Origin of the sequence: Streptomyces sp. NPDC002490 (assembly GCF_040296045.1) — a bacterium.
Classification (GTDB): domain Bacteria; phylum Actinomycetota; class Actinomycetes; order Streptomycetales; family Streptomycetaceae; genus Streptomyces.
Genome location: NZ_JBEOWM010000050.1, coordinates 1 through 42,062 on the forward strand (window position 1 = coordinate 1; position 42,062 = coordinate 42,062).

The 42,062-nt window shown below is 73.1% G+C and carries 34 protein-coding genes; 16 read left to right on the forward strand and 18 right to left on the reverse strand.

All coding sequences use genetic code 11. The features are described 5' to 3' along the window. Window positions 1–118: 118 nt before the first annotated feature. The 5 genes from ABT092_RS25510 to ABT092_RS25530 all read right to left on the reverse strand — a co-directional run bounded on the left by ABT092_RS25510 (window position 119) and on the right by ABT092_RS25530 (window position 5,576). Window positions 119–751 carry an isochorismatase family protein gene (locus tag ABT092_RS25510; RefSeq protein WP_351247750.1) on the reverse strand — a complete coding sequence of 211 codons (633 nt, stop codon included), beginning with the start codon at window positions 749–751 and terminating at the stop codon, window positions 119–121. Window positions 752–884: 133 nt separating this feature from the next. Beyond that, complete coding sequence (locus ABT092_RS25515) at window positions 885–2,144, reverse strand: isochorismate synthase (RefSeq protein ID WP_502968504.1); 1,260 nt, start codon at window positions 2,142–2,144, stop codon at window positions 885–887. 64 nt (window positions 2,145–2,208) lie between these two features. Continuing rightward, window positions 2,209–3,033: a 2,3-dihydro-2,3-dihydroxybenzoate dehydrogenase gene (locus ABT092_RS25520; RefSeq protein ID WP_351247752.1), complete on the reverse strand. Its 825-nt coding sequence runs from the start codon at window positions 3,031–3,033 to the stop codon at window positions 2,209–2,211. Between the two features lie 179 nt (window positions 3,034–3,212). After that, complete coding sequence (locus ABT092_RS25525; RefSeq protein ID WP_351247754.1) at window positions 3,213–4,622, reverse strand: condensation domain-containing protein; 1,410 nt, start codon at window positions 4,620–4,622, stop codon at window positions 3,213–3,215. Between the two features lie 120 nt (window positions 4,623–4,742). After that, entirely contained in the window at window positions 4,743–5,576 is an 834-nt protein-coding gene (locus ABT092_RS25530; RefSeq protein WP_351247756.1) for an SAM-dependent methyltransferase, read from the reverse strand. Between the two features lie 187 nt (window positions 5,577–5,763). Between ABT092_RS25530 and ABT092_RS25535 the strand changes: the two genes are divergently transcribed. Next, window positions 5,764–5,973: a hypothetical protein gene (locus ABT092_RS25535; protein WP_351247758.1), complete on the forward strand. Its 210-nt coding sequence runs from the start codon at window positions 5,764–5,766 to the stop codon at window positions 5,971–5,973. Between the two features lie 85 nt (window positions 5,974–6,058). Here ABT092_RS25535 and ABT092_RS25540 read toward each other — a convergent pair whose 3' ends face one another. Genes ABT092_RS25540 through ABT092_RS25555 form a run of 4 tightly spaced genes read right to left on the reverse strand, consistent with a single transcriptional unit; the run spans window position 6,059 to window position 10,762 of the window. Further along, window positions 6,059–7,135 (reverse strand): ABC transporter permease, encoded by a 1,077-nt coding sequence (locus ABT092_RS25540; RefSeq protein WP_351247760.1) that lies wholly within the window; start codon window positions 7,133–7,135, stop codon window positions 6,059–6,061. Continuing rightward, a complete protein-coding gene (locus tag ABT092_RS25545; protein ID WP_351247762.1) occupies window positions 7,132–8,109 on the reverse strand; it encodes an ABC transporter permease in 978 nt (325 codons plus the stop codon). The genes ABT092_RS25540 and ABT092_RS25545 overlap by 4 nt, the downstream gene beginning before the upstream one ends. After that, on the reverse strand, window positions 8,106–9,647 hold the full coding sequence (locus ABT092_RS25550) for a sugar ABC transporter ATP-binding protein (RefSeq protein ID WP_351247764.1): 1,542 nt from the start codon (window positions 9,645–9,647) through the stop codon (window positions 8,106–8,108). Before ABT092_RS25550 ends, ABT092_RS25545 begins: the two co-directional genes overlap by 4 nt. After that, complete coding sequence (locus tag ABT092_RS25555; protein ID WP_351247766.1) at window positions 9,647–10,762, reverse strand: sugar ABC transporter substrate-binding protein; 1,116 nt, start codon at window positions 10,760–10,762, stop codon at window positions 9,647–9,649. Before ABT092_RS25555 ends, ABT092_RS25550 begins: the two co-directional genes overlap by 1 nt. A 155-nt stretch (window positions 10,763–10,917) precedes the next feature. Between ABT092_RS25555 and ABT092_RS25560 the strand changes: the two genes are divergently transcribed. Further along, a complete protein-coding gene (locus tag ABT092_RS25560) occupies window positions 10,918–11,496 on the forward strand; it encodes a VOC family protein (protein ID WP_351247768.1) in 579 nt (192 codons plus the stop codon). Between the two features lie 106 nt (window positions 11,497–11,602). Here the strand turns inward: ABT092_RS25560 and ABT092_RS25565 are convergent, their stop codons facing one another. Continuing rightward, window positions 11,603–12,943 carry a dihydrolipoamide acetyltransferase family protein gene (locus tag ABT092_RS25565; RefSeq protein WP_351247770.1) on the reverse strand — a complete coding sequence of 447 codons (1,341 nt, stop codon included), beginning with the start codon at window positions 12,941–12,943 and terminating at the stop codon, window positions 11,603–11,605. Beyond that, window positions 12,943–15,090 carry an alpha-ketoacid dehydrogenase subunit alpha/beta gene (locus ABT092_RS25570; RefSeq protein ID WP_351247772.1) on the reverse strand — a complete coding sequence of 716 codons (2,148 nt, stop codon included), beginning with the start codon at window positions 15,088–15,090 and terminating at the stop codon, window positions 12,943–12,945. Before ABT092_RS25570 ends, ABT092_RS25565 begins: the two co-directional genes overlap by 1 nt. Window positions 15,091–15,395: 305 nt before the next feature. Between ABT092_RS25570 and ABT092_RS25575 the strand changes: the two genes are divergently transcribed. Together ABT092_RS25575 and ABT092_RS25580 are read left to right on the forward strand one after the other, a co-directional pair. After that, window positions 15,396–15,920 (forward strand): VOC family protein, encoded by a 525-nt coding sequence (locus tag ABT092_RS25575; protein WP_351247774.1) that lies wholly within the window; start codon window positions 15,396–15,398, stop codon window positions 15,918–15,920. 13 nt (window positions 15,921–15,933) lie between these two features. Then, complete coding sequence (locus tag ABT092_RS25580; RefSeq protein ID WP_351247776.1) at window positions 15,934–16,674, forward strand: GntR family transcriptional regulator; 741 nt, start codon at window positions 15,934–15,936, stop codon at window positions 16,672–16,674. 314 nt (window positions 16,675–16,988) lie between these two features. On the opposite strand, the gene ABT092_RS25585 is transcribed toward ABT092_RS25580, so the two are convergent. Further along, a complete protein-coding gene (locus ABT092_RS25585) occupies window positions 16,989–17,846 on the reverse strand; it encodes a (2Fe-2S)-binding protein (RefSeq protein WP_351247778.1) in 858 nt (285 codons plus the stop codon). Window positions 17,847–18,054: 208 nt separating this feature from the next. Here ABT092_RS25585 and ABT092_RS25590 point away from each other — a divergent pair, with 208 nt between their 5' ends. From ABT092_RS25590 to ABT092_RS25630, 9 genes are all read left to right on the forward strand, one after another. Beyond that, complete coding sequence (locus tag ABT092_RS25590) at window positions 18,055–19,248, forward strand: ATP-grasp domain-containing protein (protein ID WP_351247816.1); 1,194 nt, start codon at window positions 18,055–18,057, stop codon at window positions 19,246–19,248. After that, window positions 19,248–21,002 (forward strand): IucA/IucC family protein, encoded by a 1,755-nt coding sequence (locus ABT092_RS25595; RefSeq protein WP_502968505.1) that lies wholly within the window; start codon window positions 19,248–19,250, stop codon window positions 21,000–21,002. Before ABT092_RS25590 ends, ABT092_RS25595 begins: the two co-directional genes overlap by 1 nt. A gap of 7 nt (window positions 21,003–21,009) precedes the next feature. Further along, window positions 21,010–22,785: an IucA/IucC family protein gene (locus tag ABT092_RS25600; RefSeq protein WP_351247783.1), complete on the forward strand. Its 1,776-nt coding sequence runs from the start codon at window positions 21,010–21,012 to the stop codon at window positions 22,783–22,785. Then, window positions 22,782–24,011, forward strand: coding sequence for a type III PLP-dependent enzyme domain-containing protein (locus ABT092_RS25605; RefSeq protein ID WP_351247785.1), 1,230 nt, complete (start codon window positions 22,782–22,784; stop codon window positions 24,009–24,011). The genes ABT092_RS25600 and ABT092_RS25605 overlap by 4 nt, the downstream gene beginning before the upstream one ends. A gap of 95 nt (window positions 24,012–24,106) precedes the next feature. Continuing rightward, window positions 24,107–24,871 carry an HAD family hydrolase gene (locus ABT092_RS25610; protein WP_351247787.1) on the forward strand — a complete coding sequence of 255 codons (765 nt, stop codon included), beginning with the start codon at window positions 24,107–24,109 and terminating at the stop codon, window positions 24,869–24,871. After that, window positions 24,868–27,234 carry a glycoside hydrolase family 65 protein gene (locus tag ABT092_RS25615; protein WP_351247789.1) on the forward strand — a complete coding sequence of 789 codons (2,367 nt, stop codon included), beginning with the start codon at window positions 24,868–24,870 and terminating at the stop codon, window positions 27,232–27,234. Before ABT092_RS25610 ends, ABT092_RS25615 begins: the two co-directional genes overlap by 4 nt. A gap of 194 nt (window positions 27,235–27,428) precedes the next feature. Continuing rightward, window positions 27,429–28,628 carry a Cmx/CmrA family chloramphenicol efflux MFS transporter gene (locus tag ABT092_RS25620; protein WP_351247791.1) on the forward strand — a complete coding sequence of 400 codons (1,200 nt, stop codon included), beginning with the start codon at window positions 27,429–27,431 and terminating at the stop codon, window positions 28,626–28,628. Between the two features lie 263 nt (window positions 28,629–28,891). Further along, window positions 28,892–30,289 carry a hemolysin family protein gene (locus ABT092_RS25625; RefSeq protein ID WP_351247793.1) on the forward strand — a complete coding sequence of 466 codons (1,398 nt, stop codon included), beginning with the start codon at window positions 28,892–28,894 and terminating at the stop codon, window positions 30,287–30,289. After that, the gene (locus ABT092_RS25630; RefSeq protein ID WP_351247795.1) at window positions 30,286–31,308 is read left to right on the forward strand and encodes a hemolysin family protein; all 1,023 of its coding nucleotides are present in this window, start codon (window positions 30,286–30,288) and stop codon (window positions 31,306–31,308) included. The genes ABT092_RS25625 and ABT092_RS25630 overlap by 4 nt, the downstream gene beginning before the upstream one ends. 227 nt (window positions 31,309–31,535) lie before the next feature. Here ABT092_RS25630 and ABT092_RS25635 read toward each other — a convergent pair whose 3' ends face one another. After that, a complete protein-coding gene (locus tag ABT092_RS25635; RefSeq protein ID WP_351247797.1) occupies window positions 31,536–32,255 on the reverse strand; it encodes a 2-oxoglutarate/malate transporter in 720 nt (239 codons plus the stop codon). Between the two features lie 27 nt (window positions 32,256–32,282). On the opposite strand from ABT092_RS25635, the gene ABT092_RS25640 reads away from it, so the two are divergent. Beyond that, window positions 32,283–32,927 (forward strand): TetR/AcrR family transcriptional regulator, encoded by a 645-nt coding sequence (locus tag ABT092_RS25640; RefSeq protein WP_351247799.1) that lies wholly within the window; start codon window positions 32,283–32,285, stop codon window positions 32,925–32,927. A 127-nt stretch (window positions 32,928–33,054) separates the two neighbouring features. Here the strand turns inward: ABT092_RS25640 and ABT092_RS25645 are convergent, their stop codons facing one another. From ABT092_RS25645 to ABT092_RS25655, 3 genes are all read right to left on the reverse strand, one after another. Then, window positions 33,055–34,881 (reverse strand): glycoside hydrolase family 3 protein, encoded by a 1,827-nt coding sequence (locus tag ABT092_RS25645; protein ID WP_351247801.1) that lies wholly within the window; start codon window positions 34,879–34,881, stop codon window positions 33,055–33,057. A gap of 505 nt (window positions 34,882–35,386) precedes the next feature. Next, complete coding sequence (locus ABT092_RS25650; protein WP_351247803.1) at window positions 35,387–36,376, reverse strand: MASE1 domain-containing protein; 990 nt, start codon at window positions 36,374–36,376, stop codon at window positions 35,387–35,389. Window positions 36,377–36,594: 218 nt separating this feature from the next. Next, window positions 36,595–37,446 carry a PP2C family protein-serine/threonine phosphatase gene (locus ABT092_RS25655; RefSeq protein WP_351247806.1) on the reverse strand — a complete coding sequence of 284 codons (852 nt, stop codon included), beginning with the start codon at window positions 37,444–37,446 and terminating at the stop codon, window positions 36,595–36,597. Between the two features lie 183 nt (window positions 37,447–37,629). Here ABT092_RS25655 and ABT092_RS25660 point away from each other — a divergent pair, with 183 nt between their 5' ends. Further along, window positions 37,630–38,364 (forward strand): hypothetical protein, encoded by a 735-nt coding sequence (locus ABT092_RS25660; RefSeq protein ID WP_351247808.1) that lies wholly within the window; start codon window positions 37,630–37,632, stop codon window positions 38,362–38,364. A gap of 15 nt (window positions 38,365–38,379) precedes the next feature. On the opposite strand, the gene ABT092_RS25665 is transcribed toward ABT092_RS25660, so the two are convergent. Beyond that, a complete protein-coding gene (locus ABT092_RS25665) occupies window positions 38,380–39,744 on the reverse strand; it encodes an NAD(P)/FAD-dependent oxidoreductase (RefSeq protein ID WP_351247810.1) in 1,365 nt (454 codons plus the stop codon). Between the two features lie 123 nt (window positions 39,745–39,867). Then, the gene (locus ABT092_RS25670; protein ID WP_451364234.1) at window positions 39,868–40,227 is read right to left on the reverse strand and encodes a UBP-type zinc finger domain-containing protein; all 360 of its coding nucleotides are present in this window, start codon (window positions 40,225–40,227) and stop codon (window positions 39,868–39,870) included. A gap of 289 nt (window positions 40,228–40,516) precedes the next feature. On the opposite strand from ABT092_RS25670, the gene ABT092_RS25675 reads away from it, so the two are divergent. After that, window positions 40,517–41,878: a glycoside hydrolase family 18 protein gene (locus ABT092_RS25675; RefSeq protein WP_351247812.1), complete on the forward strand. Its 1,362-nt coding sequence runs from the start codon at window positions 40,517–40,519 to the stop codon at window positions 41,876–41,878. Window positions 41,879–42,062: the final 184 nt, after the last annotated feature.

The following is a 42,062-nucleotide window of genomic DNA, read 5'->3' on the forward strand; positions in this document are numbered from 1 at the left end:
ATTCCTCTTTCCTTTGGTTTTGGGGGTGTCCTTTCCTCTTTTTTTTTTCGGGGCCCGCCCCCCCCCCGCCCGGGGGGGGGGCCGGCCCCCCCCCCCCGGCCCCCCCCCCCCCCACGGTTCACTTCCCCTCGATGACGGCGGCGGTGGTGGTGACCACCGCGCACCGGCCGGCCGCCCAGCGCAGGGCCATCGCGTGGTCCTCGGCGGAGAAGTCGGCCACCGCGTCGCCGACCACGAACGCCTGTACGTCCTGCATCCACGCGTCGCAGGCGGTCATCATGACGCCGATGTGGGCGTAGATCCCGGTGATCACCAACTGGTCTCGGCCCTGCGCGCGCAGCCGCTCCAGGAGGTCCGTGCGGACGAAGCCGCTGTACTTCCACTTGGTGAGGACCGTGTCGCCGGGACCGGGGGCCACCTCCTCCGCGATGGCGGCGGCCCGGGGGTCGGCGGGCAGCCCCGGGCCCCAGAAGTCCTGTTGGAGTCCGCGCTCGGCCGCGCTCTGGCCACCGGGCTGGGCGGTGTACACGACGGGTACGCCCGCCCCGCCGGCCCAGCGGCGCAGCCGGGAGGTGTGGGCGAGGAGCTCGGTGACGGGAGGGGCCGAGGTGTCGAACGCGGACAGGAAGTAGTTCTGGAGGTCGTGCACGAGCAGCACCGCACGGGCCGGGTCGACCGTCCAGTCGACCCGATTGGCGGGGAGGTCCCGGGCGGTGGGCATCGGGTAGGGGGCGACGCTGGGCAGGGCCATGGTTCGGGGGTTCCGTTCGGGTGGGCGGACGGGGCGCGGGGTACGGGGGACGGACTGCGGGTTCAGCGGATCCGGCCCGGCGTCGGGCCGTGGGACTCGAACTCCCCGGGCAGCGAGCACGGGTGACGTGCCGTCACCACTCGGCCCCCACCGCGTCCAGGAAGGTGCGGAACTTCGCCCCGGTCTCGTCCGTTTCGGCCTGCGGCCTGGAGGCGGAGACCACGCCGGCCCCCGCGTACAGCCGCAGCCGACTGTCCTCCGCCTCGGCGCAACGGATGGTCACGACCCACTCGCCGTCGCCCTCCGCGTCCTGCCATCCCACCATGCCGGTGAAGTACCCGCGGTCGAACGGCTCGGTTTCACGGATCACTTGACGGGCCAGGTCGGTGGGGGTGCCGCAGACGGCGGGCGTCGGGTGCAGGGCGCAGGCGAGGTCGAGCGCCGAGGTCGCGGGGTCGGGCAGGGCGGCGGTGATGGTGCTGGACAGGTGCCACATGGTGGCGGTCCGCACCAGGGTGGGGCGCGACGGGACGGTGAGGTCCCGACAGAAGGGCGCGAGGGCGGTGTGCACGGCGTCGACGACGACGGCGTGTTCGTGCAGGTCCTTGACGGACTCCAGGAGGGCCGCCGCCCGGCGGACGTCCTCGGCGAGGTCGGCGCCGCGCGGGGTGGAGCCGGCCAGCGGATTGGCGACGATCCGTGCGCCCCGGCGGGCGACCAGCAATTCGGGGCTGGCGCCGAGCAGGGTGCGGCCCTCGCCCACGGGCAGCGCGAAGGTGTAGCCACCGGGATCGCGGCGGGCCAGCCGGTCCACCATGCCGGCCAGGTCCAGCGGGCCGGGTGCGGTGAGTTCGAGGGTGCGGGCGAGGACGACCTTGCTGAACTCGCCCTGCCACATGCGGTCCACCGCGTCGGCGACCCCGGCCGCGTACTCCTCCGGGGCCGGGACCTGCCGTATCCCCCAGTCCACCGGGGCGGGCCGTTCGGCGGGCAACGCGATCATCGGGTCCGAGGGGAGGGAGGGGCCGGTGCGCAGTTCGGCGGAGACCGCGAGGGCCGCCGGCGCCTGGGGGTCGAAGGGGACGGCACCGATCAACAGGGGCGCTCGTCGGCCGCGTTCGCGGGCCGCGGCCAGTGCGGCGGCGACCCTCGTGGACAGGGGTCTCTCGTCGTGCGGAACCTCCTCCCGGGTCCCTCGGCCCAGGAGGGTGCGGGTCGGGGTGGCGAGGAACCGGTCGCCGGGACGGTAGGCGCGCAGCAGCGCGGTGGCCGCGCCGAGCCCGGGGTACCCGGGCTCGGGCGAGGCGGCGTCGCGTCCTGCGGGCTCGTCGGTCGAGGGGCTGGCCGGTGCGGCCGTGGGGACGTGCGTGGCGACTTCGGATGCCGTCGACACGGGGACTCCGTTTCTCGGTGTTCCGTGGGTGCACGGAGGCGGTGGGTGGGGGACGCGGCGCGGCTCACCGAAGGGTGGCGCCGCCGTCGACGTAGAGCTCTTGCATGGTGATGTGGCGTGCGCGGTCGGAGGCGAGGAAGACCACCGCGTCGGCGACGTCCTGGGGTTGGGCGATCCGACCGAGCGGTATGCCCGTGCGGTAGGCGTCCAGGTCTCCGGCGATGACCCGCGCGGAGGCCTCGTCGTCGGCCCACAGCGCGCGTTGCATGGCGGTGTCCGTGGAACCGGGGGCGACCACGTTGCAGCGCACGCCGTTGCGGGCGACTTCCAGACCGAGGCACTTGGTGAACATGGTGGCGGCGGCCTTGGAGGCGGCGTAGGCCGCCATGCCGGTGCGGGGGACGCCGGCGGCGTTGGAGCCGACGGTGACGATGCAGCCCTCGCCGCGGGCGACCATGGGGCGGACCGCCGCCCGGGAGGCGTGGAAGACCCCGGTGGTGTTGACGGAGAAGGTCCGGGCCCAGTCCTCGTCGGCGAGGTCGACCACGGGGCCGGGGTGCAGCACTCCGGCGACGTTGACCAGGAGGCCGAGCGGACCGTGTGCGTTCTCGATGCGTTCGACCTCCCGGTCCACGGCGGAACGGTTCGTCACGTCGAGGGTCCGGGGGTGGATCGCACCCCGTTCCGCCGGGTCGTCGCCGTGGTGGCGGGCGGCCCAGGCGGCGGCGAGTTCCTCGACGCCCCGGGCGGCGCGGTCGGTGGCGATGACCTCGGCTCCGCGCGCGGCCAGTGAGACCGCGACGGCCGCCCCGATCCCCTGTCCGGCGCCGGTGACGAGGGCGATGCGCCCCAGGAAGTCCTCGTGGCCGTTGGGCCGGTGTTCAGGCATGAACGAATTCCCCCCTCGCTTAGGTCAGCCTAACCTAACTTCATCGAGGTGCAACCCACAATCGGAACCCCGGAAAGCGCTCAACCCGCCGTGTACGAGGGCACCTTGTCCTCCCGCACGCCTCCTGTCCCGCGTCGACGCCCGGGAGGACGCCGGCGCAGCGAGGGCCGCGAGCGCCCTCAAGCCGTGGGCTGCGGGCTCCGGTTCGGCGCGGGCGAGGGGGGCGCGAGCGCCCTGGACGCGGAACCCGTTCGCGAGGAGACCGCACCACGAGCCGGGTCGAGGCTGCCCACCGGGCGCTGCGCATCGGTCAGGAGCAACTCGACGTAGCCGTCCAGGAGATGGGCCAGCCCCGCACGGTGCCGAGCGGTGGCCGCCGTGTCGTAGCGGTCGGCACGGGTGTCGACGGAGAGCCGCAACCCTCCGGCGGGGGCGGAGGACACCCCGATCGTCATGTCCTGGACCGGGCCGGCGGCGAGGGTGCGCACCGTGCCGGCGAACGGGCCGAAGTCGAGGGCCGCACCGAAGGGTTTGACGTCGACCACGGGTCCGGCGAGGGGGCCGGCGGCGCGGATCGGCCCGAGGTCGCGGCGCAGGTGCGCCCGGGGGTAGCGCTGGTGACGGCGGACGGACCGGACCTCCAGTGCGACCCGGTGCAGGAGTTCGGCGCCGGCGTCCTGCGGACGGACCGTCAGGTGCAGCGGGAGGACGTTCACCGCCGCGATCGGGGTGTGGAGGGCCGCGGGCCGGCACCGGTTGGTGAGCGGGAGGCCGAGGACGAGGTCCCGGGCACCGGTGGCGCGGTGGACGTGCAGGGCGGTGGCGGCGACCACGAGTTCGACCCAGGTGGCCCTGCCGGCCGCCGCCGCGACCGCGAGCCGGTCGAAGGTGACGGGCGGGAGGTCGAGGTGGTCGTGCAGGGTCGTCGCGGAGTTCCCGGTCGGCGCACCCCCGCCGAGGTTGACCGGCGGGGGTGCGCCGGCCGTCCGCGCGGCCCAGAACTCCCGATCGGCGACGTACTGCCGGCCGGCCAGGTAGCGGGCCGCCTCCTCGACGACCTCGCGCAGCGGGGCGAAACGGGTGCGCGGCGGCTCCGCCCCGGCGGCCAGCGCGGCGTGCACCTCGGCGGTGCGCCGACCGAGGAGGTGCAGGCCGTAGGCGTCGACCGCGATGCGGTCGACCCGCTGGTACCACCAGTAGCGGTCGTCGGCGAGCCGGACCAGGGCCCGGGTCGCGGGCGGGGCGCCGCCGGGGGCGCCCGCTCCCTCCAGGTCGGCACGGGTCCAGGCCCGGGCGGCGGCGAGCGGATCGGGGTGGTCGCGGAGGTCGAGCAGGTGCAGCGGGACGGTGGACGCGGCGGCGACCCGTTGGCGGGGCGTCCCGTCCCGGTCGGCGACGCGGATGCGCAGGGCGTCGGCCTCCGCGGCCACGCGGTCGAGGGCGGCACGGAACACCCGCTCCTCCGGTCGACCGTGGATCTCGACCACCTGGGCCGCCCGGGGCACCGCGGAACCGGGGGCGAGTCGGGCCGCGCGGTGCACCTCCGCCTGGGCGGCCAGCAGCGCGAACTCGTCCGGGTCCTGATGCATGTGTCGACTCCCCAAGGGCGCGGCTACGCGAGCGCGGGCCGCCGGGACGGACCGCATGAACTTAGGCAAGCCTAAGTTAACCCCTAGCGGGTCATGCGACGGGGCCGTGGTCGGGTCCCGTCAGGGCTTGCGGGCCAGGGCCGCGTAGGTGGAGGCTTCGGCGTCGGTGACCGTGTGGGCGGGGTCGTCGGGGTCCGGCCGCCAGGCACGGGTGGCGACCACTCCGGGTTCGACCAGGTCCCAGCCGGCGAAGAAGGCCGCGATCTCGCCGTGGGTGCAAAGGCGGATCGGACTGCCGGCCTCGGCGTAGATGCGGGCCACGCGGGCCAGACCTTCGGGGTCGAAGTCCGGGGTTCCGTGGCTGATGGCCAGGGTGCTGCCGACCGGAAGGGCCGCCTTGAGGCGGTCGACGAGCGCATGGGCGTCGTCGTCGGTGAGGAAGCGGAGGAGGGCGACGAGGCTGAGGGCGATGGGCCGGGTGAAGTCCAGGGTGGTGGTGAGGGTGTGGTGGGTGAGGATCTGGTGGGGGTCACGGGCGTCGGCCTCCAGGTAGGCGGTGACCCCGTCGGGGTGGCTGCGCAGGAGGGCGCGGGCGTGCGCGAGGACGATGGGGTCGTTGTCCGTGTAGACGACGCGGGCGCGCGGGACGACGCGGTCGTTCCGTGGCCGGCACCGCCCCTGTCCAGGGCCGAGCAGGCACGACGGGACCTGGATCTGGCGACGACCATGATCGTGAACGCTCCCACCGCCGCCGCCTCGCTCCGGGGTCTCCTGGACCAACGGCGCATCGACCCCGCAGGAGCACTGGTCTTCGCCGCACTGCTCCATCTCGCGGGCAACGGGGACGGGGCCAGGTTCTGGTGGGAGTTCGCCGCCGGGGCGGGGGACGCCACCGCGGCGTTCTGCCTCGGTCTGCTCCACGAGGGCCGGGCCGAGTTCCGTACGGCCCGGCACTGGCGCCGCCGGAACCTCGCCCTGGTCCGCGGCGACCGGGAGGGCCGCGGGCCGCGGAGACGCATCGTCCGGGCCCTCTTCCGCAGGGCTGCGCCCCGCATCCTGTCCGACGGACGTCCGGCACGACCTCATCGCACGCTGTCACCAGGGGGAGAAGCCCGCGCTTCCGCCGGCCGTCGAGACGGTCGTGCACGGGCTCGGCGTCGACGGCGACGGCGACGACTGCGACTTCGGCGAGGTGCCGCACCCGGACGCCAGCCTGATCTCCCTGAACCACCGGCCGGCCCGGCGTCGTTGGTCCGCCCGCGGCACCGTCCGGCGGACCTGGGCCGCCTTCGTCATCCGCCGCCGGACCCGTGCCTCGCCCACCAGGAGACTGACCGCGGTCCGGATCTGAATCCGGTCGCCCGGGCCAGGACGTGGTGCTGCCCGGATCCGGGGCGGGCCGTGCCGCTCCGGATCCGGGCAGGTCCGGGGTCCGGTCATCCCTCCTTGCGGGGACCGGACGGCGGCGCGCCGCCCGCGACCGGGGCGGGGCGCTCCCGGCCGCCCGCTCCGGCCAGCAGTGCGGCGGCGTGACGGGAGCGGGCGGCGTTGATCCGGCGCGCGGCGACCGTGCGGTCCAGGACGAACTCCAGGGTGACCACCAGCATCAGCAGGGCCCCGGCCACCAGGCCGGTGACGTAGGTGGGCGCGCCCGCGGCGGTCGCTCCGGCGATGACCAGGCAGAGGATCAGCACGCCGAGCAGCACGTTGACGGCGTTGCCGCGACCGCCGTACAGGCTGATGCCTCCGATCAGGCAGGCGGAGACGGCGCTGAGCATCAGCGAGGTGAAGCCGCGCGGGTCCGCGGACGCGCCCTGCATGCAGGCGATGGAGCCGGCGAGCGCCGCGCACCCCCCGGAGATCCCGAACGCCGTCGTCAACGAGGCGTTGACCGGTACGCCGGCCGCCCGGGCCTCCCGGCGGGCGCCGCCCACCGCGTAGATCTCGCGCCCCCAGCGGGTGAGGCCGAGGAAGAGGCCGAGCAGGACGATGACGCCGATCCCGATGAGGGTCGCGGGGGTCATCGACAGCCACTCCACCAGCAGGGGGTCCGTGGTGGTCAACTCGTCCAGACCGATGGGCCGGTCGTCGGCGAGCACCAGCGCGAACCCGCTGAATCCGATCCAGGTCCCCACGGTGACGACGAGCGAGCTGATCTGCAAGCGGGCGATCAGCAGGCCCTGGGCCAGCCCGAGGACGATTCCGCTTCCGGTGCCGATGAGCAGGGCCGGGACGAGCCCGAGTTCGCCGGCGCGGATCGCTATCACGCCGGCCAGGGCGGCCATCGAGCCGACCGACATGTCCAGCTCTCCGGCGATCATGGTCACCGCGAGTCCGGCGGCCGTGATTCCGATGAGGGCGACGCCGTCGAGGGTGCCGAAGACCGCGGCCCCCACGGTGAACTCGGACACCACGACGAACAGGGTCACGATCAGCGCGAGCAGCACGCCGGCTTGGACTCCGTAGACGCGGGTGGCTCTGCCCACGCCCCGCCCGAGGGTCGATTCGTTCATCTCATTGCCTTCCGACGGGCCACGTGCAGGACGGAGACCACGGCGACCAGGAGGATCCCCTCGGTGAGCATGCGCACGCCAGTGGTCAGTCCGTGCAACAGCAGGACGTTCTGGAGCACGACGATCACCAGGGCCCCGACCGCGGACCGGACCGCGGATCCCTCGCCGCCGCTGACCGCCGTTCCGCCGACGAGGACGGCGGCGACGGCGTCGACCGTGAGTTCCGTGAGGTTGTTGGCGGTGACCTGGCCGAGTTGGCTCGCGGAGAAGATGCCCGCGAGGGCGAGGCCGATCGAGGTGATGGCGAACGCCCAGGCGGTGGCGGCCCGTACGGAGATGCCGCTCATGACCGCGGTCTCGCGGTTGGAGCCGACCAACAGCAGCCGCCGGCCGGAGGAGGTGCGCTCGACGAAGAGCCAGACCGCCCCGGTGAAACCGGCGAACACCCAGACCGGCAGCGGGATGCCCAGGACGTCGAAGGCAGCCAGCTCGCCGACCGAGGAGGTCGGCGCCGACACCACGGCGCCACCGGTGAAGCCGGCGACCGCGCCGTAGATCAGTGCGCCGGCGGCGATCGTCGTGACGACCGGGTTCAGCCCGGCCGCCACGGCGAGGCTCTGCAACAGGCCGATCGCGATCAGGACCACGATCGCCAGGGCCGCGCCGAGGACCAGTGAGCCGCCGGTGGAGGCGACCCACATGAACAGGATCGACGCCAGCATCGCGGACTGGCCCGCGCCGAGGGAGAAGAGGTTGCCGGACAGGGTGATGGTGGTCATGCCGACCGCGGCGATACCGGTCACCGCGGTGTTGATCAGCACGCCCCGCAGGTTGTCGAGGGTGAGGAAGCCCGACGTGGTGAGCGCCGCGACGACGACCAGCAGGGCGAACACGGTGGGCATCGCCCAACGGGTCAGCCGCTGGGCGACTTCCTGTTTGCGCGCGACCAGCGCGCCGGCGGTGGTTTCGGTCATGAGGGGCCCACTTCACTCGATGTCTCGGACTGTCCGCTCCCGCTGTGCATGACCTCGCGGACGAGGGTTTCCTCGGTCCACTCCCCCTTGGGGCGGAGCGAGGTGAGCACGCCCCGGTGGAACGTGCCGATCACGTCGCACAGGCCGTAGACCTCGCTGGTGTCCGAGGAGCAGACGACGACCGCCATGCCGTCGTCGGCCAGGGACCGCAGCTGCTTGTAGATCTCCGCCCGGGCTCCGACGTCCACGCCCCGGGTCGGCTCGTCGACGAGCAGCAGGCGGGGCTCGCAGCCCAGCCACTTGCCCACCGCGACCTTCTGCTGGTTCCCGCCGGAGAGGGTGCCCACGGAGGAGGCGAGCCGTCGGGTGTCCAGGGCGAAACTGCTCGCGGAGCGGGCGGCGACGGCGCGTTCCTCCCGCCGGGACAGCACGCCGAACCGGGAGACGCGTTCCAGCCAGGGCGAGGAGAGGTTCTTCTCGATCGACAGGCCGTCGAAGATGCCGTCCCGTTTGCGGTCCGGGGAGCAGTAGGCCACCCCCGCGGCGATGCCGCCGCGCCGGTGGCCGAGGTCGACGGGTCGGCCGTCGAGTTCCACGCCGCCCGAGAGCACGGGCACGAAGCCGGCCAGCGCCTTCAGCAACGCCGAGCCTCCGGCGCCGAGTTGGCCGGTCAGGCCGATGATCTGGCCGCGTCGGACGGACAGGTCCACCGGGGCCTCGACCCCGGGGGCCGTGAGTCCGTCGATCGCCAGTCGGACCGGGGCCGTGTCGTCGGTGCGGCCGGGCTCGGGGAACATGTCGCCGAGTTCGCGCCCCAGCATGCGCCGGACGATCTGCGGGGTGTCCAGGTCCGCGGTCTCCTCGGGCGGGGAGCTGCGGCCGTTGCGGAAGATGGTGACCCGGTCGCTGACCGCGAACACCTCTTCGAGGCGGTGGGTGATGTACATGATGCTGGTGCCCTGGTCGGCCAGGGAGCGGACGGTGCGCAGCACCAGCCCGGCTTCGGCCTGGGAGAGGGCGGCGGTCGGCTCGTCCAGGATCACCAGCGTGGCCGAACGGGCCAGTACGCGGGCGATCTCCAGCAGTTGCATCTCCGCGACCGAGAGTTCCTCGACGGGGGTGCGCGCGTCCAGGTGCCCCAGGCCGACCCGCGCCAGGAGTTCTTCGGCGTTGCGACTGAGGAAGCGCCGGTTCCACCACAGCCGCGTACCGCGCTGGCCGAGCAGGAGGTTCTCGGCGACGCTCAGCGCCCCCACGGTGCTGTACTCCTGCTGCACCACGGCGATGCCCGCGGCCTGGGACGCCGTCGAACTCGACAGGTCGACCCGGTTGCCGTGCATGCGGATGGTGCCGGTGTCGGGGCGGACGAGTCCGGAGAGCACCTTGACGACGGTGCTCTTGCCGGCGCCGTTCTCGCCGAGCAGGGCCATGACCTCGCCCGGACGGACTTCCAGGCCGACTTCGGAGAGGGCCTGCACGGCGCCGTAGCGCTTCGATACGCCCTCGACCTGCAAGCGCAGGTTGGTGTGTGTGGACATCAGAACTGCAACTCCCGGATGGAGCGGCCCCACACCCGCAGCGATGCGTAGTTCTGCGGGGTGATCGCCGGGTGCGGCATGTAGGTGAAGCGGCTCGGCGCGGTGTCGGTGACCGCGGGCTGGGCCTTCGCCTCGGGCAGCTGGACGACTTCGTCGACGACCTCGCCCGCGGCGCGGAAGCGGGCCACCGTCTGGATCGCGAGGATGCCTTCGATCACGGGGGACTGGAGCACCGCCGAGTAGATCTCGCCCTTGATCAGCGGCTGTTGGTCGCCGGAGAAGTCGCCCACCACGACGGTGACGTCCTTGCCCGGCCGCAGGCCGTACTGCTGGAGCGCCTTGACGACCCCGGTGCCGATGTTGTTGGAGCCGGCGACGACGATGTCGATGCCCCGGCTCTTGTACTTGGACAGGACCTGGCTGGCCGCGGTGAACCCGCCCTGCGCGTCGGGGGTCTTGGCGTTCTCGGTGGAGAGCAGGTTGAACGCGTCGCCGACCCGCTCGAAGAAGGCGTCGTGGCGGACGACGCCCGCCTCGTACCCGGAGGGGTAGGTGATCTCCAGCAGGTTGGGCTTGTCCTTGCCGTGGAACTCCTTTCCTGCGGCGCGGGCCTCGTCCACCGCCTTGAGGGCCATCGTGCCCATCGTGGTGCCGATGGCCTCGTTGTCCTGCCCGGGGCGGGCGGTGATGTACGGCTCGGCCTGCGGGAGGACCCTTCCGCTGAGCTGGACCACGGGCGCCCTGGCCGCCAGGAGACGGGCCGAGTTGATCCCGGTGTCGTTGTTGGCGGGCCAGTAGACGAAGGCCGCGGCCGGCTTGCCGGACGCGAGGAACTGCCGGACCTGCTGGTTCTGCTCGGTCTGGTCGAACTTGTTGTCGATCACTTCGAGTCGGTAGTCCAGTCGCTCCGCCTCGTCGCGCATGGCCTCGACCTCGGCCCCCACGTAGTGGTTCGCCGTCGACACCACGAACGCGACGATCGTCGCGCGTTCTCCGTTCAGGTTTCCCGTCTTCGTGATCTTCGCCGGTGCGACGGACAGGTCTGCGCATCCCGTCAGCAGCAGTGCCATCGCACCGGCGAACACCGTGACCACGGCTCGGTAGAAACGGGTCATCGTCGATCCTTCCCTCACCAGGCGGTATCGCGGCCCGAACGTAGCATTGGATACATTCGGCGACAATATCTCGCACTTACTTCGCCAAAGCGGCTTTAATTTCGGAGATCGGATACATTTGACGGCTCATCATGACGACAGCGAGGAGTCACCCGATGCCGAACCCTCCGACCACGGCCCTGACCGTCAACCACATCGGGGTGACCGTCCCCGACGTCCACGCGGCGATCGACTGGTACGGGGAGGTCTTCGGCTTCCGCTGCATCATGGGGCCGCGGGAACTCGCCCCCGGCGCGCACGCCGAGGCGGGTGCGGTGTTGGGGAGCCGTTTCCGCCGGGCGTGGCAGGCGCACCTGCTCACCGCGAACGGCGTGGGCGTGGAACTGTTCCAGTTCATCGACCCGCCGACCCGCGGGCCCCGCCCCCCGCAGGAGCGGGTGCCCTATCTCGACCGCGGCCCGTGGCACCTGTGCCTGACCTACGAGGACGTCGAGGCGATGGTCGACCGCATCGTCGCAGCGGGGGGCGCACTGGTCTCGGCGCCGCACGCCTTCGTCCCCGGCCGCCCCTGGACGCTCGCCTACACCACGGATCCGTGGGGGACCGTCCTGGAGATCATGAGCCACAGCTATGCGGAGGTGTTCGCCAACTGGCCGCAGCCCGGGCAGTTGACCCCGCACACCGTGGTGCCGCGCCCCGACCCCGGACACCGGGACGGTGCGCCGACCGACTGAGCGGTGCGCACGGGCCCGTGTCCGTCGGGTCGATCCGGTGCGGTGCGGTGCGGGGGTCGGGGCGGGGAGGCCGCGGAGGTACCGGGCGGCCCCGCCCCGTCGCCGCCTACAGCAGGATCCTCATCGGGTTCTCGATGATCTGCTGGAAGGCGCGCAGCCAACGGGCCGCGAGGGCCCCGTCGAGCGCGCGGTGGTCACCGGAGAGGGTGACCGTCATCATGGTCGCCGCCCGGATCGTGCCGTCCTCGTCGACCACCGCCCGCCGGGACGCCGCCCCGACGGCCAGGATTCCCGAGTGCGGCGGGGAGATGATCGCGGAGAAGCTCTCGATCCCGTACATCCCGAGGTTCGAGATGGCGAACGAGCCGCCTTCGAGCTCGGCCTGCTTGAGCCGTCCCTCCCGGGCGCGCGCCACCAGATCGGCGGCGGCGGTGCTGACGTCGCTCAGGGACCGCCGGTCCACGTCCCGGATCACCGGGGTGACCAGGCCGTCGTCGAGCGCCACGGCCATCGCGACGGACACCGAGTCGAACCGGCGGACGGCGTCCTCGGTCCAGATCACGTTCGCCTCCGGCACCTCGCGGAAGGCCGCCGCGACCGCCTTGACGACGAAGTCGTTGACCGAGGGCACGACCGCGACCGCACCGTCCTCCTTGAGGGAGCGGCGCAGTTCCAGCAGTGCGTCCACCCGGCACTCCGCCACCAGGTAGAAGTGCGGCACCGTGTTCTTGCTCTCGGTGAGCCGGCGCGCGATGGCGCGCCGCATCCCGGTGTGGGGGACGTCGGTGAACCCGGTCTGCGCCGGCGGCGCCGGAGCCTGCGCCGCGGGCGCGGGCCCGGGACGTTCGGCCGCACGGTCCGCGGGCGCGGCGGGCGGGCGTTGCGCGGCGACCTCCGCGGCCGCTCCGTGGCGGTCCAGGTCCCGTCGCACGACCCGCCCCCCGGGGCCGGTTCCGGTCACCGTGTCGAGGTCGATCCCCCGCTCACGGGCCAGTCGGCGCACCAGGGGGGTCACGAAGCGGCGTTCCTGGAGCTGCGGCGCCGGGGCGGCCGCGGCCACGGGCACCGGCGCCGACTCGGGGGCTCCGGACTCCACCGGGGCCGGGGCCGCGGCCGCCGCGGGTTGGGCTCCGGACTCCACCGGGGCCGGCGCCCCGGCCGCAGCGGGTTCCCCGCCGGCGGCTGCCAGTGCCTCCGCCACCGTCTCGCCGGGGCCGGCGAGGACGAGGATCGGGGTCCCGACGCCGATGGCGACACCCGGCTCGACGAGCAGGCCCGCGGCGACGCCCTCCTGGTCGGCTTCGAGGTCGACGGTCGCCTTCTCCGTCTCGACCTCGGCGATCGCCTGCCCCACCGTGACCGCGTCCCCGGGGGAGACGTGCCAGCCGAGCAGGATGGCTTCGCTCATGCCGGTGAGCACTTCCGGCATGCGGATGACCACGGCCATCAGACACCTCCGAGCGCGGTCTTGCAGCGCTCCAGCGCCGCCACGATGTCGTCGGTCTGCGCGATGGCGACCGCTTCCAGGACCCGGGAGATGCTGGGACTGGACTCGGCTCCGGTGACCCGCTCGACCGGCATGTCCAGCCAGTCGAAGTACCGGCGCTGGATCTCGTCCGCGAGCCATCCGCCGTAGGACGTGCCCCGTGCTCCCTGCTCCACGATCAGCACCGCGTTGGTCTTGCGGATGCTGGCCCCGATGGTGTCCCAGTCGAGGGAGGCCCGGTCCAGCCAGCGCAGGTCGATCAGATCGGCGTCGGTGCCGGTCCGCTCGATCGCCTCGGCCGCCCGGTGGACCATGTTCAGGTAGCTGATCACCGTCAGGTCGGAGCCGGTGCGGCGCAGGGCGGCCCGCCCGGGCGGCAGGACGTAGTCGAGGTCGTCCTCGGGAACCTCCTGCCGCTCCCCGTACAGGTCGACGTGCTCGATCACCAGGACCGGGTCGTCCAGCGTCGCGGCCGCGTTGAACAAGCCGATGTAGTCGGCGGCGGTGGACGGGGCGACGATCCGCCAGCCGGGGCTGGTGGCGAAGATCCCGGCGGGGTCCATGAGGTGCTGGGAGCCGTATCCGGTTCCCATCGCAACCTTGGTGCGCAGCACGAGCGGGACGGTGTTGTGCCCGCCGAACATGTGACGGGCCTTGCCTATCTGGTTGAACACCTGGTCCGCGGCGACCCAGAGGAAGTCCGGGTACATGAACTCGATCACCGGCCGGACGCGGCCGTCGAGCGCGGCCCCCGCGCCCAGGCCGGCGAACGCGTTCTCGCTGATCGGGGTGCCCAGCACCCGCTCGGGCGCGACCTGCAACGCCTTCTTGGTGACGCCGTTGGTCCCGCCGCCGAGCCGGTGGACGTCCTCGCCGATCACCACGACCCGGGAGTCCTCGGCCATCCGCCGCCCGAGGACCTGGGAGGCCGCGTCGACGAAGCGGAGCGACCGGGTCGGGCCGTCGTGGTCGACCGGGTCCAGGACCCGGGCCTCGGCGAGTTCGCCGGCGTCGCCGCGCAGTCCCTCGTCGACGGTCGCCGGGTCGGGCCACAGCGCGGGCCTGATCCGTCGCTTGCCCGGCGCCTCGGGGTCAGGCTCGACCAGTTCGGCGACGATCCGGCGCATGGCCTCCTGGGCCTGTTCCCGCACCCCGGCCGCGGTCGGCTCGTCGAGCAGGTCGAGGCGGTGCATCTCGCGTTCGGTCCTGGCGATGGGGTCGCGCAGGCGCCACTCGGCCTCTTCGTCCTTCGTGCGGTAGCCGAAGGCGCTGCCGGCGTAGGCGCCGTTCTGGTGGAAGTAGCGGTAGACCTCGGCTTCGATGAGGGTGGGCCCGTCACCGGCCCGCATGACCTCTTCGGCCTGCTGGGTGGCCAGGTGGACGGCGAGCGGGTCCATGCCGTCGACCCGCCACGAGGGGATGCCGAAGGCGGGCCCGCGCACGGCGAGCCGGTCCTCGCGGGTGACCTCGGCGACCGTGGTGGAGACCGCGTAGAGGTTGTTCTCGATGAAGAAGCAGAGCGGGAGGTCCCAGGCCGCGGCCAGGTTCATCGATTCGAGGACCGAGCCGATGTTCACGGCGCCGTCCCCGAAGTAGGAGAAGCTGACGTCGTCGGTGCCGGCCAGCCGCTGGGCGAAGGCGTTGCCCGCCGCGAGCGGCACTCCCCCGCCGACGATGGCGTTGCTCCCGAGCGCACCCGCCTCCAGCCACTGGAGGTGGATCGATCCGCCCCGGCCGCGGCCGAAGCCCTGGGCGAGCCCCAGGATCTCGGCCAGCGTGCGGCGCAGCACCATGAGGACGCCGTCGTCGACCAGGGCACCGAGGTCGGACCGGCCGCCCGTCAGGTGGGTCAGGCACTTGGCGAGGAACTGGTGGTGGCTGCGGTGCGAACCGTTGATCGCGTCCGAGGTGCGCAGTCCGATGACGGAGCCGACGGCGCCGCCCTCCTGGCCGATGCTGGAGTGCGCCGGCCCGTGCACCAGCCCCTCGGAGGCGAGCTCCAGCACGGTCTCTTCAAAGGCACGGATCAGGTGCAGTTGGCCCAGCATGCCGGCCAACAGGGCCGGGTCGGCGTGCCGCCAGTCTGAGCTGGTGGTGCTGAGCTGCACGCAAGGCCGGATCGGATCCAAACGTCGCTGTCGTGGCATGGGCTTCCTCGCCGCCGTCGATGTATCGCAGACGCGTCGCATCCTGCGTCTGGTGCCGCACGCTACCCCCAGATCGTATCCAAAAGTAAGAGAGCTTTACAGAAATGTTCGATTGACACCCTAAATCGGGTCGGTAATGTATCCAATGCTTGCCAGCCCTGGTCCGTGCTGGTCAGCGCTCGTCGGACCGCCGTCGCCCTCGCGCAGGACGATTCCGAGCGGGGCACGGGCTCGCACGGGACCCCTGAGAGACCTGAGGAGAAGCCATGGCGCTGCCCGGTCTGCGCGGCACCGAGCACATCGGGTTCACCGTGCCCGACCTGGAGGAGGCGGACGCGTTCCTCGTCGACGTGCTCGGCTGCCAGCGGATCTACCAGCTGGGCCCCTTCGTCCGCGACGACGACTGGATGCGGGAGCAGCTCGACGTCCACCCCCGGTCGGTCATGCGCAAGCTGTACTTCTACCGCTGCGGTTTCGGCCCCAACTTCGAGGTCTTCCAGTGGGAGCCGGCGGACGGCCAGCGGGAACAGCCCCGCAACAGCGACCTGGGAGGGCACCACCTCGCGTTCTACGTGGACGACCTGGACACCGCCGTCGACTACCTCAGGGCCCGCGGGGTGCGGGTGCTGGGCGAACCCGTCGCCAGCAGCAACGCCAGCGAGGGCCAGCGGTGGGTCTACTTCCTGTCGCCCTGGGGCATGCAGTTCGAGCTGGTCAGCTTCCCCCGCGGCAAGGCGTACGAGGCGGATGCGGAGGTGGTGCTCTGGCACCCGGCCCACCCCGCGCGTTAGGCATCATGTCTCCATGAGCGACGCTCCTTCATCCAGCACCCGCGCGGGCACGGCGACCCCGGGCCCGGGCGCATCGCACCACACCGACAAGGCACGGTACGGGGACACCAGCCAGCGCATCGCGGACGGCCTGCGCACGGCGATCCTCGCCGGCGAGCTCCCCCCGGGCAGCAGGATCCGACAGGAGGAGGTCGCGGCGCAGTACGGCGCCAGCCGCATCCCGGTGCGCGGGGCCCTGCGCATCCTGGAGTCGGACGGTCTGGTGAAGCTCGTCGCGAACTCCGGCGCCTGGGTGTCGCAGTTCGACCTCGGGGAGTGCGAGGAGTTCTACCGGATCCGCGAGGCGGTGGAACCGCTGCTGCTGAGCGCCAGCGTGCCCGGGCTGACGAGCCAGGCACTGGACCGGATGGACGAACTCGCCGAGGAGATGGCGCGCACCACCGAGGTCGAGCGCTTCCTCCACCTGGACCGCGAGTTCCACGGCCTGTCGTACACCGGTGCGAAGACGGTCGTCCTCGACGAGATCGTCCAGCGCATGTGGAACATGACCCACCACTACCGGCTGATGTTCGCCCAGGTCTTCCTCGAACAGGGCGACACGGTCGTCCACGACGAGCACCGCATGCTGGTCAGGGCGCTGCGCGAGCAGGACGCGGACCAGGCGGGCCTGGTCGCGTGCAGTCACATCCGACGGACGCGGCGGCAACTCGCCCGGCATCCGGAGCTGTTCGGTTCCTCCCCGGCGAGGAACTGAGCCGTCCTCCCGGAGGTCGCCGGCGAGGCCCTCGCCCCCGTCCACCACCGCCGAGTGACCGACCTCGCGGCGGACGGGACGGCGGCGGCGAACGCTCGTACGGGGGCTGCGGTGGAGCGTTCCGTTCAGGGGCCGGACGGGGAACGCTCCACCGCAGGTCAGGTGGCCGCGCCGAACGGAGTCCGGCCCGACCGCCCCCGAGCACGCACCAGCGGGCCGGGGGCAGGCGTCAGTGAGCTGAGGTGGCGTCAGGACGAGTTCAGGGTAAGGGACACGGGAACCCGGTCAGACGCGAACCCGGTCGGCGCGCCCGGTCAGCACCCCTCCTCGATCCGGCGCACCCGCTCGGCGTCGTCGGTGCGCGGACAGGTGGCACAGGCCTCGGCGGGCCGGATCGCGTAGTACAGGCAGCAGCCCAGCCGGGTGCGCGTCGGATGCTCCCGGCCGTCGCGGGTGACGAGCCGCCGGAAGGCGGCACCGCCCGGATAGGGGGCCAGGGCGCGGGGCAGCACGGCTTCGGCCTCCTGCACCCCCCGGGCCTCGTCCCCGTGCATCCGCCCCAGGTACCACAGGGCCGACACCAGGTCGTCCCCGACCATCCCCCACAGCGCACGGGGGCCACGGCGCAGGCGCGGACCCATGGCCGCGAGCAGGGGGCGCACGTGGTCGGCGACGGCGGCGCGCAGTTCGGCCCGCAGCGCCTCGACGCCGGGCAGGACCCGCACGCCCGGGCGACCCGCCGCGGGGTCGTCGGGCAGACAGGCGAAGGCCGCGGGCACGACCTGGTACGCCTCGCCCGTCCGGCTCAACCGCAGGTCCCGCGGGCGCAGCCGGGGCACCCGCCGTTGGAGGTACCAGGGGCCGGCGTGGAGCACGGCCGCGGTCCACAGGTAGCCGTGCAGCGCCCGGGAGGCGACCACGTCGGGCCGCGGCTCGTGGGCCTCACGGACCCGGATCTGTCGGACGTGCCGTTCCAGCCAGGCGTTCAGGAAGTCCTCCCGGCAGGCGAGTTCGGCACCGTCGAACCATCCTTGACCGGGCACGGTCGACGGTTCGACGGGGGTGACGTCCAGGGCGGGACACGCCGCGTCCAACCGCCGGTACGCGGCGGCGAGCAGGACGGAAGGGCCGGCAGCGGGAAGGGCCGGGGCCGACGCCAGAGCCAGGAACACGGGCACTCCTCGGGCACCGTACGGCGGTGCGTACGGGGTGGGGGCATGAGTGAGCCAGCACGGGCGGCGGCGGACCCGCAGGGGCTTGAAGGAAGCCTCACCTTACTCACACCGGTGGGGTGGCGCGCCAATCGACATGGCGCCCCCGCGAATTGACACCCTTAGGCATGCCTAACCTAAGCTCTCGGCCGTGTTCCCCACCAAGCGGATGTACCTGCTCGCGCTGAATCCCACCGACTCCGTGTCCGAGGGGTTCCTGCCCGCCGCCCGCTCCCTGGGACTGGCCGTCACCCTCCTCACCGACCAGCCCGCGTCGCACCGCGCCCGCCATCCGGAGCTGGAGGTCGTGGCGTGCGACGTGCGGGACTTCCGGGAGGTGATCGCCGTCGTCTCCGCCCGGGAGCGCCCCGATGCCGTCTTCACCAACAGCGACCACCTCCAGACCCAGGCCGCCCTCGCCGCCGACTACTTCGGGCTCCCCGGCAAGGACTGGCGCGCGACCCTGCGCACCAAGGACAAGGCCCTGCTGCGCCGCCACCTGGCCGCGGCGGGGACCGACCGGGTGCGCGCACTGGAGATCCCCGCGGGAACGGACCCCGCGGACGCGCTCGGCGACCTCCACGCCCTGCCCTACCCGTGCGTGGTCAAGCCCCGCGAGGGGGTGGCCAGCGAGGACGTGGTCCGGGTCGACACCCCCGCCCAGCTCCGGGCGCGCTGCGCCCGCATCCGGGCCCGCCGCCCCGGTGACGCCCTGGTGGTGGAGGAGTACCTCGCGGGTGAGCTGCACACCCTGGAGACGTTGGGCGACCACGACGTGCGCCATGTGCTCGGCGGGTTCCGCACCCGGCTCTCCGCCGCCCCGTACTTCGTCGAGGAACGCCTCACCTACCTCGCCGAGCTGCCACCGGCGGTGCTGGACCAGGTGCTCACCGCGCTGGACGCGCTGGGCGTCGGCTTCGGCGCCTGCCACACCGAGTTCGTCGTGGACGGGGCGGGACGGGTCCGCATCATCGAGGTCAACTACCGCGCCATCGGGGACCAGTGCGACCTGCTGCTCGCGGAACTGCTGGACGTTCCCCTCTTCGCGCACGTGCTCCGCACCCATCTGGGGGAACCGCTCCCGCTCGACCTGGGCGCCCGCACCGACGGCGCCGCCCGTCTGGACTACCCGTGCGCCCGCCGCGACGGCACGCTCACCGCGGCACCCGACCGCACCGACCTGGTCGCGGACGGGGTCCGGCTGGCCTACCGACCGCTGCACGCCGTCGGCGAGCGGCTCCGGGTGACCCACACCAACCGCGACCTGCTCGGGGTGGTCCGCGCCACCGGACGCGACCGGGCGGCCGTGGACCGGGCGGTGGAGGGGTTCCTCGCCGACCGGTGCTGGGAGATCACTCCGTGATCGGGCCCGACCCCGGACCGGGGGGCCGGCACCTGGTGCGGGTGCTCAGCGCGCTGCTCCGCGAGGACGTGGTGGGACTGCGGACGCGCAGCCTGCGGGAGGACCGCCCGGACGGCGGATGGCTCCGGCTGGACCACCCCCGGGGGGCACTGCTGCTCCCGGTGGAGCCGGACGGGTTCCAGTGCGAGCTCGGCGCCCGACTCCCCCTGGTGCGCCGGGAGGACGCCGGCGGCCGCACCACCACGGACCTCACCACCGCGGAGGCCGTCCTGGCCGCCCTCGGGGAGCTCGCCGACCCGGCGGACCGCCCCGGCTTCGCCGCGTTCGCCGAGGAGTGCCGGCAGAGCCTGGCGACCGAACGGTTGCACCGGGACACCGGCGGGGCCCTCCTCGCCCGGCTGGCCGACGCCTACGGGCCCGACCCCGCCCGGTGGACGGACCCGTTGCCCTTCGACGCCCTCGCCGCCCGCCTCGACCACCCGGTCTATCCGACCGGCCGGGTCCGCAACGGTCTGACGCCTCATCAACTCCGTTCCTACGCGCCCGAGTTCCACCCGACGTTTCGGCTGCGATGGCTCGCCCTGCCCAGGAGCGAGGTCCGGGACGAGGGACTCTCCACCACCGGGGACTGGCCCGTCCCGTCCGCGCTCGGGCTGCCCCCGTCGCTGGACGACGACCACCTGCTCCTCCCCGTCCATCCCCTCACCGCGCAGGGACCCCTGGACGGGGCCCTCGCCGAGACCGGGCTGCACGGCCGGGCGGTGCTCGCCCCCCGGTCGTACGCCGAGGTCTCCCCCACCCTCTCGCTGCGCACGGTGGCCCTCGCCGCGGACCCCCGCACCCACCTCAAGGTGCCGCTCGCCACCGCGAGCCTGGGCCGCCTCAACCGCCGGACCATCAAGCCGGGCACCCTGCGCGACGGCGCCGCCTGCGGGCGGCTGTTGGCCGCCGTGATCGACCGCGAGCCCCGCTTCCGCGGCACCGTCCTCCAGGCCGACGAGACCCGGTACGCCCACGCCGACCACGAACTCCTGGCCGTCCTGCGACGCCGCTGGCCGGAGGGGCTCGACGGGAGCGTGGTGGTGTCGATGGCCTCGCTCACCGCGCCCGCCCCGGGCGGCGGCCTGGTCGTCGACCGGCTCGCCGACCGCTTCCACGGCGGCGACCCGGTCGCCCTCCTCGACGCCATGCTGACCCTCCTGTTCGACTGGCAGACCACCCTCTTCGGCTACGGGGTGGCGCTGGAGTCGCACCAGCAGAACGTCTCCCTCGTCCTCGACGACCGCCCCGACCGTCCCCCGCTGCGCCTGCTGTTCAAGGACAACGACGGCCCCCGCATCCACGCCGGACGGCTCCGGTCCGCCCTGGGCGGCCGCGCCGACGGTCTCCTCCGCGACTTCCACGACCCCCGCATCACCGGGGACGACGACCGCCCCGTGCTCGACCTCTTCGCCACCATCACCGTCCACCTGTGCGCGGGCGCACCGGCGTTCGCGCTGGCCCGGCAGGGCCGGGCCCCGCTCCGGGAACTGCTGGCGCTGGTGCACGACCGGCTGGACGCCGCCGTCGAGCGGCTCGGCACCGGCGCCACGGCACCGGGCACCGCCCTGCGCGCCCATGTGCTCGACTCCCCGCGCCTGCCCGTGAAGGCGATGGTGACCGCGGGAACGCTGCTCAGCAAGCAGCGGTCGGGCGCGCAGGACATCAACAAGCACTACACCACCGGTCCCAACTACCTTCTGCAAGGGGCGTAATCCGCTGATGCCCAGCACCCTCTCCGGCCCTCCGTGCGCTCCGGCGCCCGTTCCGGACCTGCCCGGCGCGGACCTGGCCGTGGCACACACCCTCCTCAACTGCCTGCTCCGCGAGGTGTCCGGGCCCGAACGGCAGGCCGCCGTGATCGGTGGCCACCTCCTCCTACGGCTGCCCCGCCGGGGCGTCCTGCTCCGGGTCGCCCTGCGGCGCACCTCGCTCCTCGGGGCGCACCGGTTCACCGGCCCGGTCACCGAACGCCTCGCCCCCGGCGACGGGGTGCCGCACGAGGGCTGGGCCGAGGTCGACTGGCTGCGGCTGGCCGAGTACACCCGCGCCGAACTCTCCCTGCGCACCGGCAGCCACAACGACGAGTTCCTCACCCAGATCGCCGCCAGCCACCGCGGGACCAGCACCGCGCTGGCCGCGGCCCGCCCCGGGCCGCACCCGCTCGGCGGCGAACCCATGGCCGTGTACCTCACCTCCGAGCAGTCCCTGGTCCTCGGCCACCGCTTCCACCCCACCCCCAAGGCGCACAGCGGGGACCCGGCCCGCTGGGCGGCGTACGCGCCCGAGGCCGGTGCGGCCTTCCGGCTGCGGATGCTGGCCGTGCGCTCCGCGCTGGTCGCCGAGGAGAGCACCGAGCCCGCCGCCACCGTCCCGCTGGACCGGCTGCACCGCGTCCCGGAGGGCTTCCGGCTGCTGCCCGCCCACCCGTGGCAGTACGAGATGCTCGGCGAACACCCCGGACTGCGGGCCGCCCTCGACCGGGGCGAGGTCCTCGACCTCGGGCCGGGCTCCGAGGACGTGCGGCCCACCGCATCGGTGCGCACCGTCCACACCGGCGACGGGTTCCTGAAGTTCAGCCTCAACGTCCGGATCACCAACTGCCTGCGCAAGAACGCCGCGTACGAACTCACCGGAGCGGTGGCCCTGACCCGGCTGCTGGAGCCCGTGCTGGCCGATCTCGCCGCCCGCTTCCCCGACGTCGCGGTGTTGCGGGAACCCGCGTACCGCTCGCTCGCCCTGCCCGGGCCCGACGGACGGCCCGACCGGTCGCTGCTGGAGGGGTTCGGGGTGATCGTCCGCGAAGGGCTGGCGCGCCACCTGCGCCCCGGGGCGACGCCGCTGCTGGCCGCGGCCGTAGCCGACGAGTACCCGACCGGCCCGGCGCAGGCGTCCCGGCTGCTGGCCGGCGCCACGCCCGCCGAGGCGCTCCACTGGTGGTCGGCGTACCTGCGGCTGCTGGTGCCCCCGGTGCTGGCCGCGTACTTCGACCACGGGGTGGTCCTGGAGCCGCACCTCCAGAACGTGGTGGTCTGCGTGGCCGACGACGGCACGCCGGTACAGCTCCTCTTCCGCGACCTGGAGGGCACCAAGCTGGTCCCCGACCGGCATGCCGGGGCCCTGGCGGAACTGGCCCCCGAGGTGGCCGGGCCGCTGACCTACGACGCCCGGCGCGGCTGGGACCGGGTCGCGTACTGCCTGTTCGTCAACCACGCCGCCGAGGTGCTGGCCGTGCTCGCCGACCTCCACCCCGGACTGGAGCGGGAGTTGTGGGCACGGCTGCGCACCACCGTGCAGGAGTACGGTCGCGTCCACGGCTGCCCGCCCCGGTTGCGGGCGCTGCTGGCCGGAGTGCCCCTGCCCGCCAAGGCCAACCTGCTGACCCGCTGGGACCGTTCGGCGGACCGGGACGCGGGGTACGTGTGGTTGCCCTCCCCCTTGGCCGAGGACGTGCTGTCCGGGGCGAGCCGCACCGACACCGACTGGAGCACGCGGTGAGCGCCCCCACGCCCCCGGTCCGGGAGCGGCTGCTCGCCCTGACCGGCGACGAGCTGCCCGCCTACCTCTACGACCTGGACGCGCTGCGCGCCCATGCGGCGGCCGTGCGCGCCGCGCTGCCCCGCGGGGTGGAGCTGTACTACGCGGCCAAGGCCAACCCGGAACCGGCGCTGCTGGCCGCGCTGTCCCCCGCCGTCGACGGGTACGAGGTAGCCTCCGGCGGGGAACTCGCCCATGTCGCGGCGGCGGTGCCGGGGCGTCCGCTGGCCTTCGGCGGGCCCGGCAAGACCCCGGCGGAGCTGACGGCCGCGCTGGAGGGGGTCGCCGCGGGGGCCCCGCTCCCGCGCTTCCACGTGGAGAGCGTCCACGAGCTGCGGGTGCTCGCCGCGCTCGCCGCCCGGCTGCCGGCCGGGGTGCGGGTTCCGGTGCTGACCCGGTTCAACCTGGTGCCCGGCCCGGGGGCGCTGGCCGGGGGGTCGCTCACCATGGGCGGCGGGCCGGGGCCCTTCGGCATCGACCCCGCCGAGGCCGACGCGGTGCTGCGCGCCCTCGGCGACGGCACGTTCCCCCGGCTGGAGTGGTACGGGACGCACGCGCACCTGGCGAGCGGGCTGGAGGCGCCCGCGCTGGCCGCGGTCGCGGACGGGGTGGTGCGCTGGTCGGCGGCGCTCGCCGCACGCCACCGGGTGCCGCTGCGGGAGGTGAACGTGGGCGGGGGCATGGCCGTCGACTACGCACGGCCCGCGGCGCGGTTCGACTGGACCGGGTACGGTGCGGCGCTCGCCGCCCTGCTGGCCGCCCGCCCCGGGCTGACCCTGCGGGTGGAGCCCGGCCGGGCCCTCACCGCGTACTGCGGCTGGTACGGGACCGAGGTGTTGGACGTCAAGCACAGCCACGGCGAGGAGTTCGCGGTGGTCCGCGGTGGCACCCACCACCTGCGCACCCCGGCCACCAAGGGGCACGACCAGCCGTGCGCGGTGGTGTCCGTCGACGGCTGGCCGCACCCGTGGCCGCGGCCTTTCGCACGGGGGCCGCGGACCACCCTGGTGGGGCAGCTGTGCACGCCGAAGGACGTCCTGGCCCGGGGGGCCCGGACGCCGGGACTGCGGGCCGGGGACCGGGTGGCGTTCGCCCTGGCGGGCGCGTACGCCTGGAACATCTCGCACCACGAGTTCCTGATGCACCCGCGGCCGGGCTTCCACTTCCTGGACTCCGCCGTCCGGTAGCGGGTCCGGTCCCCGACGGGTGGTGCGGCGGTCCCCGTCCTACGATGGCGGCGACCGTGGCACCGCCCCTGCGGTGCGGACCCGGAGGGTTCTCGATGGGAGAGACCGACGCACCCGGCGGGCTGGGCCTGCCGCCCACCGTCACCGCCTGCCTGTTCGACCTGGACGGTGTGATCACCAAGACCGCCGTGGTGCACGCCGCGGCCTGGCGGGAGACCTTCGACGCCTTCCTCCGGGAGCGGGAGGGGCCCGGATTCCGGCCCTTCTCCCCGCACGACTACGACGCCTACGTGGACGGCCGGCCCCGCTCCGACGGGGTGCGGACCTTCCTGGCCTCGCGGGGGATCACCCTGCCGGAGCGCCCGGCGGGCGGCAACGCCGACCCACCGGGCACGCTCACGGTGCAGGGCCTCGGGGACCGCAAGAACGCGCTGTTGCTGGCGAGGATCCGGGCGGGCGGGGTCGAGGCGTACCCGGGCTCGTTGCGCTATCTGACGGCGGTGCGGGCGGCGGGGCTCGGCACGGCCGTGGTCTCGTCCAGCACCAACTGCCTCGACGTCCTGCGTGCGGTGGGCGCCGAGGACCGGTTCGACGTGCGGATCGACGGGGTGGTCGCGGCGCGGCGGGGGCTGCCGGGCAAACCGCACCCGGACACCTTCCTCGCCGCGGCGGCGGAGTTGGGCGTGGCGCCGGAGCGGGCCGCGGTCTTCGAGGACGCGCTCGCCGGAATGGACGCGGGCCGTTCGGGGGGCTTCGGCTACGTGGTGGGCGTGGACCGGGTCGGCCAGGCCGCGGCGCTGCGGGCGCACGGGGCGGACACGGTGGTGCGCGACCTCGCCGAGCTGGAGCGGTCCGCATGATCACCCATTCCTCGTACACCGTTGAGCCCTGGTCGCTGTGCGAGCGGTCGCTGAACCTCGACGTGCTGCCGCAGAGCGAGTCCGTCTTCGCCCTCTCCAACGGGCACGTGGGATGGCGGGGCAACCTCGACGAGGGCGAGCCGCACGGCCTGCCCGGCTCGTACCTGAACGGGGTCTACGAACTCCACCCCCTGCCGTACGCGGAGGCGGGCTACGGCTACCCGGAGTCCGGGCAGACGGTCATCAACGTCACCAACGGCAAGATCATCCGCCTGCTGGTGGACGACGAGCCGTTCGACCTGCGGTACGGACGGCTGGTGGCGCACGAGCGGACCCTGGACCTGCGGACCGGGTTGCTGACCCGGGTGTGCGAATGGGTGTCCCCCGCGGGCTGCGCGGTGCGGGTGCGCTCCGTCCGGTTGGTGTCGTTCACCCAGCGGGCGATCGCCGCGGTGCGCTACGAGGTGGAGGCCCTCGACTCCGAGGTGCGCATCGTCATCCAGTCGGAACTGGTGGCCAACGAGCAGTTGCCCGGGACGAACGGCGACCCCCGGGCCTCGGTGGCGCTGGAGTCCCCGTTGGAGTCGGAGTCCCACTTCGCCGCGGACGGACGGCTGGCGCTGGTGCACCGCACCCGCACCAGCGAACTGCGGGTGGGGGCCGCGGCCGACCACGTGGTGACGGGGCCGCGGCCGACCACCACCGGCTGCGAGAGCCGCGCCGACGTCGCCCGGCTGACCATCGCCTCCGCCCTCGCCCCCGGGGACGCCCTGCGGCTCGACAAGGTGGTGGCCTACGGCTGGTCGTCCACCCGGTCGCTGCCGGCGGTCAGCGACCAGGTGGACGCGGCCCTGGCGGCGGCGATGAGCATCGGCTGGGAGGGGCTGGTCGACGAACAGCGCGCCTACCTCGACGCGTTCTGGGCGCGCGCCGACGTGGAGGTGGACGGGGACGAGGAGATCCAGCAGGCGGTGCGGTTCGCCCTGTTCCACGTGCTCCAGGCGGGTGCCCGGGCCGAGCAGCGGGCCATTCCGGCGAAGGGGTTGACCGGTTCCGGCTACGACGGCCACGCCTTCTGGGACACCGAGGTCTTCGTGCTGCCGCTGCTCAGCTACACCTCGCCGTTCGCGGTGGCCGAGGCGCTCAGGTGGCGGCAGAACACCCTGTCGGCCGCGAAGGAGCGGGCCGCCCAACTGGGCCTCCAGGGGGCCGCGTTCCCCTGGCGGACCATCGACGGCTCGGAGGGCTCGGCGTACTGGCCGGCCGGGACGGCGGCCTTCCACGTGAACGCCGACATCGCCGACGCCGTCATCCGGTACGTGGCGGTGACCGGCGACGGGCGCTTCGAGCGGGACACCGGGGTGGAACTCCTGGTGGAGACGGCCCGGTTGTGGCGGTCGCTGGGCCACCACGACCACCACGGGGCGTTCCACATCGACGGGGTGACCGGCCCCGACGAGTACAGCGCGGTCCAGGACGACAACGCGTACACCAATCTGATGGCCCGGGCCAATCTGCTGGCCGCGGCCGAGGTCGTCGAGCGGCACGCCAAGACGGCGGCGGCGCTCGGGGTGGACGACGAGGAGAGCGCCGCCTGGCGGGACGCGGCCGAGGCGATGCACGTGCCGTACAACGACGAGCTCGGCGTGCACGAGCAGTCCTCCGGGTTCACCCAGCACCAGGTGTGGGACTTCACGGGGACCCGGGCGGACCAGTACCCGCTGATGCTGCACTTCCCCTACTTCGACATCTACCGCAAGCAGGTCGTCAAGCAGGCCGATCTGGTGCTGGCGATGTACAAGTGCAGCGAGCACTTCGACGAGGAGCACACGGCCCGCAACTTCGCCTACTACGAGCCGCTGACCGTGCGGGACTCCTCGCTCTCCGCCAGTTGTCAGGCGGTGATCGCCGCGCAGGCCGGCCATCTCGCGCTCGCCTACGCCTACGTCGCCGAGTCGGCGTTGATGGACCTGGAGGACCTGGAGAACAACACGCGCGACGGACTGCACATCGCCTCGCTGGCGGGCACCTGGATGGCGCTGGTGGCCGGCTTCGGGGGCCTGCGGTTGCTGGGCAGCACCCCGAACTTCACGCCCCGGCTGCCCGAGCGGTTCAGTCGGCTGGCGTTCACCCTGGAGGTGGTGGGCCGACGGCTGCACGTCGAGATCACCGCCGAGGCCGCCGTCTACACCCTGGTGTCGGGCGAGCCGCTGACCGTGCGGCACTACGGACGGCCGGTGCTGGTGACGCCCGACGCACCGGAGCGCCGGGGCATCCGGCCCGTGCCCGTGCGGCCGGCGCCCGAGCAGCCGCCGCACCGGGCGCCCGCGCGGGGCGGCCCGCACACCCGTGCCCGTCGTTGAAAAGCGGTGGACGGGGTGCGCCGTCCCTACCTACCCTGGCCGACGTGAACAGTCCCGAGGCCTCCAGAGGCTAGCCACCGGCCTCCCCGGTGGCTTCCCGTCGCAGCCCCGTGCCGTCGGCTCCGGGGCGCGTCGCCATCCGTGGACGCCGGATCGGATTCCTGTTGGATCTCGAACGGCTGTGGAGTTCTGCGGTGCCTTTCACCCTGTACCTCCTCGGACTGGCCATCTTCGCCATGGGCACGTCCGAGTTCATGTTGTCCGGCCTCCTCACGGGCATGGCCCGTGACCTCTCCGTGTCCGTGCCCGCCGCCGGGTCCCTGACCTCGGCGTTCGCCGTGGGCATGGTGGTCGGAGCACCCCTGATGGCGGTGACGGCACGGCGTTGGTCCCGGCGCGACGCGCTGTTGGCCTTCCTGCTGGTCTTCCTCCTCGCGCACGCGGTGAGCGCGCTGACCGACAGCTTCCCCCTGCTGCTGGCGATGCGGGTGGTGTCGGCCCTGGCCAACGCGGGATTCCTGGCGGTGGCCTTCTCCGCCGCCGCCCTGATGGTCGGCCCGCAGGCCAAGGGCCGGGCGACCGCCGTGTTGCTGGGAGGAGTGACCCTCGCCTGTGTGGCCGGGGTGCCCGGCGGGGCGCTCCTGGGCCAGTACGGGGGGTGGCGCGCGGCGTTCTGGGCGATCGTCGTGCTCTGCGTCCCCGCCCTGTGGGCCGTGTGGCGGGCCGTGCCGAACGGCCCGACCCCGGACGAGGCCGCCGAGGCCGCCGAGGCCGCCGGCCCCGCCGGAGCGGGGACGGTCCGTGCCGAACTGCGGGTGCTGGGCCGGCCCCGGCCGCTGCTGATCCTGGTGCTGTGCGCACTGGTGAACGGGGCCACGTTCTGCGCCTTCACCTATCTGGCGCCCCTGGTGACGGAGGTGTCCGGGCTGTCCCCGCGCTGGGTGCCCGCGGTGCTGGTGCTGTTCGGCGCGGGTTCCTTCCTCGGGGTGAGCGCCGCGGGGCGCCTCGCCGACGCCCGACCCCTGCCCCTGCTGATCGGGGGGTCGGTGATCCACCTGGCTGGCTGGGCGCTGCTCGCCGGCGGCGGCGACCGGCCCGCAGTGCTACTGGTGCTGGTGCCGGTCCAGGGCGCGCTCGCCTTCGCGATCGGATCCACCCTGGTCAGCCAGGTGCTGTACGCGGGCGCCGGAGCGCCCGTGCTGGCCGGGGCGAGCGCCACCGCCGCGTTCAACGTGGGCGCCGCCCTCGGACCCTGGCTCGGGGGCGCGACGATCACCGCGGGGCTGGGCTTCCGCTCCCCCGTCGTGGTGAGCGCGGCCCTGCTGGCCGTGGCGGTGGGGATCGGGGCCGCGGCCCTGCTGGCCCCGCGCGCTCGGGTGGCCCGGACGGGTTGATCCCGCCGGCAACGCACCGGCGGGAGGACGAAGCAGCAGGTCGATCGGCGCCTTTGGACCTCGACCGGGGGCGCCGGTCTCTTTTTCGGCCGATGGGGAACAATGATCGGAAGGTGTTCGTTGTAGCGGGCACCTGGAACACGACCACCTACAAGGAGTGGCCACTTGTCCGCCCAGATGACGGACCCCGATCCTCCGGGACACAGTCCCGAACCATCCCGCCTCTTCACGCATGATCGCGGCACCCGGCGGGGTGGTGTTCGATGAATGCCGCACTCGGCCTGTTGGCGGTACTCCTGCTCACCGCCGGAACGGGCTATTTCGTCCTTCAGGAGTTCACCTACGTCTCCGCCGACCGGCTGGCCCTGGCCCGTGCGGCCGAAGCGGGTGACCGGCGCGCCGCGCGCGCCCTGAAGGTCACGGGGCAGCTCTCCTTCATGCTCTCCGGCGCCCAGCTCGGCATCACCGTGACCGGTCTGATCGTCGGCTTCCTCACCGGCCCGTCCGTCTCGGCCGTCATCCGGCCGTTGGTGTCGGGCGTGGGCATCCCCGACGCCGCGGTGGACGGGATCTCGGTGGCCTTGGCCTTCGTGGTCGCCACCGTCGTCCAGATGGTGCTCGGCGAGCTCGCCCCCAAGAACCTGGCGATCGCCGTGCCGGAACGGCTGGCGAGGTCGCTGGCCCCCTCCACCCTGGCCTATCTGAAGGTCGTGGGCCCGATCATCCGGGTCTTCGACGGTGCTGCCGCCCGGCTGCTGCGCCGCATCGGGATCGAACCGGTGGAGGAGTTGCACCACGGCGCGACCCTGGAGGAGCTGGGTCAGCTGATCGGCGAGTCCCACGAGCGGGGCGCCCTGTCCCGGGACACCGCCGAGCTGCTGGACCACGCCCTGGAGTTCTCCGAGCGCACCATGGGCGAGGTGATGGTGCCGCGCGCGGACACCGTCTTCCTCCGCAAGGACGCCTCGGCCGCCGACGCGGTGGAGCTGATCGCCCGGCACGGGCACTCCACGTACCCCGTGCTCGGCGACCACCCCGACGACATCACGGGGGTCCTCGGCGTGCGGGAGCTGTCCCGGGTGCCCGCCGAGCTGCTGGCCGGGAGCACGGCCGGGGAGCTGGCACGTCGCCCGCTGCTGCTGCCGGACACCCTGCCGCTGCCGGGCGCGGTCGCCCGGATGCGGGAGGTCGACGACGAGTTCGCGGTGGTGCTGGACGAGCACGGCGGGGTGGCGGGCATCGTCACCTACGAGGACATCGCCGAGGAACTGGTCGGCGACATCGCCGACGAGACGGACCGGGTCACCGCGCTCGCGGTGCCCGACGGATCCGGTTGGCTGGTGGACGCGGGTCGACGCATCGACGAGGTCGCGCCGGCCATCGGGGTGCCGTTGCCCGAGGAGGACGACTTCGACACGGTCGGCGGACTCGTGGTGGACCGGCTGGGCCGTTTCCCCGCGATCGGCGACCGGGTGGCGGTGGAGTTGCCGGACGGCAGCACCGCGCTGATCGACGTGTGCACCCTCAACCGGCACGTGCCGGAGCGGGTGCGGATCGAGCACCGGCCGGCCCCCGAGGTGTCCGAGGGCACCGAGGCCGCCGTGCGGGGCGGTGCGGTCGGTGCGCACGCGCACCGCGCGGACGAGGAGGTGACGGCATGAGCTTTCCCCTCGCCCTGTTCCTGACCGTCCTGTTGCTGATCGGAAGCGGCTTCTTCGTGGCGGCGGAGTTCGCCCTGGTCGCGGCGAAGCGCCACCGGATGGAGAAGGCCGCCGCCGAGGGGCGGCGCGGTGCCCGGGCCGCCCTGGACGGCATGCGCGAGCTGTCGTTGATGTTGGCGGGTGCCCAGTTGGGCATCACGGTGACGACGCTGGGGCTGGGGTCGATCTCCAAGCCCGCCGTGTCGCACGCCCTCGACCCGTTGTTGCAGGACCTGGGCCTGCCGACCGGTCTGAGCTACGGCGTGTCGTTCACCATCGCGATCGTGGCGGTGGTCTTCCTCCACATGGTCGTGGGCGAGATGGCCCCGAAGTCCTGGGCCATCGCCCGTCCCGAGCGCTCGGCGATGCTGCTGTCGCCGCTGTTCCGGGCGGTGGTGAAGGTGGTGCGTCCGCTGATCCGGGTGCTCAACGCGGTCAGCAACGCCCTGGTGCGGTTGTGCCGGGTCACCCCGCGGGACGAGTTGGTCGCGGTCCACGACCGGGAGCAGCTGACCGACCTCGTGGCGGAGTCCCGGCGCACCGGGCTGATCAGCGCGGCCGACTCCGAGCTGATCACCCGTTCGCTCGTCGAACCGCTGACGCCGGTGGCGGAGCTCCTGGTGCCCGCGGCGGACATCACCTGGGTCGACGCGAGCGCCACGCCCTCGACGATCCTCGGGGTGGCCTCGGCTGCGGACCGGACGCGTCTGCTGGTCCGGGACGCCGGTCGGGTCGTGGGGTCGGTGCACAGCCGCGACGCCCTGGTCGCCCGGGCGCGTGAGCGCACGACGACCGCGCGGGAGCTGGCCCGTCCGCTGCCGGAACTGACGGCGGACGACACCGTGGCGCACGCCGTGGAGCAGCTGCGCAGGCGGCGGGCCTCGCTGGCCGTGGTCCGCGACGGTTCGGGAGCGATCGCCGGACTGGTCAGTCTGGACGACCTGCTGGCCCGCTACCTCCAGCCGGCCGCGGTCGGCTGACGCCCGCCCGGTCGGTCGCGTGCGGATCGACCGAGCTGCTCGGACGTGGTTCCCCCACCGGGGCCGTCCGCCGCGCGCATCGCCGCGCAGGCGGACGGCCCCGGCTGCTTCCTGCCCGGGACGGCGGTGCGCCGGAGACCGGGCCCACTCGGGCCCTCGCGGTACGGACCGGCTCCCCCGCCCGTCGCTCCCGGGGCTGCCGGCGTCCGCACCGTGTGACGGCCGGCTCACGGTGCGGACCGGCTCCGACGGCCGACCGTGTCCACCGGCAGGTCCGAGGGCCGGCACCGGATCAGAGCGGCACCGTACGCGATCGTCCAAACCACCCAGAGCGCCCAACCGGCGAGCCCCAGCAGTCCCACTCCCTCGACCCCGGCGACGACCGGGAGGGCGAGGGTGGCCGACGACAGCAGCAGGGTCGCCGACAGCAGTCCCACGGCCGCATGCCAGGGCCGGACGAGGCCGGCGCGCACTCCCCCGATCGACAGCCCGCTGAGGGCAAGGGCGAGGAAGGCGCCGTTCAGGGCGAACAGCGCGTCGTGCAGGGCCCAGAGCGCGGCTGCCTCGGCGTCCTCGCGGGTCAGCGCGAGCCGAGTGGCGACGACCGCGGCGAAGGCGGCGTTCTGTAGCACCACCCCCGCGAACCCGAGCAGCGACCAAGCCTCCCCGCTCGTCCGTTCGGCGCGCCGTAGCGCCGCGACCACCGCCGCGCCGAACAGGGTGGCCAGCACCCAGGCGGCGGGCACGAGCGCGGAGCCGATGCCGACGGCCGTGGTCTGCCCGCGGAAGAAGGCCGCGGCCTCTTCCGCGCCGCTGCCCGGCACGGGCAGCCCGGCGGGGACCATCACCGCGTTCGCGGTGACGATCAGGAGGGCGAATCCGATGCCGGCGAAGCCTCCGATGCGGGAGAACGGGGAGGTCCGGGCCCTGTCGTCGTGAGATAACATGTATTCATTATTAGCAGCATAAAGTCAATGAAGGGAAGCCAGTTGGGCGAGGAGAACGGCCGCCGCTCCTACGAGTCCCTGCGCAGGACCGCACAGGCGCTGGAGACCAGGGCGGACATCGCGCGGGCCGCACTGCGGCTCTTCAGGACACGCGGCTGGGCGGGAACCACCGTACGGGACGTCGCCCGCGAGGCGGGGGTCTCCGTACCGACGGTCTACTCGACGTACGGGAACAAACAGGGCCTTGCCCGGGCCCTCGCCGACGCGGCGGACCTGACGGCCGGGGTACCCCGGCAGCTGGCCGAACTGGAGGCGGCTGCCGCGGACCCCTCTCGACAGCTCGCCGCGATGGCCGGATACGACCGGCGACTCTTCGAGCGAGCGGGGGATGTCCTCCGGTTGCTCAGGGAAGCGGGCCGCATCGAACCGGAACTGGCGGCGGTCTACGACGACGGCCGCGTCCGGGCCGACGAGACGCGGGCCCGGGTCTTCTCGTCCTGGCCGGACGGGACCCTGAGGCCCGGGCTGGACCTGCGGGCCGCCACGGACGTCTATGCCGCGCTGTGCACCGTCGACGTCTACACCACCCTCACGGCCGAGCGCGGCTGGTCACCCGACCGGGTCGAACGCTGGTGGAGCGACGCCCTGGCACGCGAACTCCTGGATCGGTAGGCGCGCTTGCCCACGGCCCGCACGACACCCCTGCCGCCGGGACGGTTGCGGACCAGGGGGCCACGGCGGCCGGCCCCGGTACCCCGCTCAGGGGTACCGGGGCCGACCGCCGTGCGGGGCGGGTGGCTCAGTCGTCGTACGACAGGCCGTGCCCGGAGCGGAAGAGGACCTTGGCCGGGTCGTCGGCCCGCTGGATCGGCACGGGCAGCTTGCCGCGCGGCTCGACCCGTCCGGCGATCACCCGGGCGGCGGCGCGCAGTTCGACCTCGGTCCAGCAGTAGGAGACCAGGGAGGCCGGGACGTCGCCGAGGTGGGCGACGTCGTAGGGGTTGCGGACCGCGAGGTGGACGACGGGGACGCCCGTGGCGAGCAGCCGGGACACCAGGGTGCGCTGGGCGCTGGTGGCCCCGACGTTGTCGGTGGTCACCACCACCGCGTCCCGGCCCTGGGCGGCGGCCACGGCCTCGTCGATCTTCGCCGCGTCGGGCGCCCGGCCGGTGGCGAGCTGGGTGGTGCTGTAGCCCAGCTCGTCGAACGCCTTGGCCAGCTCGGGCACCGTGGTGCGGGTGGCGTCGGTCGGGAAGGCCGGGCTGGCGCCGACCACGAGCAGCTTCTTCTGCCGGCGGCGCAGCGGGAGCGTCTCGTCCTCGTTGACCAGCAGGGTGGTGGTGCGCTCGGCGATCCGGGCCGCGGCGAGTCGGTGCTTGCGGGCGCCGACGACCCGGTCGACCTCCTTCGGGGAGATGTAGGGGCTGCCGCCGAGCAGGCCGACCTTGTCCTTGATCCGCAGGATGCGCAGCACCGACTCGTCGAGCCTGGCCTCGGTGATCTCTCCGGTGCGGACTGCGGCCAGGACGCCGTTGTAGGCGACGTCGATGTCCGGCGGGAACAGCAGTTGGTCGACGCCGGCCTTGAGGGCGAGGACGGGCACGCGGTCGTCGCCGTACTTGGTGCGCACCCCGCGCATGTTGAGGGCGTCGGTGACGATCACGCCGTCGAAGCCGAGTTCCTCGCGGAGGACGCCCTGGAGGATCGTGGGCGACAGGGTGGCCGGCTCGTTGCTGGGGTCGAGCGCGGGGACCTGGAGGTGGGCGGTCATGATCGAGTCCACGCCCGCGGCGATCGCCGCCTTGAAGGGCGGGGCGTCGATGCGGTCCCACTCCTCGCGGGTGTGGGTGATCACGGGCAGCCCGGTGTGGCTGTCCTCGCCGGTGTCCCCGTGTCCGGGGAAGTGCTTGGCGCAGGCCACCACGCCGGCCTGCTGATACCCCGTCACCTGGGCCGCCACCATGCGGCCGACCTCGCGGGCGTCGGCGCCGAAGGAGCGGACGTTGATGATGGGGTTGGCCGGATTGACGTTGACGTCGGCGACCGGGGCGAAGTTCTGGTGGATGCCCAGGGCGGCCAGTTCGGTGCCCGAGATCCGTCCGGCGGTGCGCGCGTCGGAGAGCGAGCGGCCCGCTCCGAGCGCCATCGCGCCCGGCAGTTGGGTGGCGCCGCTGCCGATGCGGACGTTGGCCCCGTGCTCCTGGTCGATGGAGATCAGGGACGGGATGGGGGTGGGCAGGGCGAGCGACGCGCGCTGCACGCCGTTGGTCAAGTCCGCCACCTGGCGGGGGTCCTGGATGTTGTTCGCCCAACCGGAGAAGTAGATGACACCGCCGAGGTGGTACTTGGCGATGAGCTCGGCGACGGTGCGGACGCCGATTTCCCTGAGGTTGCGGTCCTGGTCGAACTGGCTGGGAGAAGTCGCCGAAGTACCGTAGAAATACGGCACGAACAGCTGGCCGATCTTCGCCTCGATGCTCATCTTGGAGATGATCTTCTTGAGGCGGCTGTCGCGCTTGTGCGCGACTGCGGGGGTAACCGTCACCCCCACGACACCCGTTGCGCTCGCCGCGACCACGGTCGCGGAAGCGAGAACGGTTCGTCTGGACAAACTCCGGTCCTGCATGCGGACATGCTCCTTCCAGCCTTGCCCGTCAAGGGAATTGAAGGAAACTTGAAGTACTCCGAACAGCGGGAAACGTAGCCCGCGGATCATGGACAGGGCAAGAGGTCTAGACAAAATAGGTCTAGACAAAATGGGGAGCCAGATTCGGCCACTCCGCAGACGGGGATCGCCGCCACAGCGCGTGTCCGACATGGCCGGATCACGCCCCCCGGAGGAACGGGTGCCAAGCCGGACGAGCCCACCGAGATCCGGCGACGCCCCGAGGAACCGGGCAGGGGAGAGCCCCGACTGGACGGGGGGAGACCAGCCGGGGCGGATCGAGGGGATGCGGAGGGCGGTCGCCTCTCGGCGAAAGGCTCCACGAGGCTTCAGCCGAACGATCGTCCTCGTGGGCGGAGAAGTGAGCCCGGGGACTCGTTCCCCCCGCATCCACATCAGGTGAACGACGAACCACCGTCCCTTGTTCCCCGCCCCCGGTGAGCCGGGCCACGGCGCCCGTCCGCGGCTATCCCCCGTCGGGCGGTCGACGCTGCCCCGCGCTCCCCCCGGGAGCCAGCCGCTCGACGACCTCCGCCAGCTCGGCCACGGCCTGCTCCACCCGCAGTCGCATCGCGCGCTGCTCGGCGACCAGCGCGCCCAGCAGCAGCGCCGTCAGGGCGACCGAGCCGTTGAACGCCTGGAGGTTGATCATCACGCCGAGCTGGCTGTGGCCCCGGAACGGTCCGACGCCGTCCGCCGCCGCGATCGCGGTCACCACCGAGACGAACAGGGCGCACAGGGCGGCGCCGGTGAGCTGGAAGCGCACGGCGGCCCAGATCAGCAGGGGGTAGGCGAGGAAGAGCAGACTGAGGTCGCTGGTGGCGGCCAAGGGCGCCACCAGGGCCGTGCAGGCGGCCAGGGCCAGGGCCTCCGGCCAGCGCCCCCAGCCGAACGGCCGGTGGGCGTACCACAGGATCAACAGGACCGGGGTGACCACCAGCACCCCGAGGGCGTCCCCCGCCCACCAGGAGGACCACACCGCCCAGAAGTCGGAGGCGTGGATCTGGCGGCGCGCCAGCAGTTGCCCCACGCCCGCGGTGGCGCTCACCAGCATGCCGCCCAGCGCCCCGAGGAACACCAGCGCCATGCCGTCCCGCACCCGGTCCAACTCGTTGCGGAAGCGGACCGCCCGCAGCAGTGCGTAGGCACACAGGGGGGCGATGGTGTTGCCGACCAGGATGCCGATGGCACTGGGCTGGAGGGGGTGGCTGATGTGCTCCACGATCAGCAGGGCCCCGAGCGCGATCCCGGGCCAGATCTGCGGCCCCAGGAGCAGCAGGGCCGCGAGGGCGATCCCGGTGGGCGGCCAGATGGGACTCACCACCGCCCCCTCGACCACCAGCGCCTTGAGCAGCCCCAGCCGGCCGCCCGCGTAGTAGCAGGCCGCGACGGCCAGGTTCTGGAGCACCAGCACGCCGGCCCGGCGGACCGCGGGCCGCTCCACGAGCGAGGTCACGGCACCCCTGGTCGAGCGTCCGGCAGGCGGATCCGCACCGCCCGGCGCATCAGCAACGGCACCGAGGCCAGCTCCCCTCTTCTCGCGGGACGGACCGCAGGAGCGTGCTCCGGTCGCCCAGGAGCACGGCTACCACACCGTCGCGGCGCTCGGTGACGGCTCGGTCACCCGGTCGGCGAGTCTCACCCGACAGGCCGTGACCGGCGGGCGCGGCGCGGTCAGCCACCGGGCTCGCCGGGCGCGGCCCCGGGCGGCGGGGCGTCGTGGCCGATGACCAGCACCGCGGCGTCGTCGTCGTGGCCGATCGAATCGGCGATGCGCATCACCGAGGTGGCCAGCGAGGCGGCGCCGAGCGCGGCGCCGACCCCCACGCCGGCGAGGGTGGCCACCTGTTCCAGTCCCTCGTCGACGGAGAGCGAAGGTCCTTCCACGACCCCGTCGGTGACCAGGACGAAGGCGCCGCGTTCGGTCAGCCGGTAGCGGGTGACCGGGTACTCCACGCCGGGCTCGATGCCGAGCGGCAGCCCGCCCTCGTCCTCGACCACCCGGGAGCGACCGCTGGCGGTGGCCCGGACCATCGGCACGTGGCCGGCCCGGGCGCTGTCGAGTTCCCAGGTCACCGGGTCGAAGCGCACCATGGTGCAGGTGGCGAAGAGCGAGCCGCCCAGCGACAGCAGCAGGTCATTGGTGCGCGCGAGCAGTTCACCGGGGTCGCTGGTCACCGAGCCGAGGGCGCGCAGCCCGACCCGGACCTGCCCCATGAAGGCCGCGGCCTCGATGGTGTGCCCCTGGACGTCACCGATCGAGTAGCCGATGCTGCCGTCGGGCAGGACGAAGCCGTCGTACCAGTCCCCGCCGACGTTGAGTCCGGCGAACGCCGGTGCGTAGCGGGCGGCCACGGTCACCCCCGCGACCTCGGGCAGTCCGTCGGGGAGCATGCCGCGCTGGAGGGCGAGGGCGAGTTCAACCTGGGTCCGGTGGGCGTCGGCCCGCACCCTGGCCTCCGCGGTCAGGGAACCGAGCCGGGCCAGCAGGTCGTCCGGGGTGTCCGCGGGGCGGTTCGAGGCCATGATGCAACTCCGCCGCACGTCCGTCCGGGCTATGACCCCGTCATTATATGCGAATTGTCCGCATTTCCCCATTCCGTCGGGGGAGGTGGCCGCCCGGGGCGCGGCAACCGTCGCGGATTCGGTTCGCACTCGTGATCGCCGTGGGCCGCCCGGGCGACGGGCACCCGCACTAGGGTCATGATCATGAGAAACGACGACGATCCACGGGTCGCGCTCGCCCGTGCGACCGCCGCCGGCCGGGCCGGCGCGATCTGGGACTTCATCCGGAGCTTCGCCGAGGACTGGGCCCGCCCGCTGGCCCCCGAAGACGGTTGCCCCGAGGGAGAGCTCCGCGAGCGGGCGGACCGGTTGGGCCTCGCACTGCCGGCCGCGGTGCACGAGGCGTACGCGCTCTTCGGCCGGCGGGACGACCTGGTGCGCGTCCAGGACCGGCTCTTGCGCCCGGCGCAGTGGGAGTACGACCCGGAGACCGAGGTGCTCATCGTCCGGGTGGAGAACCAGTACGCGGTGGAGTGGGGCGTGTCCCTGGCCGGGCACGGCGATCCGTCCGATCCTCCGGTGTTCTTCCGGGCGACGGACGAGGAGACCTGGCTCCCCTTCCTCGACCGCTTCTCGCTGGCGTGCGCCGAAATGGTGCTCTCCGAGAGCCTGTTCGCACCCGGCGCGGCCCTGGACAACCGTGCGCTGGACCCGGTGACCACGGCCCGGGTGGCGGAACTCTGCACTCCGCTGCCCCTGCCCGGCTACCCGGTGTGGGCGGTGCCCGAGGGGGAACCGGTGCGCTGGTTCCACCGGGACGGGGTCCTGCTGCGCGCGGACGGGTCCGACTGGCTGTGGGCCCGGGGGAGGGACGCGGCGGCCCTGGCGGCGGCCCGCGCCGATCTGCCGGGCGAGTGGCTGTTGGATGGCGTGCACTGAGGCCGTCCGAACCGGTCACACCCGCGCCGCCCGCAGTGCGGCGGTGTGCGCCCGCACCTGCTCCGGGGTCAGGTAGGCGTCGGTGTGCTCGAAGTCCCGCAGGGTGGCCGGGTTCCGGGCGAGGAAGCCCATCCGGACGAAGTCGTCGCCCGCCACCGCGTTGAGCACCCAGTTGGTCAGCACGCGGGCCTTGGCCACCTGGGTGCGCAGGGCCGACCAGTGGTAGCCGCGGGCCACCGCCTGGGCGGGCAGCCCGTGCAGTTCGACCCCGAGCGGCTTGGACACGGCGTCCTTGCCGCCGAGGTCGACCACCAGACCGAGGTCCTGGTGGGTGTAGGGCCGCAGCGGCTGACCGCGCAGGGCGGCGAGCACGTTCTCCGCGACCTTGGCGCCCTGGCGCGTGGCGTGTTGCGCGGTGGGCGGGCACACCGCGTCGCCGCCCTTGGTGAGGTCGGGTACCGCCGCCGCGTCGCCCAGCCCGAAGACCCGGTCTGCACCGGGCAGGCACATGTCGGCGCCGACCGCGAGCCGTCCCCGGACCGTCTCGGCGTCCAGGGTGCCGATCAACGGGCTGGCCGCGACCCCGGCGGTCCAGATCAGGGTGCGACACGGCAGGACGCGCCCGTCCGTGAGGGTGACCGTGTCCTCGCCGGCCTGCGCGACCGACACCCCGAGGGAGACCTCGATCCCCCGGCGCCGGAGGATCTCCAGCGCGGCGAGGCCCAGTCGGTCGCCGAGTTCGGGCATCAGCTTGGGCGCGATGTCGATCAGGTGCCACTTGATCTGCCGGGCGTTCAGCCGGGGGTAGCGCCGGACCGCGCTGGTGGTGATGCGCTGGAGGCAGGCCGCGGTCTCGGTGCCGGCGTAACCGCCGCCGACCACGACGAACTGGAGCCGTGAGGTCCGCTCCGCCTCGTCCCGGCTGGCGTCGGCGAGGTCGAGTTGGGCGATGACGTGGTCCCGGATGTAGGCCGCCTCGGCGAGGGTCTTCATCCCCCGGGCGTGTTCGACCAGCCCGGGGATGTCGAAGGTGCGGGTCACGCTGCCCGGGGCGAGGACCAGGATGTCGTACGGCTCGTCCACCACCTCGTCGGTGATCTTCCGGATCACGCAGACCTTGGCCGCCAGGTCCACCCCGATGGCTCCGCCGGGGATGATCCGGGTGCGGTGCCTGCGACTGCGCCGCAAGGACACGGCGATGGACTGCGGAGTCAGGACGCCCGAGGCGACCTGCGGCAGCAGGGGGAGGTAGAGCTGGTACGAGAAGGGGGTGACGAGGGTGATGACCGCCTCGCCGGGCGCCAACCGCCGCTCCAGTCTGCGGACGCAGCCCACCCCCGCGAAACCGGCGCCCACCACGAGAATCCTGGGTCGTGCCACGGTGACCGTCCTTCCTGACCGCTCGTCCCCGCTCGCCCCGGGTTCCCGGGCGGGCGGCTCCCACCCCCCATCCTTGGGCGCGGGGAGCGAACCCGCCTGTTGAGCCGTCCCCGGGGATGACGGTCAGCGCAGGGTGTCCGCCCAGTTCGGCGGGACGCGTCCGGCCGGGCCCGGGGACGGCTGGTCCTCCGGGTGGGCCGAGGGCGGCGCCAGAGCCGGCCCGGTCTCGTACAGCCGCTCGGTCCGGTAGTTCCAGAACCACGCCTCACCGGGCTCGAAGCTACGCACCAGCGGGTGCCCGGTGGCCCGGGCGTGGGCGGTGGCGTGCCGCCCCGGCGAACTGTCGCAACAGCCGACGTGCCCGCAGCGGGCGCAGCGGCGCAGGTGGAACCACCAGCCGTCGGACTCCTCGCACTCGACGCAGCCCGTGCTCGACGGCAGGGCGTCCGGGTCGATCCCTTCCGAGCCTTCGGTCAGGTGCACGGTGTCCCTCCTCGGGTCGGGCCGTCGGGTCCGGCGCCAGATCCATGGTAGGAGGAATCGGCAGGAACCGCCCCGTAAGGACGACCGGGGCCCACCGGGGCGACCGACGGCCCCCGAGGCCGGGCCGCCCTCCGCGCCCTCCGGCTCGTCGACCTGACGTTCCTTCACCTCTAGTGAAGGGAAGGGGAGTTGGACCGGACGCCCGCGAACGGGTGACGGAACGACCGGTGCGCGCGGTTCGGTTGTTCAACCTCTTGACCGGCTTAGTCCAGACCAATAGCTTCCCGGCATGCGTCGAAGAATCCTCGCCAGGCTGGCGATCGCCGCCTGCGCCGCGTCCCTTCCGGTCTCCCTGTCGGTGACGGCACCCGCCTCCGCCGACTCCAGCAGTCCGCAGCAGGACAAGAAGGACCACCGGTCCGAACACCGGCGGATCGGCTACTTCACCCAGTGGGGCGTCTACGGGCGGGACTTCCAGGTCCAGGACCTGGACCGGAGCGGTGCGGCGGCACGGCTCACCCACATCAACTACGCCTTCGGCAACGTCTCCCCCCAGGGCACGTGCTTCCTCGAAGGCGTCCCGGGCGAAGGGGACCCGTGGGCCGACTACGTCCGTCCGGTCGACGCCGCGAACTCCGTCGACGGCGTCGCCGACACCGACGCCCAGCGCCTGGCCGGGAACTTCAACCAGCTCGTCGAGTTGAAGAAGAAGCATCCCGGCCTCAAGGTCCTCATCTCCCTGGGCGGTTGGAGCTGGTCCACGCACTTCTCCAACGCGGTGAGCACGCCGGCCAAGCGCACGGCCTTCGTCAAGTCCTGCATCGACCTCTACATCAAGGGCAACCTGCCCCGGGACGGAGCCCGCGGCGGTGAAGGGGCCGCCGCCGGAGTCTTCGACGGCATCGACGTCGACTGGGAGTGGCCCGGCTCCTCGGGCGAGGACGACACGCCCTACACCCCCGCGGACAAGAAGAACTTCACGGCGCTCATCCGCGAGTTCCGCACCGAGCTGGACGCCTACGCGAAGTCCCAGCAGCGCAAGGGCGAACCGCGCAAGCGCTACGAACTCTCCGCCTTCGTGCCCACCGCTCCCGCGAAGATCGACGCGGGCTTCGAGGTCAAGAAGCTCATGCGGGACTTCGACTTCGTGAACCTCCAGGGCTACGACTTCCACGTGTCCGGCGAGAAGACCACGAACCAGCAGTCCGCGCTGTACGCACCGAACGACTTCAGCGTCCACCAGACGGTCAACGACTGGCTGCGACGCGGCGCCCCCGCCCACAAGCTGGTGGTCGGCATGCCCTTCTACGGGCAGGGCTGGACCGGCGTGTCCGGGGGCGGCAACGGCATGCGGCAGCCGAACACCGGGCCGGCGCCGGCGACCCATCAGGCCGGCTACGAGGACTACAAGGTCCTCAAGAAGCTCGCCGACTCGGGCGCGTACACGGTCCACCGGGACCGGAAGAACGGTCATGCCTGGCTCTTCGACGGCACCTCCCTGTGGACCTACGACGACCCGAAGGTGCTGCGCGCCAAGGCCGAGTACGTCGTGGACCGGGGGCTGGGCGGCGCCATGGTCTGGTCGCTGGACGGCGACACCGCCGACGGCGAACTGATCCGCGCCATCGACCGGGGCCTGGACGACGACTGATCCGGCCCGCCACGGCCGGTGTCCGGTGGGGCGGAGGGTGGCCCGCCCCACCGGACACCTCTCCCCGGGGGTTTCGGGGAGGACCGGCCGGATGCTCCTATGGATGTCAAGCGGCTTCAGTGAGGTCGCTTTGAGTGGTTTGCGGGTTGATGTCGGTGGTCCGGATCGACCGCATCAGGACGCG

Excerpts from the sequence above, each read along its gene's own strand:
- ABT092_RS25560 (WP_351247768.1), top strand. The coding sequence starts at position 10,918 with ATGCCGAACCCTCCGACCACGGCCCTGACCGTCAACCACATCGGGGTG.
- ABT092_RS25555 (WP_351247766.1), bottom strand. The coding sequence starts at position 10,762 with ATGACCCGTTTCTACCGAGCCGTGGTCACGGTGTTCGCCGGTGCGATG.
- ABT092_RS25550 (WP_351247764.1), bottom strand. The coding sequence starts at position 9,647 with ATGTCCACACACACCAACCTGCGCTTGCAGGTCGAGGGCGTATCGAAG.
- ABT092_RS25540 (WP_351247760.1), bottom strand. The coding sequence starts at position 7,135 with ATGAACGAATCGACCCTCGGGCGGGGCGTGGGCAGAGCCACCCGCGTC.
- ABT092_RS25510 (WP_351247750.1), bottom strand. The coding sequence starts at position 751 with ATGGCCCTGCCCAGCGTCGCCCCCTACCCGATGCCCACCGCCCGGGAC.
- ABT092_RS25575 (WP_351247774.1), top strand. The coding sequence starts at position 15,396 with ATGGCGCTGCCCGGTCTGCGCGGCACCGAGCACATCGGGTTCACCGTG.
- ABT092_RS25675 (WP_351247812.1), top strand. The coding sequence starts at position 40,517 with ATGCGTCGAAGAATCCTCGCCAGGCTGGCGATCGCCGCCTGCGCCGCG.
- ABT092_RS25610 (WP_351247787.1), top strand. The coding sequence starts at position 24,107 with ATGGGAGAGACCGACGCACCCGGCGGGCTGGGCCTGCCGCCCACCGTC.
- ABT092_RS25545 (WP_351247762.1), bottom strand. The coding sequence starts at position 8,109 with ATGACCGAAACCACCGCCGGCGCGCTGGTCGCGCGCAAACAGGAAGTC.
- ABT092_RS25580 (WP_351247776.1), top strand. The coding sequence starts at position 15,934 with ATGAGCGACGCTCCTTCATCCAGCACCCGCGCGGGCACGGCGACCCCG.
- ABT092_RS25625 (WP_351247793.1), top strand. The coding sequence starts at position 28,892 with ATGAATGCCGCACTCGGCCTGTTGGCGGTACTCCTGCTCACCGCCGGA.
- ABT092_RS25630 (WP_351247795.1), top strand. The coding sequence starts at position 30,286 with ATGAGCTTTCCCCTCGCCCTGTTCCTGACCGTCCTGTTGCTGATCGGA.
- ABT092_RS25640 (WP_351247799.1), top strand. The coding sequence starts at position 32,283 with ATGAAGGGAAGCCAGTTGGGCGAGGAGAACGGCCGCCGCTCCTACGAG.
- ABT092_RS25635 (WP_351247797.1), bottom strand. The coding sequence starts at position 32,255 with ATGTTATCTCACGACGACAGGGCCCGGACCTCCCCGTTCTCCCGCATC.
- ABT092_RS25645 (WP_351247801.1), bottom strand. The coding sequence starts at position 34,881 with ATGCAGGACCGGAGTTTGTCCAGACGAACCGTTCTCGCTTCCGCGACC.
- ABT092_RS25590 (WP_351247816.1), top strand. The coding sequence starts at position 18,055 with ATGTACCTGCTCGCGCTGAATCCCACCGACTCCGTGTCCGAGGGGTTC.
- ABT092_RS25660 (WP_351247808.1), top strand. The coding sequence starts at position 37,630 with ATGAGAAACGACGACGATCCACGGGTCGCGCTCGCCCGTGCGACCGCC.
- ABT092_RS25520 (WP_351247752.1), bottom strand. The coding sequence starts at position 3,033 with ATGCCTGAACACCGGCCCAACGGCCACGAGGACTTCCTGGGGCGCATC.
- ABT092_RS25655 (WP_351247806.1), bottom strand. The coding sequence starts at position 37,446 with ATGGCCTCGAACCGCCCCGCGGACACCCCGGACGACCTGCTGGCCCGG.
- ABT092_RS25615 (WP_351247789.1), top strand. The coding sequence starts at position 24,868 with ATGATCACCCATTCCTCGTACACCGTTGAGCCCTGGTCGCTGTGCGAG.
- ABT092_RS25525 (WP_351247754.1), bottom strand. The coding sequence starts at position 4,622 with ATGCATCAGGACCCGGACGAGTTCGCGCTGCTGGCCGCCCAGGCGGAG.
- ABT092_RS25565 (WP_351247770.1), bottom strand. The coding sequence starts at position 12,943 with ATGGCCGTGGTCATCCGCATGCCGGAAGTGCTCACCGGCATGAGCGAA.
- ABT092_RS25600 (WP_351247783.1), top strand. The coding sequence starts at position 21,010 with ATGCCCAGCACCCTCTCCGGCCCTCCGTGCGCTCCGGCGCCCGTTCCG.